Annotated in this window: 62 protein-coding genes (1 of these 62 only partly in view); 21 read left to right on the plus strand and 41 right to left on the minus strand. The window is 63.1% G+C overall.

The genetic code is table 11. From position 1 onward, the window contains the following. Window positions 1–241: 241 nt before the first annotated feature. Complete coding sequence (locus ACG873_RS23295) at window positions 242–715, minus strand: hypothetical protein (protein ID WP_394888011.1); 474 nt, start codon at window positions 713–715, stop codon at window positions 242–244. A 64-nt stretch (window positions 716–779) separates the two neighbouring features. On the opposite strand from ACG873_RS23295, the gene ACG873_RS23300 reads away from it, so the two are divergent. After that, a complete protein-coding gene (locus ACG873_RS23300; protein ID WP_394888013.1) occupies window positions 780–1,622 on the plus strand; it encodes a BRO family protein in 843 nt (280 codons plus the stop codon). On the opposite strand, the gene ACG873_RS23305 is transcribed toward ACG873_RS23300, so the two are convergent. Together ACG873_RS23305 and ACG873_RS23310 are read right to left on the minus strand one after the other, a co-directional pair. Further along, complete coding sequence (locus tag ACG873_RS23305) at window positions 1,612–1,821, minus strand: hypothetical protein (RefSeq protein ID WP_394888014.1); 210 nt, start codon at window positions 1,819–1,821, stop codon at window positions 1,612–1,614. The genes ACG873_RS23300 and ACG873_RS23305 overlap by 11 nt on opposite strands. 507 nt (window positions 1,822–2,328) lie before the next feature. Further along, entirely contained in the window at window positions 2,329–3,501 is a 1,173-nt protein-coding gene (locus ACG873_RS23310) for a tyrosine-type recombinase/integrase (protein ID WP_394888016.1), read from the minus strand. Between the two features lie 284 nt (window positions 3,502–3,785). Between ACG873_RS23310 and ACG873_RS23315 the strand changes: the two genes are divergently transcribed. Then, window positions 3,786–3,935 carry a hypothetical protein gene (locus ACG873_RS23315; protein WP_394888018.1) on the plus strand — a complete coding sequence of 50 codons (150 nt, stop codon included), beginning with the start codon at window positions 3,786–3,788 and terminating at the stop codon, window positions 3,933–3,935. Window positions 3,936–4,143: 208 nt separating this feature from the next. Here the strand turns inward: ACG873_RS23315 and ACG873_RS23320 are convergent, their stop codons facing one another. Further along, window positions 4,144–4,785: a hypothetical protein gene (locus ACG873_RS23320; RefSeq protein WP_394888020.1), complete on the minus strand. Its 642-nt coding sequence runs from the start codon at window positions 4,783–4,785 to the stop codon at window positions 4,144–4,146. A gap of 239 nt (window positions 4,786–5,024) precedes the next feature. Between ACG873_RS23320 and ACG873_RS23325 the strand changes: the two genes are divergently transcribed. Next, on the plus strand, window positions 5,025–6,266 hold the full coding sequence (locus tag ACG873_RS23325) for an MFS transporter (RefSeq protein ID WP_394888021.1): 1,242 nt from the start codon (window positions 5,025–5,027) through the stop codon (window positions 6,264–6,266). Window positions 6,267–6,280: 14 nt separating this feature from the next. On the opposite strand, the gene ACG873_RS23330 is transcribed toward ACG873_RS23325, so the two are convergent. The 6 genes from ACG873_RS23330 to hemC form a co-directional block, all read right to left on the minus strand. Continuing rightward, window positions 6,281–7,000 (minus strand): glutamine amidotransferase, encoded by a 720-nt coding sequence (locus tag ACG873_RS23330; RefSeq protein WP_394888023.1) that lies wholly within the window; start codon window positions 6,998–7,000, stop codon window positions 6,281–6,283. 5 nt (window positions 7,001–7,005) lie between these two features. Further along, window positions 7,006–7,491, minus strand: coding sequence for a TerB family tellurite resistance protein (locus ACG873_RS23335; protein ID WP_394888025.1), 486 nt, complete (start codon window positions 7,489–7,491; stop codon window positions 7,006–7,008). A gap of 24 nt (window positions 7,492–7,515) precedes the next feature. After that, window positions 7,516–9,174: a heme biosynthesis protein HemY gene (locus ACG873_RS23340; RefSeq protein WP_394888027.1), complete on the minus strand. Its 1,659-nt coding sequence runs from the start codon at window positions 9,172–9,174 to the stop codon at window positions 7,516–7,518. A gap of 13 nt (window positions 9,175–9,187) precedes the next feature. Then, entirely contained in the window at window positions 9,188–10,618 is a 1,431-nt protein-coding gene (locus ACG873_RS23345; RefSeq protein WP_394888030.1) for a COG4223 family protein, read from the minus strand. 110 nt (window positions 10,619–10,728) lie between these two features. Further along, on the minus strand, window positions 10,729–11,445 hold the full coding sequence (locus ACG873_RS23350) for a uroporphyrinogen-III synthase (protein ID WP_394888031.1): 717 nt from the start codon (window positions 11,443–11,445) through the stop codon (window positions 10,729–10,731). Continuing rightward, the gene (gene hemC / locus ACG873_RS23355) at window positions 11,446–12,375 is read right to left on the minus strand and encodes a hydroxymethylbilane synthase (protein WP_394888034.1); all 930 of its coding nucleotides are present in this window, start codon (window positions 12,373–12,375) and stop codon (window positions 11,446–11,448) included. Window positions 12,376–12,457: 82 nt separating this feature from the next. Between hemC and tsaD the strand changes: the two genes are divergently transcribed. Genes tsaD through ACG873_RS23385 form a run of 6 tightly spaced genes read left to right on the plus strand, consistent with a single transcriptional unit; the run spans window position 12,458 to window position 16,426 of the window. Beyond that, on the plus strand, window positions 12,458–13,567 hold the full coding sequence (gene tsaD / locus ACG873_RS23360) for a tRNA (adenosine(37)-N6)-threonylcarbamoyltransferase complex transferase subunit TsaD (RefSeq protein ID WP_394888036.1): 1,110 nt from the start codon (window positions 12,458–12,460) through the stop codon (window positions 13,565–13,567). Continuing rightward, a complete protein-coding gene (locus tag ACG873_RS23365) occupies window positions 13,564–14,547 on the plus strand; it encodes an NAD(P)H-dependent glycerol-3-phosphate dehydrogenase (RefSeq protein WP_394888038.1) in 984 nt (327 codons plus the stop codon). Before tsaD ends, ACG873_RS23365 begins: the two co-directional genes overlap by 4 nt. Window positions 14,548–14,564: 17 nt before the next feature. Then, on the plus strand, window positions 14,565–14,861 hold the full coding sequence (locus tag ACG873_RS23370) for a YciI-like protein (RefSeq protein WP_394888040.1): 297 nt from the start codon (window positions 14,565–14,567) through the stop codon (window positions 14,859–14,861). Window positions 14,862–14,891: 30 nt separating this feature from the next. Continuing rightward, the gene (locus ACG873_RS23375; protein WP_394888042.1) at window positions 14,892–15,317 is read left to right on the plus strand and encodes an EVE domain-containing protein; all 426 of its coding nucleotides are present in this window, start codon (window positions 14,892–14,894) and stop codon (window positions 15,315–15,317) included. Next, entirely contained in the window at window positions 15,272–15,970 is a 699-nt protein-coding gene (locus tag ACG873_RS23380) for a class I SAM-dependent methyltransferase (protein WP_394888044.1), read from the plus strand. Before ACG873_RS23375 ends, ACG873_RS23380 begins: the two co-directional genes overlap by 46 nt. A gap of 48 nt (window positions 15,971–16,018) precedes the next feature. Next, window positions 16,019–16,426, plus strand: coding sequence for a DUF1761 domain-containing protein (locus tag ACG873_RS23385; RefSeq protein ID WP_394888045.1), 408 nt, complete (start codon window positions 16,019–16,021; stop codon window positions 16,424–16,426). A 2-nt stretch (window positions 16,427–16,428) separates the two neighbouring features. On the opposite strand, the gene ACG873_RS23390 is transcribed toward ACG873_RS23385, so the two are convergent. Further along, entirely contained in the window at window positions 16,429–16,644 is a 216-nt protein-coding gene (locus ACG873_RS23390) for a LysR substrate-binding domain-containing protein (protein ID WP_394888048.1), read from the minus strand. After that, window positions 16,577–17,365: a LysR substrate-binding domain-containing protein gene (locus ACG873_RS23395; protein ID WP_394888050.1), complete on the minus strand. Its 789-nt coding sequence runs from the start codon at window positions 17,363–17,365 to the stop codon at window positions 16,577–16,579. The genes ACG873_RS23390 and ACG873_RS23395 overlap by 68 nt, the downstream gene beginning before the upstream one ends. 121 nt (window positions 17,366–17,486) lie before the next feature. Here ACG873_RS23395 and ACG873_RS23400 point away from each other — a divergent pair, with 121 nt between their 5' ends. Beyond that, complete coding sequence (locus ACG873_RS23400; protein ID WP_394888051.1) at window positions 17,487–17,726, plus strand: DUF1127 domain-containing protein; 240 nt, start codon at window positions 17,487–17,489, stop codon at window positions 17,724–17,726. A gap of 46 nt (window positions 17,727–17,772) precedes the next feature. On the opposite strand, the gene ACG873_RS23405 is transcribed toward ACG873_RS23400, so the two are convergent. Further along, window positions 17,773–18,366 (minus strand): L,D-transpeptidase family protein, encoded by a 594-nt coding sequence (locus ACG873_RS23405; protein WP_394888054.1) that lies wholly within the window; start codon window positions 18,364–18,366, stop codon window positions 17,773–17,775. 87 nt (window positions 18,367–18,453) lie between these two features. Between ACG873_RS23405 and ACG873_RS23410 the strand changes: the two genes are divergently transcribed. Continuing rightward, on the plus strand, window positions 18,454–19,137 hold the full coding sequence (locus ACG873_RS23410; protein ID WP_394888056.1) for a response regulator transcription factor: 684 nt from the start codon (window positions 18,454–18,456) through the stop codon (window positions 19,135–19,137). A 68-nt stretch (window positions 19,138–19,205) separates the two neighbouring features. Next, window positions 19,206–19,664 carry a Crp/Fnr family transcriptional regulator gene (locus ACG873_RS23415; protein ID WP_394888058.1) on the plus strand — a complete coding sequence of 153 codons (459 nt, stop codon included), beginning with the start codon at window positions 19,206–19,208 and terminating at the stop codon, window positions 19,662–19,664. On the opposite strand, the gene ACG873_RS23420 is transcribed toward ACG873_RS23415, so the two are convergent. From ACG873_RS23420 to ACG873_RS23450, 7 genes are all read right to left on the minus strand, one after another. Further along, on the minus strand, window positions 19,661–20,467 hold the full coding sequence (locus tag ACG873_RS23420; protein ID WP_394888061.1) for an exodeoxyribonuclease III: 807 nt from the start codon (window positions 20,465–20,467) through the stop codon (window positions 19,661–19,663). The genes ACG873_RS23415 and ACG873_RS23420 overlap by 4 nt on opposite strands. 147 nt (window positions 20,468–20,614) lie before the next feature. Continuing rightward, on the minus strand, window positions 20,615–21,298 hold the full coding sequence (locus ACG873_RS23425) for an outer membrane lipoprotein carrier protein LolA (protein ID WP_394888064.1): 684 nt from the start codon (window positions 21,296–21,298) through the stop codon (window positions 20,615–20,617). 102 nt (window positions 21,299–21,400) lie between these two features. Beyond that, window positions 21,401–24,013 (minus strand): FtsK/SpoIIIE family DNA translocase, encoded by a 2,613-nt coding sequence (locus tag ACG873_RS23430; protein WP_394888067.1) that lies wholly within the window; start codon window positions 24,011–24,013, stop codon window positions 21,401–21,403. A 248-nt stretch (window positions 24,014–24,261) separates the two neighbouring features. After that, the gene (locus ACG873_RS23435; RefSeq protein WP_394888069.1) at window positions 24,262–24,546 is read right to left on the minus strand and encodes a YMGG-like glycine zipper-containing protein; all 285 of its coding nucleotides are present in this window, start codon (window positions 24,544–24,546) and stop codon (window positions 24,262–24,264) included. A 239-nt stretch (window positions 24,547–24,785) separates the two neighbouring features. Then, on the minus strand, window positions 24,786–26,210 hold the full coding sequence (locus ACG873_RS23440) for an ammonium transporter (protein WP_394888072.1): 1,425 nt from the start codon (window positions 26,208–26,210) through the stop codon (window positions 24,786–24,788). 25 nt (window positions 26,211–26,235) lie between these two features. Further along, window positions 26,236–26,574, minus strand: a complete 339-nt coding sequence (locus ACG873_RS23445) for a P-II family nitrogen regulator (RefSeq protein WP_394888074.1) — start codon at window positions 26,572–26,574, stop codon at window positions 26,236–26,238. A gap of 220 nt (window positions 26,575–26,794) precedes the next feature. Beyond that, window positions 26,795–27,670: an acyl-CoA thioesterase gene (locus ACG873_RS23450; RefSeq protein ID WP_394888075.1), complete on the minus strand. Its 876-nt coding sequence runs from the start codon at window positions 27,668–27,670 to the stop codon at window positions 26,795–26,797. A 94-nt stretch (window positions 27,671–27,764) separates the two neighbouring features. On the opposite strand from ACG873_RS23450, the gene ACG873_RS23455 reads away from it, so the two are divergent. From ACG873_RS23455 to ACG873_RS23465, 3 genes are all read left to right on the plus strand, one after another. Beyond that, on the plus strand, window positions 27,765–29,009 hold the full coding sequence (locus tag ACG873_RS23455; protein WP_394888078.1) for a ubiquinone biosynthesis hydroxylase: 1,245 nt from the start codon (window positions 27,765–27,767) through the stop codon (window positions 29,007–29,009). 120 nt (window positions 29,010–29,129) lie between these two features. Continuing rightward, entirely contained in the window at window positions 29,130–29,483 is a 354-nt protein-coding gene (locus tag ACG873_RS23460; protein ID WP_394888079.1) for a SnoaL-like domain-containing protein, read from the plus strand. A gap of 209 nt (window positions 29,484–29,692) precedes the next feature. Continuing rightward, window positions 29,693–30,118 carry an OsmC family protein gene (locus tag ACG873_RS23465; RefSeq protein WP_394888081.1) on the plus strand — a complete coding sequence of 142 codons (426 nt, stop codon included), beginning with the start codon at window positions 29,693–29,695 and terminating at the stop codon, window positions 30,116–30,118. A gap of 65 nt (window positions 30,119–30,183) precedes the next feature. Here the strand turns inward: ACG873_RS23465 and msrA are convergent, their stop codons facing one another. The 3 genes from msrA to ACG873_RS23480 all read right to left on the minus strand — a co-directional run bounded on the left by msrA (window position 30,184) and on the right by ACG873_RS23480 (window position 33,600). Further along, window positions 30,184–30,765 carry a peptide-methionine (S)-S-oxide reductase MsrA gene (gene msrA, locus ACG873_RS23470; protein ID WP_394893664.1) on the minus strand — a complete coding sequence of 194 codons (582 nt, stop codon included), beginning with the start codon at window positions 30,763–30,765 and terminating at the stop codon, window positions 30,184–30,186. 177 nt (window positions 30,766–30,942) lie between these two features. Next, the gene (locus ACG873_RS23475) at window positions 30,943–31,929 is read right to left on the minus strand and encodes an aldo/keto reductase (protein WP_394888082.1); all 987 of its coding nucleotides are present in this window, start codon (window positions 31,927–31,929) and stop codon (window positions 30,943–30,945) included. 138 nt (window positions 31,930–32,067) lie between these two features. Continuing rightward, complete coding sequence (locus tag ACG873_RS23480; protein WP_394888084.1) at window positions 32,068–33,600, minus strand: UxaA family hydrolase; 1,533 nt, start codon at window positions 33,598–33,600, stop codon at window positions 32,068–32,070. Between the two features lie 134 nt (window positions 33,601–33,734). Here ACG873_RS23480 and ACG873_RS23485 point away from each other — a divergent pair, with 134 nt between their 5' ends. Continuing rightward, complete coding sequence (locus tag ACG873_RS23485) at window positions 33,735–34,478, plus strand: GntR family transcriptional regulator (RefSeq protein WP_394888087.1); 744 nt, start codon at window positions 33,735–33,737, stop codon at window positions 34,476–34,478. A 16-nt stretch (window positions 34,479–34,494) separates the two neighbouring features. Next, window positions 34,495–35,031, plus strand: coding sequence for a DedA family protein (locus ACG873_RS23490; protein WP_394888089.1), 537 nt, complete (start codon window positions 34,495–34,497; stop codon window positions 35,029–35,031). Window positions 35,032–35,115: 84 nt separating this feature from the next. On the opposite strand, the gene ACG873_RS23495 is transcribed toward ACG873_RS23490, so the two are convergent. The 6 genes from ACG873_RS23495 to ACG873_RS23520 all read right to left on the minus strand — a co-directional run bounded on the left by ACG873_RS23495 (window position 35,116) and on the right by ACG873_RS23520 (window position 39,983). Beyond that, window positions 35,116–35,895, minus strand: coding sequence for a succinate dehydrogenase iron-sulfur subunit (locus ACG873_RS23495; RefSeq protein ID WP_394888092.1), 780 nt, complete (start codon window positions 35,893–35,895; stop codon window positions 35,116–35,118). 3 nt (window positions 35,896–35,898) lie between these two features. Beyond that, a complete protein-coding gene (locus ACG873_RS23500) occupies window positions 35,899–36,717 on the minus strand; it encodes a glycosyltransferase family 25 protein (RefSeq protein WP_394888093.1) in 819 nt (272 codons plus the stop codon). Window positions 36,718–36,726: 9 nt separating this feature from the next. Further along, window positions 36,727–38,574 carry a succinate dehydrogenase flavoprotein subunit gene (gene sdhA / locus ACG873_RS23505; RefSeq protein WP_394888095.1) on the minus strand — a complete coding sequence of 616 codons (1,848 nt, stop codon included), beginning with the start codon at window positions 38,572–38,574 and terminating at the stop codon, window positions 36,727–36,729. Between the two features lie 3 nt (window positions 38,575–38,577). Further along, window positions 38,578–38,961, minus strand: a complete 384-nt coding sequence (sdhD, locus tag ACG873_RS23510) for a succinate dehydrogenase, hydrophobic membrane anchor protein (protein ID WP_394888097.1) — start codon at window positions 38,959–38,961, stop codon at window positions 38,578–38,580. 10 nt (window positions 38,962–38,971) lie between these two features. Then, window positions 38,972–39,379, minus strand: coding sequence for a succinate dehydrogenase, cytochrome b556 subunit (sdhC, locus tag ACG873_RS23515; protein ID WP_394888099.1), 408 nt, complete (start codon window positions 39,377–39,379; stop codon window positions 38,972–38,974). A gap of 226 nt (window positions 39,380–39,605) precedes the next feature. Continuing rightward, window positions 39,606–39,983: a hypothetical protein gene (locus ACG873_RS23520; protein ID WP_394888100.1), complete on the minus strand. Its 378-nt coding sequence runs from the start codon at window positions 39,981–39,983 to the stop codon at window positions 39,606–39,608. 158 nt (window positions 39,984–40,141) lie between these two features. Here ACG873_RS23520 and ACG873_RS23525 point away from each other — a divergent pair, with 158 nt between their 5' ends. The 3 genes from ACG873_RS23525 to ACG873_RS23535 all read left to right on the plus strand — a co-directional run bounded on the left by ACG873_RS23525 (window position 40,142) and on the right by ACG873_RS23535 (window position 42,725). Beyond that, window positions 40,142–40,507, plus strand: coding sequence for a hypothetical protein (locus ACG873_RS23525; protein ID WP_394888102.1), 366 nt, complete (start codon window positions 40,142–40,144; stop codon window positions 40,505–40,507). 86 nt (window positions 40,508–40,593) lie between these two features. Further along, window positions 40,594–41,904, plus strand: a complete 1,311-nt coding sequence (locus ACG873_RS23530) for a hypothetical protein (RefSeq protein WP_394888104.1) — start codon at window positions 40,594–40,596, stop codon at window positions 41,902–41,904. Next, the gene (locus ACG873_RS23535; RefSeq protein WP_394888106.1) at window positions 41,901–42,725 is read left to right on the plus strand and encodes a hypothetical protein; all 825 of its coding nucleotides are present in this window, start codon (window positions 41,901–41,903) and stop codon (window positions 42,723–42,725) included. The genes ACG873_RS23530 and ACG873_RS23535 overlap by 4 nt, the downstream gene beginning before the upstream one ends. A 14-nt stretch (window positions 42,726–42,739) precedes the next feature. On the opposite strand, the gene ACG873_RS23540 is transcribed toward ACG873_RS23535, so the two are convergent. Beyond that, complete coding sequence (locus ACG873_RS23540) at window positions 42,740–43,927, minus strand: sensor domain-containing diguanylate cyclase (RefSeq protein WP_394888108.1); 1,188 nt, start codon at window positions 43,925–43,927, stop codon at window positions 42,740–42,742. Window positions 43,928–44,116: 189 nt separating this feature from the next. Here ACG873_RS23540 and ACG873_RS23545 point away from each other — a divergent pair, with 189 nt between their 5' ends. Beyond that, on the plus strand, window positions 44,117–44,437 hold the full coding sequence (locus ACG873_RS23545; RefSeq protein ID WP_394888110.1) for a hypothetical protein: 321 nt from the start codon (window positions 44,117–44,119) through the stop codon (window positions 44,435–44,437). Between the two features lie 17 nt (window positions 44,438–44,454). Here the strand turns inward: ACG873_RS23545 and ACG873_RS23550 are convergent, their stop codons facing one another. The 11 genes from ACG873_RS23550 to trmD all read right to left on the minus strand — a co-directional run. Beyond that, window positions 44,455–45,648, minus strand: a complete 1,194-nt coding sequence (locus ACG873_RS23550; protein ID WP_394888112.1) for a sensor domain-containing diguanylate cyclase — start codon at window positions 45,646–45,648, stop codon at window positions 44,455–44,457. A 121-nt stretch (window positions 45,649–45,769) separates the two neighbouring features. Then, entirely contained in the window at window positions 45,770–47,179 is a 1,410-nt protein-coding gene (gene leuC, locus ACG873_RS23555) for a 3-isopropylmalate dehydratase large subunit (protein ID WP_394888114.1), read from the minus strand. Between the two features lie 66 nt (window positions 47,180–47,245). Then, window positions 47,246–47,374 (minus strand): hypothetical protein, encoded by a 129-nt coding sequence (locus ACG873_RS23560; RefSeq protein ID WP_394888116.1) that lies wholly within the window; start codon window positions 47,372–47,374, stop codon window positions 47,246–47,248. A gap of 70 nt (window positions 47,375–47,444) precedes the next feature. After that, window positions 47,445–48,002 carry an MgtC/SapB family protein gene (locus tag ACG873_RS23565; protein ID WP_394888118.1) on the minus strand — a complete coding sequence of 186 codons (558 nt, stop codon included), beginning with the start codon at window positions 48,000–48,002 and terminating at the stop codon, window positions 47,445–47,447. A 65-nt stretch (window positions 48,003–48,067) separates the two neighbouring features. Continuing rightward, window positions 48,068–48,706, minus strand: coding sequence for a class I SAM-dependent DNA methyltransferase (locus ACG873_RS23570; RefSeq protein WP_394888121.1), 639 nt, complete (start codon window positions 48,704–48,706; stop codon window positions 48,068–48,070). Next, window positions 48,703–49,512, minus strand: a complete 810-nt coding sequence (locus tag ACG873_RS23575; RefSeq protein ID WP_394888123.1) for an amino acid ABC transporter permease — start codon at window positions 49,510–49,512, stop codon at window positions 48,703–48,705. Before ACG873_RS23575 ends, ACG873_RS23570 begins: the two co-directional genes overlap by 4 nt. Window positions 49,513–49,613: 101 nt before the next feature. After that, window positions 49,614–50,363, minus strand: coding sequence for a transporter substrate-binding domain-containing protein (locus ACG873_RS23580; RefSeq protein WP_394893665.1), 750 nt, complete (start codon window positions 50,361–50,363; stop codon window positions 49,614–49,616). 129 nt (window positions 50,364–50,492) lie between these two features. Further along, window positions 50,493–51,023, minus strand: coding sequence for a GNAT family N-acetyltransferase (locus ACG873_RS23585; RefSeq protein WP_394888125.1), 531 nt, complete (start codon window positions 51,021–51,023; stop codon window positions 50,493–50,495). Between the two features lie 6 nt (window positions 51,024–51,029). Then, window positions 51,030–51,845: a class I SAM-dependent methyltransferase gene (locus tag ACG873_RS23590; protein ID WP_394888128.1), complete on the minus strand. Its 816-nt coding sequence runs from the start codon at window positions 51,843–51,845 to the stop codon at window positions 51,030–51,032. 75 nt (window positions 51,846–51,920) lie between these two features. Further along, complete coding sequence (gene rplS, locus ACG873_RS23595) at window positions 51,921–52,475, minus strand: 50S ribosomal protein L19 (RefSeq protein ID WP_394893667.1); 555 nt, start codon at window positions 52,473–52,475, stop codon at window positions 51,921–51,923. 259 nt (window positions 52,476–52,734) lie between these two features. Beyond that, window positions 52,735–53,167: the 3' portion of a tRNA (guanosine(37)-N1)-methyltransferase TrmD gene (gene trmD, locus ACG873_RS23600; protein ID WP_394888130.1), read on the minus strand. The gene runs 275 nt beyond the window's last position; the window shows 433 of its 708 coding nt (coding positions 276–708); its start codon lies beyond the right edge, outside the window — the gene reads right to left on this strand; it ends in the stop codon at window positions 52,735–52,737.

Below are 53,167 nucleotides of genomic sequence, written 5' to 3' on the forward strand. Positions count from 1 at the left end.
AAACCATAAATAGCCCAAAATCAATATACCCGCGCAAGAGGCCGCAAAACTAGCAAAAAATGCCTATATTGCTTCCGCGCTGTTGTTCATGAAGGATGGCTGCCTGGGCACATACGATTGGCAAGGACCCTTACTTTTGGTCGTAGTTCCCCGCGGATCTGGACGCAGGTTTTCAGGGGCAGCTTGTTCGTGCCCCTAATATTTGAACTTTTACGCTTAGCGTCAGCATCGGATGTTCACTTTAAAATGGGATTTCGTCGTCTGGCTCTGGGGGTCGTGGTGGCGTTGGCCGTCCGAAGTCGGGTGGCGGCTCTGCCACTTCTTCCTCTGTTGTTTCGTGACCAAGTTCGGCTAGGCCGAACGTATTCGGTGCCGGCCGGGTGAAAATCTCCCCTCGGCGGACGTAAGCGGCGAGAGAACTCGTCAGCGATGCTTTCGCCTCTCGGGTCGCCTCCCGACCAAGCGCTTGCAAGATATCGTTGATGTGGACAGGCGCGCCCTTGTTTAAGATCACCTGTCGCGCCTCTGCGACGGCGCTACCAGGACGCAACACGGATTCTGCATCAGTATTGTCATCGGCGTCGCTGGCCAGCATTTTGAGGATATCGCGTAGTGCCTGAATGTAAACGCGCGCTACCTTGGTCTTCTCTTCGAGTGACGCAACCTCCTGCTCTTTTTTGCGAAGGCGATCTTCAATTTTCTTCCGTTCCGTCATGCCATCGACTCCTGTATGTGACGATGGTATGTGATGGGATGGACAACACGCAAGAGGATTCGACATGGGATCAGCAATTGAGGAGCTTCCGGCCTACCGTTCTACCATTGACCGGCTGGAGGCATTGAGGCGTCGGGGCTCGAACGGGCAGGAATATTGGATGGCTCGTGACATACATGAGGTTGTGGGTTATCGGGCATGGGACAAGTTTGAGCCTGTGATCGACCGTGCCGCCGCGTCATTCACGGCCAACAAGATTGATCCGTCACATCATATTGCTCGTGCGAGCAAAATGATGGAACTTGGAGGTGGTGGTAAACGAGAGGGTATGGATTACTTCCTCAGCAGGGCCGCGTGCCGCCTCATCACCATGAACGGCGACCCGAGCAAACCCGAGATCGCCGCCGCACAGGCTTACTTCGTTGTCCAAACCCATCGTATGGAAGCGCAAGACGCACTGACCCAGGATGAGAAACGGCTGAATTTGCGGGACAAAGTGACGACTGCGTTCCGCACTGTCAGCGGAGTGGCGAAAGAGGCCGGCGTTCCCAATTCGAAGCAAGCTCTGTTTCACGATGCGCGGTATCAGGGGCTCTATGGTATGCCGAGACGCGATGTGATGGCGCGAAAAGGCTTGAAGCGGGAGGACAACCCCTTCGACTACGCCGGCCCGTTGGAATTGTCGGCCAACGAATTTCAGATGAACATGGCGGCCGACGTCATCAAGAAAGAAGGCGTCAAAGGTGAATATCGGGTCATTGACCGCAACAAGAAGATTGCGCAGGACGTCCGTAAGGTGATGCACGATAGCGGGTCAACGATGCCGGAAAATCTTCCGGTTGCCGAGCCGATCAGGGTGGTGGAGAAGCGCGTGAAGGCAGCTCGCAAAATCGAAACTAAGTCTTAGACCAACGCTTTTCCGCTGCCTTCTTGGCGATCTCGGCGCGCCGCTCCGGTGACAGGTTGGCGGCCCGCTTCTTCCCGCCCTTGCGGCCAAGCTCTTTCGCGGCGGCGTCCTTATCGTCGTCGCGCTTGGATCCTCGACTTCCTCGCCGGTGGCAATGCGTAATGACCTTTTGGCGTTCAGTTTTCCTCGGCTGTTCCAAAGCGGTCTCCGCAAACTTTAGCTGCGACCACTTTCATGTTGTCTGGCTGCCCGCGCATTTCGTGAAGGACGCACGTGTACAGATCACTCGGCCTGTCCCACAACCACATCGTGAAGCCGCCTACTGCGAAACCCAGCGCGGCTATCGCGGCGGCTCGTCTGGCTGAAACCTGCATCGCATGCCCCTTATGCTTTCCGCTAAGCATATAGGCGCTTTGGCTTACGATAGCCTAGACCGCATATTTCAAACTGCGACACTACCTGAGTTTCGGTTGGCTAAAATTCGGGCCGTCAATAGCGGGTTAGCTGCCCATGATCCATGTAGTTAAGACCACGTCTGCATAAAGACCTCGTTGCCTCTTCAATGCGTGTGCCTGGCGGTCGGATCGCCTACGAATGCGCAAGGCAAAGGGGAGAAAATGCTTGCTCGATGATGGCGCGTGCGAGTGAGGTCATTGACTGCACCGTAGCCGTCGTTGCGCGTGCGTTCATTTCTTCCTGATCGGAATCATGTTGTCGACGTCGTTCCCTCGAGGTAATCCGCCCAAGCTTGCATAAGCTTGCGGCGTTTCTCCAAGGCATCCGAGCGTCTATATGCGCGTTCGACCTCATTGCCCACCTTGTGAGCCAAAGCAGCCTCTGCAACCTCTCGGGGAAAACTAGTCTCGTCACCGCACCAATCACGAAAGCCGGAACGGAATCCATGAACGGTGATATCGTTAACCTTCAAACGCCTCAAAAGCATTAGCATGGCCATGTTGGAGAGCGGCATGTCCTTCCGCTCGCCGGGAAAGATGAATTCGCTGGTTCTGGCCTCCGACAGTTGCTCCAGGAGTTCTGTCGCCCGATCTGAAAGCGGGACGGTATGCGGCTTGCCAGCTTTCATCCGCTCCTTCGGAACATTCCAAAGCTTCTTGTCGAAATCGATCTCCGGCCACCTCGCAAAGGTTACCTCGCCCGAGCGGGCGACTGTCAGGATTGTGAACTCAAGTGCACGTGCGGCCATCGCTTCGGCGGTCCGTAGCCGGCGTACGAACACTGGAATTTTGACGTAAGGCATAGCAGGCAGATGGCCGCGCTGTAGTTTCTGGCGCTTCGGGAGAATGTTGCGGAGGTGCCCGCGCCACACCGCTGGATTTTCGCCTGAACGCCAGCCCTTCACTTTAGCATAGTCGAGAACACGTTCGATCCGGCCTCGAAGGCGGGATGCCGTTTCGTTCTTCTCCTGCCAGATCGGCGTGAGTACTTTCAGCACGTCGTCGGTCTTGATCTCGGAAACACGCTTCGGCCGGATTGTCTCGCAGAAGCTGGTGAGCGTCTGGTTCCACTGGTACTCATGCTTGGCATTGCGCCACTCCGTTTTGATCGAGGCAATATAGCGATCCGCGCACTCACCGAAGGTTGGCTCCGCCTCCTTGGCTTTCTCTGCAATCGGATCTTTGCCTTCCTCTACCGCTGCGCGACAATCCCCGGCCTTCGAACGCGCCTTGGCGAGTGTTACAACAGGATAGGAGCCCAGTCCCATCTCCCGGCGCTTGCGGTCGCGGGTCCACATAAATAGCCAAGATTTGGAGCCTGAAGGTGACACGTTCAAATAGAGGCCGCCGCCGTCACTGTGCCGGCCCGGCTTTTTCTCGGCCTTGATCGACACATCTGAGAGCTTGTGCAACGTACGGGTCATTTCCCCACTACCTTCCCCATTTCGAAGTGGGGATGGTAACGCACAACGGAGAACAGCTAAAGACGAATTGTGCTTCAAAGTGTTGATTCCACTTAGGCGCAGTGCACGTCGGCGGACTATAGAAAACAGTGGTTCGACGGACCTCAGCTCCACCAGTGGATCGAATTTTCCCTTTGATTCTAGGCGCTGGCGTGGTGCCGACTGTCGGCTCGAACAGGACGGTCTGCGCGTAAAGTCGCCCTTTTGCAGGCTGGCATCACCTGAATATCAGCAGATCAATCCTAATGGAGTTCCGCCCGGCGTTCACGCCTCGGCCCGTCGCGATCGATCGGCTGGAGTCGCAGGGCCTCGAAGAGCGCCGATTGACTTTCCAGGACCAGCAATTCGCCGCACGTATGCACAACCAGGGTGCGGTCTCCATGATCCTGGATTGAAACCAGGTAGTCGGTGTTGACCGTGACCGTATTCCCGTCAGCGCGCGTCAGCCGAATCCACATGTTTACCCCCTTCAACCCGATTGCCATTTGTGCAACGGCGCCCGTAACAAGTATGTGAAATTATTCACACGACAGATTCTTCACCCGTTTCCGCAACCCCGCAGATGTGAGCCTCCTGCACCGGAACACTGCGCTGCGTTGCTCCCTATTTCAGTTTCCATTCCCGGCCGACTCCGTCGTTCTTCGCTGTATGATCGGCATGGTGCTTGTAGCCGGGATGGGCGCGAATGGCGGCATCGAGCGCGGCATAGAGTTCCTTGGGAACTGCCTGATCCTTTGCTTCCAGAATGCCGATCTTCCAAGCCGCCTGTTCGATCGCCTCCCTGAAGATGACCTTGGCGGGATCGCCCTTCATGGCGAGCATGTTCTCGATCGAGAAGATCGCGCCGGCAATGTAGGACGCGGCCTCGTGCTCGGCATGCGTCATCTTCGCGAGTTTGAGGAGATCGAAACCCGCGTGGGTGCACTCGTGGATGATGACCTGCGCGGCATTGAATTTCTCGGAGGCGTTGGCTCCGAGCGTCGATGATCGCAGGACCAGGACATCGTAGAATTCCGTGTCCTTGTCGACCTTGATCTCGGGGTAGTATCGCCCCGACTCGCCGCTGGCCAGCAGGCTCGGTTGAACCAGGACGGTTATCTTCTTGTCCTTTATCGCCTTGGCGACCTTCTGGTACAGCGAGGGCGATATTTCTCGCCGGTTCAGCTTGAACCGAATCTTGTTGATCGATTGGTCCTGCAGGACCGTAAGAACCGTTTCCGTCGCCTTGTCGTCCTCGACACCCATGCGAAAACCCTCCCGCCTCTGGACCGGCCCGCTTCCGCGAGTATAGATCGAATGCGCCGATCTGCAAAATGGAGCACGTCGGATTCACTTTGGCAGCGCCGGCCGGGCCCCGATCCTTCACGGCCGACAAACCGCGAAATCTTGGTCCAGCGGCGATAAGCCCGCGCGCGCTCCGCCAAACTGCGCTATGGCCCCTGTCTTCGCCATATCCGAGCCGAGCTTTCTGATCCAAGCACGCGATGAATTCTCAAGCCGCCGTTTCCGCCGACCAACGCTATGCCGCATTTCGACACGGCGCTTTCCTGCGCTTCTGGATAGCCCGCTTCCTCGCGACCTTCTCCACCCAGATCGTCTCGGTGGCGGTCGGCTGGCAGGTCTATGACCTGACGCGCGATCCGTTCGACCTCGGCCTCGTGGGCATCGTCCAGTTCCTGCCGGCGCTGCTTCTGGTGCTGGTCACCGGCGCGGCTTCCGACCGATTCGGACGCCGCCTGATCATGGGGCTCTCGACCGGCATCGAGGCGCTGTGCGCGCTGGCGCTGCTGTTCTTCACGCTGCGCGGATTGACCGGCGTCGGGCCGATCTTTGCCGTCCTCGCCGTGTTCGGCGTCGCCCGCGCCTTCTTGGGACCGGCTGCCGCATCGCTCGTCGCCAATCTCGTGCCCAAGGAAGACTTCGCCAATGCAGTAGCGTGGAATTCGTCTACCTGGCAGACGGCAACCATTGTCGGGCCGGTAGCCGGCGGATTGCTCTATGGACTGTCGGCCGAGGCCGCCTATGGCATCGCGGCCGTATTGATGACAGCCGCCACGCTGCTGGCCTTCTCCATCCCCAAGCCGGCACAGCGTGAAGCCAACGAAAAGCCGAGCATGGAAACCTTGTTCGCCGGCTTCCGCTACATCTGGAAGGAGAAGGTCGTGCTCGGCGCGATCTCGCTCGACCTGTTCGCCGTGCTGCTGTCTGGAGCGTTCGCGCTGCTGCCTGTCTACGCACGCGACATATTGGAACTGGGTCCGTGGGGGCTGGGGCTGCTTCGTGCGGCTCCCGGCATCGGCTCGCTCGCCGTCGCGGTCTGGCTGGCCGGACATCCGCTCAGGGACCATGCTGGGCAGGTCATGTTCTTCTTCGTCGCGATGTTCGGCGTGTTCACGGTCGTCTTCGGCGTATCGACGGTTCCGTGGTTGTCGATCTTCGCGCTGGCCATGCTGGGCGCGACCGACATGGTCAGCGTCTATGTGCGCGAGACGCTGATCCAGCTCTGGACACCCGACGAGGTGCGCGGCCGCGTCAATGCCGTCAACATGGTGTTCGTCGGCGCATCCAACGAGCTCGGCGAATTCCGCGCCGGCACGATGGCGGCGCTGATCGGCACGGTACCGGCGGTGGTATTCGGCGGGGTAGGAGCAGTGGCGGTCGCAGGCCTCTGGGCCTTCCTGTTTCCGGAGCTGCGCAAGGTGCGCCATCTCGACGGAAGAGATTGACGCCGCCGGACGGTTCAGCGTTCGGGCGTGCCGAAGATCGTCTCCAGGAACTCGGCGAGCCAGCGCTTCAGATGCATGTCCCAGATCAGCCTGCCGCCGAGATGGTCGCGGCCAGGCTGGGCGCCGGGCAGTTCGAAGCGATGCGCCCCGCGCACCACCCAGCGGTGCATCATCACCCGCGTCAGCTCGGCGTGGAACTGGATGCCCCAGGCATTGCCGCCATAGCGGAAGGCCTGGTTCGGATAGGTTTCTGCCGTCGCCAGCAGCGTCGCGCCCGACGGCAACGAAAAGCCTTCGCGGTGGAACTGGTAGACCATTTCGGGCCAGTGCATCAGTTGCTTACCCTCTTCGGTCGGCTTCAAAGGATACCAGCCGATCTCGACCAGCCCTTCGCCATGGCCCTCGACCCTGCCGCCGAGATGGTTCACCAGCATCTGCGCGCCAAGGCAGATGCCGAGGAACGGGCGGTTCTCCTTCAGCGGGACGGCGAGCCATTCGGTCTCGCGCTTGACGAAGTCATCGTGGTCGTTGGCACTCATCGGCCCCCCGAACACGACAGCGCCGGCGTGATGGTCTAGCGTCTCGGGCAATTCGTCGCCGAGCGGCGGCCGCCTGATGTCGAGATCGAAGCCGTTTTCTAGAAGCAGATGGCCGACGCGGCCGGGGCTCGAAGTTTCCTGGTGCAGCACGATCAGAATTTTCGGCCTCACGGCCCGCGTCGCCACGCGCGGCATGAATGCTACTCGTCCGTCGATTCGCCGATCGCGCCGGGCGCGTTACGGGCAGCCTCCTGGCGCGCCAGCACCCGTTCGCGGCGGTCGACGCCAATCAGTTCGGCCACGCGCCACAATGTATTGTCTTCGAGTTCGTGCAGCACGCCGTCGGCATAGACGACCTCCCACATTGCCCGGATGAATTCGATGCGCGCCTCCTCGTCGAGATGCCGTTTCAGGACGCTGGTGAACGCGTAGAGGTCGATTGCCTCGTTGTCGGCCTTCTCGCCGGCTGCAATCAAAGTCTCCAACTCGTCTCCGCTCACACCATAGCTCTCCGAAAGCACGTCCTTGAGCCGCTCCCATTCGACATCGTGGCGCACCCCATCCGCGTTCATCACATGGAACATCAGCGCCGCGGCCGCTACTCGCGGGTCGTCCTCGCGCTCGAGCCGCGATCCCGGCGCTCCGGGCGGCAGCCCCTTCAGGAAGGAAACCAGGCGTTCAAACATTGGTCTGCCTCAGCAAGTCGGAATTCAAAAAAGCCGGAACCGGCGTGGTTCGGTTTCGGCGGTGTCATCGGGATCGACGCCCGGATCATCCGGGAGAGGGGGCACAGGGGGCGGCGCCTTGTCCCGAGCGTCGGCGTCGGCGACCGCGGCGAGCGCCCGACGCTTCTGCTCGCGGGAAATGTCGGCCGCCGGCGCGGGCGGCGGAGCCGCGATTGGCGCCGGCGCTTTCGCTTCTCCGGCTGCTGCCGGTTCGACCGGCACGGCCGGCTCCACTACGGGCGCCACCTCCTCGACATAAGCGGGCTTTTGCGTCGGGCTTTCGACCGGCGCGACAAGCGCGGGTTTCTCGATCTGCAGCGACGGGTGCTCCTCATACTGCTCTATCAGCTGGCCGAGACGCTCCATCGGCGCGCGCCACTCGAATGCATCGAGCCTGCCGGTCACCGGCGAGGCGGGCGCCCAGCGCTCGGAAATATACCCGTCAGCGACCCAGGCCGGGTCGCGCGGCGCACGCACGGCCTTTGACAGGAGCTGCCGCACCTTGCCCTGGTCGCCTGTCTCGGCCTCCTCGACGTCGGCGAGCAGCAGGTAGGCGCCTTCGCGCGGCTGCATCCGTATGGCGGCCTCGGCCTCATCCCGCGCAATCCGGTATTCGCCGGCATCGAGGGCGGCGCGCGCCACGATCAGCGAGGATTCGGGGTGGTTCTGCTTCAGCGACTGCAGCTTGCGCGCCCGCGTCAGCCGGTCATGCGTGGCGTCGCCAGGGCGTGCATGGACATAGAGGTCGGCGATTTCTGGGTGCGGCTCGGCCCTCCAGGCAGCTTCAAGGATCTTGGCGCCCTTGCGGATGTCGTTCTGCCTGAATAGCGTCTTGGCGGCTATCACCGCCGCCGGCGCGAAATCCGGGCGCAGCCGGTTGCCTTCGACGGCGGCGCTGCGGGCGGCCGGCAGGTCGGAGTCGAGGAGCGCCATGGCCTTGGCCGTCAGCAGCACGGAGCGGCGGCGATTGGCGGCGTCACGCTCGATCTGGCGGCTGGACTTCTGCGCGTCGACAAGCTTGAGCGCGCCATCCCAATCGCCGCGCTCGACCTTCTCCTCCATCGTCGATTCGGCTGCCCATCCAAGCTGCGGCGCCAGGTCGGTGGCGCGACCGGCATAATGCCGCGCGGCGGATTTTTCGCCGAGCCGTTCGGCTTCGAGGTAGAGCCCGCGCAGGCCGAGCAGCCGCATTTCGGGATCGTCGAGCATCGCCTCGAATTTCTGCCGCGCGCCGTCATGGTCGCCTTCGAGCAGCGAGGACTGAGCGTCCAGCAACTGGATGAGTGGCTCCTGGTCGGAGCGGATCAGCTTCGCCGCCTGCTTGTTCATCTTGCGCGCCAGTCCGGCATCGCCGGCACCGGCCGCGATCATGCCGGTCGACAGCGCCTGGTAGCCGCGGTCGCGCCGGCGCACCCGGAAATAGCGCGCCACCGTGTAGGGGCTGTTCCAGATCGCCTTGGTGAGCCACCAGACGATCATCACGGCCGCAACCACGGCGGTGACCGCGACCGCCGCCACCATCAGGCTCACCTGGTACTGATAGCCGCTGAAGGTAACCACCATGTCGCCGGGACGGTCGGCAAGCCAGGCAAAGCCGAGACCGAGCGCGAAGACAATGAGGAGGAAGAAAAGGATGCGTATCATCTAGAGGTCCTACTCACGCCTTCATCGCTGCGGCGACTGCCTGATCCAGCAGTCGCTCGACGGCGAGGCGGTTGCGGACCTTCTCGATGAACACGCCCGCTGCAGCCTGGACGTTTTCGGGCAGCTTCTCATATTCAGCGATGGCCGCGGCATAGTCCCCGGCATTCAGCGCCACTTCCATGCGGGCAACCGTTTCAGGCACGCCTTCGCCCTCGACCGCTCCGATTGGCCGGACCGTGACCAGCGATTCGGCGCTGTTGAGCAGCCGCTCGAAGAAACCGGCATTGGTGTTGACGGTGCGTTCGGCGGCGATCATCGCCTTGGCCACTTCATCGGTCTCGGCGAGGATGTCGTCCCGCGAGGCAACACCCCTTTCGGCATGGACGCGCAGTTCAGGAATCTCGGGCGCATCGGGCGCGATGGCCGCAAAGGTCTCCAGTTCGGCCAGGAAAGGCGCGCCGCGATCCACCGCGGCCTTCAATGCCGAGGACGCGATCGCCATGGCGATCTTGGGCTGCGCCGCCTGGGCGTCGATCTTCCCGGAAAGCGCCGCCACGTTCTCTTCCAGCGCGGCAATCCGCCCTTCATCGGCCGTTGCCTTCTCTCCCGCCGATTTGACCAGCGCCTCAAGGCCGGCAATACGGTCGCCGATGGCTGCGATCTCGGCGGCCGGGGCTTGCGCTCCGGTCTGGCCGAGGCCGGCGATCGCCGTCTCGATCTCCTTGACTCGGCTGTCCAGCGCCTGCAGCCCGGCATTGTCGCCACTGCCGGCGGAGGCGGCCGTCTGCTGCAGGGCCGCCACATCCGCCTTGACCTGATCCAGCGAAGCCGAAAGGCCTTCGACCCGTCCCGCAATGTCGGCATCCGGAGCGGCTGCGCTCTGCTTCAGCGCCGCTATCTCCTGTTGCAGCGACGCGATTTCCGACTGGACGCCATTGAGCGCGGGAGCGCCGCTTGTCGCTCCGGGGCTCCCGAGTACACCCGCATATTGCAGTCCGCCCGCGCCGATGAGCGCCAGGACGGCGCCGATCAGCCCGGCCGCCACGGGCGCCAATCCATTTCGTTTCGGCTCCGATACGACAGAAGGCTGCTCAGGCGCCGCGGTCGCGCCGGCATCCAGCCCTTCCGCTCTTTCGCGCCGCGGCGCTTCCTCGGCCTCGAAGCCATAGCCATAGGGCCGGTGCGGCGCATCCGATTCGGGATCGGTAGGAATCGTCGGTTCAGCGGCAGCTTCAACCGGTTCGCCGGCATATTCGGCGGCGGGCTCGCTCACGCCCTCCTTCTCGGCCTCGACGAATTCCGCCGCCGGCTGCGGCTCGGCCCGCTGGTCGCCATCAATGCTTTCGCTAGTCTCTTCGACGCGCGAAACCGCGTCCGGTTCCAGCTCTATCGTCACCGGCTCGCGCTGCGGCTTGGAATGCCGCGTCTTCGGCGTCTTGACCATGGCGGCCTCCGCAATTCTTGTAAATTCGATCCCGGAACGCGGGGACGATGTATCGGACAACTAACTATCACACCAGCATCGGCTGAAAAGGGGCGGCGTGATGGCGGGATTCAGCGGGTTCTTTCGAGTAGCAGAAGCAGCGTGTCCTCGTTCGGTTCCGCCGCAACATGGATTTGTTCACCATCGCTTGAGACAAGCGCAGAGGCGACGCGCGGCGAGAGGCAGTAAAGGGCGGCCCCTTTGAACAGCGAAGCGAGTTCGGACCGGCTTGCAAGACCCGCAAGGGCCTCTGCTGCCCTTGCCGAATACAAGAGCACTGCATCGATCGGCTGTTCGCCCAGCATGCGGCGAGCGACTTTGCTTTCGTAGCTTATTTCCGTGGTATTGTAGGTCTCGACGGGACGCACATCGATGCCGGCGGCGCGGAGACTTTTCTCGAATGCCGGCAGGCGGACGCGTCCGCAGAGATAAAGGATCGCGGCTCCACATTTCTCGGCTGAAACAATGGCATCCGCCAGCGCTTCGGCGTCGCCGGGTCCGGTCACGACATCGGCAAATCCGGCCTTGCGAGCCGCCGCCGCGGTCTTTTGCCCCACCACATAGCAGCGGCTGCCGGCAAGCCGTTCGAGAAGCGCCTGTGATGCATGGCGGATGGCGTTGGCGCTCGTCACCGCGACGGCGTCGAACATTTCCGGAACCGAAACGACCGGCAGGGCGCGGGTTTCCGACAGCGGCAGCATCAGCGGCAAGAATCCCATACCGCGCAGCCGTTTTTCAGTTTGCGACGCCCCGGGTTCCGGCCGGGTCACCAGGACGCGGCGGGTCATTCAGGCCCAGCCTTCAAAGAACCGCGTCCCGGCCTTTGCCCGAACCTCCTGCCCGGCGGCGCGGCCGATCGCGGCGGCATCCTCGGCGCGGCCGGCGCCGGATACCTCATGCGCTTCGCGCCCGTCCGGCGTCAGGATCAGACCGGTGAAGGAAAGGTCGTCGCCCTCCACCACCGCGTGACCGGCTATCGGCGTGCGGCACGAGCCGTCGAGGACCGCCAGGAAAGCCCGCTCGCAGGCCAGGGCCTGCGCGGTGGGCCGGTGATCGATCGCAGCGACGAGCGAAGCCGCGCGTTCATCGGCGATACGGCTTTCGACACAGATGGCGCCCTGTCCCGGCGCAGGGGGAAATGTGCCAAGCGGCATCAGATGGGTCGCGACATGCTCAAGCCCGAGCCGCCGCAGACCGGCATTCGCCAGGATCGTTCCGTCGGCGAGCCCCTCTTCGAGCTTGCGCAGGCGCGTCTGCACATTGCCGCGGAACATCACCACCTTCAGGTCGGGCCGCATGCGCAGGAGCAGCGCCTGCCGGCGCAGCGACGACGAGCCCACGGTAGCGCCGTGCGGCAGTTCGACTATGGAGGGCGCAGTCTTGCCGATGAAGGCGTCGCGCGGATCCTCGCGCGGCAGGAAAGCCGAGAGCTCCAGCCCGTCCGGCAATACCGTCGCCATGTCCTTCGAAGAGTGGACGGCGATGTCGATGCGGCCGGAAAGCAGCGCCTCCTCGATTTCCTTGGTGAAAAGCCCCTTGCCGCCGACTTCCGACAGCGGCCGGTCCTGGATACGGTCGCCGCTGGTCGAAATCACCTCTATGGCGAACGCGTCCTCCGGCAGGCCGTGCGCCGCCCTCAGCCGGTCGCGTGTTTCCAGCGCCTGCGCGAGTGCAAGCGGGCTGCCGCGTGTCCCGATTTTGAAGGCTGTTGTTTGCATGGCGCGGTCCGTGATACCCACCCCGCGAACAGGGTTATCTGCCCAAAGGTTCTCCTATCGGGGAAAGGGCGCTCCGGCAACAATGGTACAGCGCGACAAATCATTCCGGGTACTGGGTATCGAGACGAGCTGCGACGAAACCGCAGCCAGCGTCGTCGCGCTGGAGGCCGGCGGTCGTGGCCCGAAAATTCTGTCCAATATCGTGCTCAGCCAGATCGAGGAGCACGCGGCCTTCGGCGGCGTCGTGCCCGAAATCGCGGCTCGCGCCCACGTCGAGGCGCTGGACGGCGTCATTGAGGCGGCGCTGGCCGATTCCGGGACCGATCTCTCAGAGATCGACGCCATCGCGGCCACGGCCGGTCCCGGCCTCGTCGGCGGGCTGATCGTCGGCCTGATGACGGCCAAGGCAATGGCCATGTCGGCCGGCAAGCCGCTGATCGCCGTCAACCATCTCGAAGGCCATGCCCTGACCGCCCGGCTGACCGACGGCCTCGCCTTTCCCTATCTGCTGCTGCTGGTCTCCGGCGGCCACACCCAGATCGTGCTGGTCCGCGGCGTCGGCGACTACCAGCGCTGGGCGACGACCATCGACGATGCGCTGGGCGAGGCGTTCGACAAGACCGCAAAGATGCTCGGCCTGCCCTATCCCGGCGGCCCGAACGTCGAGATCGCTGCGACGCGCGGCGATCCGTCCCGCTTCGCCTTTCCACGACCAATGAAGGGCGAGCAGCGTCCCGACTTTTCCTTCTCAGGATTGAAGACGGCGGTGCGCCAGGCGGCCACGGAAATCTCGCCGCTGTCCGACAAGGATGTCGCCGACATCTGCGCCTCGTTCCAGTTGGCGGTCTCCGATGCGCTCGGCGACCGCGTTTTGCGCGCGCTGTCACGCTTCCGCAGCGAGTTTCCCGACACCGCCTCCCCGGCCCTAGTCGTGGCAGGCGGCGTTGCGGCCAACCGCCAGATCAAGGCGACGTTGGAAGCGCTCTGCGGCGAATATGGCTTCCGCTTCGTCGCGCCGCCGCACATACTGTGCACCGATAACGCAGCCATGATCGCCTGGGCCGGCATAGAGCGCCTGAGGGCAGGCATGACCGATCCGCATGCCATGGATTTCGTACCGCGCTCGCGCTGGCCGCTCGACAGCATTTCGGCGCCTGTCGTTGGTTCGGGCAGGCGGGGGGCCAAGGCATGAGCAGCTATTCTGTCACTGTGCTCGGCGGCGGGGCCTGGGGCACCGCACTTGCGCTTTCCATGCTGCGCGCCGGGCACAAGGCCCGGCTGTGGGCCCGCGACGCCAAAGACGCGGCCGCGATCTCGGCAGGCGAAAACCCGCACTATCTGCCCGGCATCGAGTTCGGCAGGGGCATCGAAGCGACGAATGACATGGAAGCCGCCTTGAGCGGCGCCGACTGCGTTCTGGCGGTCACGCCGGCACAGTCGCTGCGCGAGGTGTTGAGCCTCGCTCGTGGCAAGATGCCCGAAAACATTCCCCTCGTCCTCTGCGCCAAGGGCATCGAGCGCGAAACCGGCACGTTATTATCGGCCATCGCCGGCGAAATCCTGCCGAAGAATCCGGTGGCGGCACTTTCCGGGCCGAGCTTCGCCTCCGACGTCGCCAGGGGCCTGCCCACGGCCGTGGTTGTGGCGGCCCGCGAGGAGGCGCTGGCCGCAACGCTCGCGCTGCGCTTCTCAGCCGCCAATCTGCGCTGCTACTCGACCGACGATCTGATCGGCGTCGAAATCGGCGGCGCGCTGAAGAATGTCTTCGCGATCGCCGCCGGCGCGATCACCGGCGCCGGCCTCGGCGCCAGCGCGCAGGCGGCGATGGTGACCCGGGGCTTCGTTGAGCTGCGCCGCGTCGGCGCTGCCTTCGGCGCGCGCCCGGAGACGCTGATGGGGCTCTCCGGCCTCGGCGACCTGCTCTTGACCTGCTCGTCGGCGCAGTCCCGCAATTTTGCCTACGGCTTGGCGCTGGGCCGCGGCGAGGATCTTGCGGGCCGTCCGCTCGCCGAGGGTGTCGCGACGGCCGCGATCGCCGCTCGCATTGCCCGCGGACGCGGCATCGACGCACCGATCATCGGAGCGACAGCTCAAATATTGGAACGCGCCATCACCACCAGGGAAGCAGTCGCGGCATTGATGTCGCGGCCGCTGCGAACCGAGGCTGAATAGGAATTCGAGGAGAAACAATGCTGTTTGCGTTCATTTGCCGTGACAAGCCCGGCCATCTGCAGGTCAGGCTCGACAACCGCCCGGACCATGTCGCCTTCCTGAACGGGCTCAATGCCGAGGGCACGCTGAAATTCGCCGGGCCGTTCCTGGATGACGACGGCAAGCCCTGCGGCAGCCTTGTGGTGGTCGAGGCTGCGGACAAGGACGCGGCGCGCGCCGTCGCCGCTGCCGACCCGTACGCCAAGGCCGGGCTGTTTGCGACGGCCGACATCCAACCCTGGAACTGGGTCTTCAACAATCCGGCGAATACGTAATGCAATGATGCGAGAAGAGGGATCGCGGACATGAATTACTGGCTTTTCAAATCGGAACCTTCGACCTTTTCCTTCGAGATGCTGAAGGCCAAGGGCAAGGCCGGCACGCAATGGGATGGCGTGCGCAATTACCAGGCCCGCAACAATATGCGCGCCATGCAGATCGGCGACCTTGGCTTCTTCTACCACTCCAACGAAGGGTTGGACGTGGTCGGCATCGTCGAGGTCTGCGGGCTCGCGCATCACGACAGCACCACCGACGATCCACGCTGGGAATGCGTCGACGTGCGGGCGGTAAGGGATGTTCCCAATCCCCCGACGCTCGACCAGATCAAGGCCAACGAGAAACTGGCGAAGATGGTGCTGGTGGTGAACTCCCGCCTGTCGGTCCAGCCGGTCACGCCGGATGAATGGAAGGAAGTCTGCCGGATGGGCGGCCTCGTGCCGACGCCGTGAACAGCCTGGCGCCGGCGGAGGCCGAGAGCTTCATTCTCGCCAACACTTCGCTTTCGGCGCCGCCTCATGTCCCAGAGATCAGGCTGCACGTCGCGGACGAGGCGCACGACCTCTGGTTGAAGACCGAGGACGAGCTGGCCGCAATCGGCCTGCCGCCGCCCTTCTGGGCCTTTGCCTGGGCCGGCGGGCAGGGGCTGGCCCGCTATATTCTCGACCATCCAGAGACCGTGCGCGGCAGGCGCGTGCTGGATTTCGCCTCCGGCTCCGGCCTGGTGGCGATCGCGGCGCATATGGCTGGCGCGCGCGACATTCTGGCAGCCGACATCGATCCTTTCTGCGAGGCAGCGGTCCGCCTCAACGCCCGCACCAATGGAATCTCCATCGAATTTACCGGCTCGGATGTCATAGGCACCGACGACGGCTGGGACGTCGTTCTGGCTGGCGACGTCTTCTACGACAGACCCTTCGCCGAGCGGCTCGTCCCCTGGTTCTCCACCCTGCATGCCCGTGGCGCCGAAATCCTCATCGGCGATCCCGGCCGCTCCTATTTGCCGAAGGACAGAATGCAGGCGCTCGCCGTCTATCAGGTTCCGGTCACCCGGGCGCTCGAGGACGCGGACGTGAAGAAAACCACGGTCTGGCGCTTCGCTTGACGGGTGCCCTGCGCAGGCGTTGAATCCGGGCGAACAGGGGAGTCGCGCATGAATTTCGCCGGCATGAACTATCTTGCAATCATCCTCGCCGCTGTCGCCGCCTTCGCGTTCGGAGCGGCATGGTACAGCGCACTGTCGAAGCCCTGGATCAGGGCGACGCGCATCGATCCGACGACCGTCAAGATGAGCGCCGTTCCGTTCGTAACGAGCTTCGTCTGCGAACTGGTGATGGCCTGGGTCATGGCCGGCGTGATCGGCCATCTCGGCACGGGTCAGGTCACCTTATGGAACGGCGTCGTGTCCGGCTTCTTCCTCTGGCTCGGCTTTCTCGCAACCTCGACCGCCGTCAACCAGCGCTACGAGGGCTTTGGCTGGGACCTGACCGTCATCGACGCCGGCCACTGGCTTGGCGTGGCTGTGATCATGGGCGGCGTGATCGGCTGGTTCGGCGTGTGACCTCAGCCGGTCATTGACCGGGTACTCGAAGGTGTCTTCGCCGCTTCCTCCAGCACCCATTCGCGGAAGGCGCGCACAAGCGGATCGCCGGCTGTCTCGGCCGGCGAGACAATGTAATACGCAAATTGCGGCGGCCCCTTAATCGAGAGTTCAAAAGGCTGAACCAGACGCCCCGAGGCAAGGTCGTCCGCCACCAGCGACGAATCGCCAAGCACCACGCCCTGGCCATCGATTGCCGCCTGGATAGCCGGCGACGAGATCGGCAAAATGCAGTCCCGGCCCTTCGTCGAAATCCTTTATGCCGGCCGCCAGCATCCACATGCGCCAGTCAGGCCAGGTCACGCCCTGCCCGCTCCATGACACGTGGATCAGCCTGTAATTCATGAGATCGCGCGGCTCTTTCAACGGTCGGTTTGCTTCGAGGAGCTTGGGGCTGCAAACCGGCGAGATCGTATCGTCGAACAGCCTGTCGGCGCGCATGCCGGGATAGTCACCCTTGCCCCAGCGGATCGCCACGTCGATGTCGTCACGGGCGAAATCACGAACATTCGGCGAAACGTCCATCCTCACATCGATGTCCGGCCACAGCTCCATGAACTCGTCGATACGCGGCACCAGCCATTTGGCGGCGATGGAGGCAGGCGCCGTCACTTTGAGCTGCGTCGCACTGCTCTTCCGGGCGCGTGCAGCCGCGCGGGCCAGCCCGTCCAGTGCCTCCGTCGTTGCGGCATGAAGGATTTCGCCCGGCTGTGTCAGCCGCATTGAACGACTGGTGCGCTGGAACAGTATTACGCCAAGCCGATCCTCGAACTCCTTGATCTGATGGCTGACGGCAGCAGGCGTCAGCCCAAGTTCGGCCGCCGCGCGCGTGAAATTGAGATGGCGTCCGGCAACTTCAAATGTCCTCAGAGCGCGCGTGCCGGGAATGTGCAGAGGCATGGGCCAATCTTCAAAGAAGAGTATCTGATACGATAAAAACTACTCGTTTTTGGTTGCTGTTTCAATCGACTATCATACGGCCATGGCATTAGCTTCAAACTGATTTTGAAAGGCAGAGACCATGGCATACTGCAACGACATCGTCGAAAGCACGGCTCCGGCAAAGCCAGCGGCATCGCTCTTCGATTGGATTGCGGCATTCTTCCGTATCCGGGAGCGCCGCCGCCTTGCGCTGCAGGATCTCGAACGGCTTGCCGATCACGAATTGCGCGACATCGGCGTAGAGCGACGCGACATAGCCGCGATTGTCGATCGCGAGATCAGCAAGCTGCGTCTTGATGAACTCCGTTCGCGATTCTAATTCGCTGCGAAAGTTGCCGACCTTCTGAAAGCGGGTCACGCACAATCTAACGCGTGACCCGCAAGACGCTTCGGCGTGAGAGCTTGGGCAGCAGCCGCGCCATGACCTTGGCCGTCACCGCCACGCAGCCCTGCGTCGGCGTGAATCCCGGCCGTGCGAGATGAAAGAAGATCGCGCTGCCGCGCCTGCGCCGGCGCGGCGAGATGTTCCAGTCGAGCACGATGCAGACATCGTAGAGCCGGTCGTCGCGCAGCATGTGTTCGTGGCTGGCTGCATAGGGAAGCTTGACCGGCCGGTTATAGTTGCGGTCGTCCGGAACTTCGCACCAGCCGAGCGCCGTATCGATCGGGGTCAGGGGCAGCCGGGAGTTCCGCTGCGAAAACCGGTCGCGGCGGAAGTAACCGGAGAGAATACGCATGCGCGCAAGCGGCGTCGCGCCATCTCCTTCGCGTTTGGCGGAGGATATGCCGCCACGGCCGAGAGCGCACGGAAACACCGTTCCGCCGGCGTTCAGGAGCCCTTTGGAGCGGTCCCCAGGCTTTGCCCGCACAGTCAGAATTGAAAGGCCGGACGGCAATTTTGCTTCCGACCCCTTGCGCTCACGTTTTTTAGAGTATGATCGCATCGCGAAACAAATCACCGTGACTGGGCTGTCGCGGCGATCAAGTTCCGCATAAACGGTGAACGGTCAACAGAATTATTCATTTAGAAAACAACGGATTGATCCATGACGTCCCGAACCATCCTGATTGTCGACGACGATGACGACCTGCGATCCACGCTCGTCGAGCAATTGTCGCTCTATGAGGAATTCGACGTGCTGCAGGAAGCGACCGCCGCAAAGGGCATCGCGGTCGCCCGCGCGGGGTTGATAGATCTACTCGTGATGGACGTCGGCCTGCCGGATATGGACGGCCGCGAGGCGGTGAAGCTTTTGCGCAAGGGCGGCTACAAGGCCCCGATCATCATGCTTACGGGCCACGACACCGATTCCGACACGATCCTCGGGCTGGAGGCGGGCGCCAATGACTACGTCACCAAGCCGTTTCGCTTCGCCGTCCTGCTTGCCCGCATCCGCGCCCAGCTGCGGCAGCACGAGCAGAGCGAGGACGCGACCTTCTCGGTCGGCCCTTACACCTTCAAGCCCAGCCAGAAACTGCTGATCGACCAGCGCGGCGCGAAGGTGAGGCTCACCGAAAAGGAAGCGTCGATCATCAAATATCTCTACCGCGCCGACCAGAAAGTGGTGACGCGCGACATCCTTCTCGAGGAGGTCTGGGGCTACAATTCCGGCGTCACCACCCACACGCTCGAAACGCATGTCTACCGGCTCCGCCAGAAGATCGAGCGTGATCCTTCCAATGCGGAAATTCTTGTGACAGAAAGCGGCGGATACAAGCTGGTTCCGTGATCGGATCTTCGGCAGGTGGGGGCCGCCGAAAAAAGCCGGAGGAATCAGCGCCGTGAATCGGGGACACCATGGCGCTGGATGACGACATTCGCATCCTGTCCGGCGTGCGGCTCTTTGAGGGCTTCACGCCTGAACAGTTGCGTTTGCTCGCCTTCGGAGCGGAACCGATGCGGCTGCCCGCCGGGCGAAAACTTTACCGCGAAGACGATGTGGCAGATTCCGCCTATGTGGTGGTCAAGGGAACGATCGGCCTGTTTCGCGAGAACGACGGCGAGCGCGTACCGGTCGGCGCCGTCGAACCCGGAGCCGTGCTCGGCGAACTTGCGCTCATTGCTGATACGACGCGGCTGACAAGTGCGGCGGCAGAGACCGATGCCGAGGTCCTGCGGCTGAACCGCAAGATGTTCCACCGCATCCTCGAGGAATATCCCGAGGCGGCAATCGCCCTGCACCAGCGCATCGTCGAAGAGCTTCAGGCGATGATCCGCCGCATCGAGGAACTCGCCCCGAGATTTGCGCCCGATTAATCAAGATCGAACCGCGCAACGACCGGCACATGGTCGGAGGGCCGTTCCCAGCCGCGCGCCTCGCGCAATATCTCGATGCTGGACAGGTTCTCGACCAGGTTCGACGAAGACCAGATATGGTCGAGCCGCCGCCCGCGGTTTGAAAGCTCCCAGTCCTGGGCGCGATAGCTCCACCAGGTGAAGAGCTTCTGGTCGAGCGGCACGTTGAGCCGCATCAGGTCCTTCCACTCGCCGGCCTCGCGCATGGCCTCGAAGCTTTCCGTTTCGATCGGCGTATGGCTGACCACGTTGAGAAGCTGCTTGTGCGACCACACATCGTGCTCGAGCGGCGCGATATTCAGGTCGCCAACCAGAATAGACCCGGAAAGCTCGTCGTGTTCCGCGCGGATCGCATTCATTTCGGTAACGAAATCAAGCTTGTGGCGGAACTTCCAGTTGATCTCCGGATCGGGTTCGTCGCCGCCGGCGGGAACGTAGAAATTGTGCACCAGCAGCGACTTTCCTCCGGCCGAAATCCGGACCGAAAGATGCCGGCAGTCGCCCTTCAGGCAGAAATCGCGCTTCTCTATCGTTTCGATCGGCCGGCGAGCCACCGTCGCCACGCCGTGATAGCCCTTCTGGCCGCTGATCGAAATGTGCTCGTAACCCAGCTTTCGAAACGCCGCCGACGGAAAAAGGTCGTCGGGACATTTTGTTTCCTGGAGGCACAGAATGTCGGGCGCATGCTCGATCAGAAGCCGCTCGACGATGGGCATGCGCAGCCGCACGGAATTGATGTTCCAGGTGGCTATAGTGAATGTCATGGGGATATCCGGACAGCATGAAGCCGGAAACTGACAGCGCCGCCTGACGATTACAAGCGCACAGCATCAGCAGGCGGGCGCGGCCAAAGCTTTCCACAGCTAAAGCCGCCGCAGGATCCTCTCCCACGGTTAGCCGCGGGCAGCGTCCTACCGGTTCGAATTCTTCTTCTTGTTCAGGTCGATATTGCGCTGGTAGTCGATCTTGAAGAGATCCTGGTCCAGCCTCACGTCCTGCTGCACGTTGAAGATCATCACCGTGGTGTCTTTGCCCTGCGCGTCGGTGATGGTCCATTGGCGCAGATCGTATGATTTCGGGTCGAACATCATGGTGATACGCGAATTTCCGAAAACCGATCTATCGGCGAGCTGGATAGTGGTCAGATCGTCCTCTTCCTTGACGCTCCTGACCTTGTTGCCGGAGAGATCGATGCGCTCGTCGAGCAGCAGCTTCAGCGGCGTCTTCGACAGAGGGTAGAGGTCCATCGTGTTCATTTTCTTGTTGTCGAGTATGACGGATTGGCCGTCGGATACGACCTTGAAGCCGGCAGAGCCGTCATAGTTGAAGCGGATCTTGCCGGGGCGTTGGATATAGAATTTTCCGCCGGTCTGTTCGCCCCTCGGCCCGAACTGCACGAATTCGCCGGTCATGGTGCGGACATTGGCGAAATGGTCGGCGATCTTCTGCGCCGTCTCGGAAGCTGCGGCCTGGGCTTGGGCCGGGACGAGCCCCAAACCGGGGAAGGCCATGCCGCCTGCAGCAACAAGGGCAAGGCCAAGAAATGCACGCCGGCCGAAGCCGGAAGGATGCGAATTCGGATTTTTGCTTTTCATGCCGGTATCACTTTTCGCGTTCATCAACGTAGCATGCTCGATATGAAGCTAGTTGGGCCTAAGTTGGGCGACGGCAAGGGGCTCCGATGTCAGGAGGGCAGCCTAAAACTTGTCGTCCTCGGTCGGTACGAGGATTTCGCGCTTTCCTGCATGATTGGCCGGGCCGACTATGCCTTCCCTCTCCATCTTCTCTATTATCGAGGCGGCGCGGTTGTAGCCTATGCCGAGGCGACGCTGGATGTAGCTGGTCGACGCCTTGCCGTCGCGCAGCACCACCGCGACCGCCTGATCGTAGGGGTCGTCGGAATCATCGAAGTTGCCGCCGCCAGAACCACCGCCACCGGAACGCGAACCGCCGTCATCCTCATCATCGTCGTCATCCTCGGTGATCGCGTCGAGATATTCGGGCACGCCCTGCAGCTTCAGATGCGCGACGACCTTCTCGACCTCGTCGTCCGCAACGAACGGACCGTGCACGCGCTGGATGCGTCCGCCGCCGGCCATGTAGAGCATGTCGCCCATGCCGAGCAGTTGCTCGGCGCCCTGCTCGCCCAGGATGGTGCGGCTGTCGATCTTGGAGGTGACCTGGAACGAGATGCGGGTCGGGAAATTCGCCTTGATCGTGCCCGTGATGACATCGACCGACGGACGCTGGGTCGCCATGATGACGTGGATGCCGGCGGCGCGGGCCATCTGCGCCAGACGCTGCACCGCGCCTTCGATATCCTTTCCGGCGACCATCATCAGGTCTGCCATCTCGTCGATGATCACTACGATGAACGGCATTGGCTCAAGGTCGAGATTTTCCGTTTCGTAGATCGCCTCGCCCGTCTGCTTGTCGAACCCGGTTTGCACCGTGCGCGAGATCCGTTCGCCCTTCTTCTCGGCCAAAGCGACGCGTTGGTTGAATCCTTCGATGTTGCGCACGCCGACCTTCGACATCTTGCGGTAGCGGTCCTCCATTTCCCGCACCGTCCATTTCAGCGCCACGACAGCCTTCTTGGGATCGGTGACGACAGGCGTCAAAAGGTGCGGGATGCCGTCATAGACGGAAAGCTCCAGCATCTTCGGATCGATCATGATCAGCCGGCACTCCTGCGGCGTCATGCGGTAGAGCAGGGACAGGATCATCGTGTTGATCGCCACCGACTTGCCCGAGCCGGTGGTGCCGGCGACGAGCACGTGCGGCATCTTGGCGATGTCAACGATCACCGCCTCGCCGTTGATCGTTTTGCCGAGCGCCAGCGCAAGCTTGGCCTTGGTGGTCTCGAAGTCGCGGCTGGCCAGGATCTCGCGCAGATAGACCGTTTCGCGCTTAGCGTTGGGCAGTTCGATGCCGATGGCATTGCGGCCCGGTACGACGGCGACGCGAGCAGCGATCGCGCTCATCGAGCGGGCGATATCGTCGGCAAGGCCGATGACACGCGACGATTTGATGCCCGGCGCCGGCTCCAGCTCGTAGAGCGTCACCACCGGTCCCGGGCGAACATGGATGATCTCACCCTTGACGCCGAAATCCTCCAGCACGCCTTCGAGCAGCCTTGCATTCTGCTCCAGCGCGTCTTTCGACAGCGAAGCATCCCGCACGACGTTCTTAGGCTCACTCAGGAAATGCAGCGTCGGCATCTCGAATTTAGAGGAACCTATCAGCGAAGCCTGCGCTTCGCGCTGTACGCGTGCACCGGGCGCCGGGCGTGGTGCGGGGCCTTCCACCCTCACCGAAGAGGGCGAGCGGAAATTCTGTACCTGCGGGCCACCGGCGTGCCCATCGTCCGTCTCGGGCATGAGATACGCATCGTCGTCCGGATCGATTGATGGCGCGCGTCCATCGGCGACCATGGCTGCGAAGAATTCAGGCTCGACCCTGGCCCGGCCCTTGGCGCTGACCCGGGCTTCGGCCATTTCCGCGAACTCGACGCGCTCGGCGGCGCGGCGCCAGCCGCTCGACGGCCGGACGTCTTCGAAGCCGTCATCGCGCCTGCGGCGATTTGCGGCCCGGCGGCGGATGAAGGCCCGGATCGAAAGCCACCAGTGAGTAATCGCGCCGAGCGCCAGGATGCCCTCGTCATCGTCGTCGAACGCCAGATTGTCCGGCTCGCGTTCCTCGCGGACGGGAGCCTCGTCCATCTGCGCGAAGCCGTTCTTGCGCGAGAGCAGTCCCGAGCCATAGGCCGAAAGCCAGACTGCGGGCCCGGCGAAGATCATCACCAGGAGGCTTGCGACCCAGCCGGTCGGATAACCGCCGGTCGCGAGCGAAGGCAGTTTCAGCACCATGTCGCCGAAAACGCCGCCCAGCCCGGACGGGAGCGGCCAAGTCGGGGGCGCGGACACGCAGCCGGCGATCGCCGCATAGAGCAGGGATGCGCCGAACCATGCCAGGGCGCGACGCGGCATGCGATCGACGCCGCGCGCGGTGGCGAAAAAGAACGCCCAGATCACGGCGGGCACGAGCGCGGCGACGGCAGACAGCCCGTAGAACTGCATGGCGAGATCGGAGAACACCGCGCCGGGATAGCCCATGGCGTTGGTAACCGGGTTGTCGGTGGCGTGGCTGAAACTGGGATCGGCGACGTTCCACGTGCCGAGGCTGGCGAGGCCGAAGGCGACGGCGGCCAAAAGCGCCAGGCCTGCCGCCCGGCCGACCTGCCGGCGTGCGAATGCCTGAAAGCCATGCCCCGTATTATCGGTCAGCGCGAAATGTGTGGCTGAACGCATGCCGTTCCCCGTCCGCAAATTTATGGCGCCCGACGACAAGCCTCGGGCAGATTCGGCCCCCAGCCTATCGGGGGGAAGGTTAAGGCCGCATTAACCATGCATCTTGCCCCTGGGGCGCATGCTCGCGCTTCCGGCCACGGAACGGCGCATTGTCGCTGATCGCGGCTTGATGGTTCTTGCCGAAAGGGCGGCCCGGGCGGCCGAACGCGCGAACATGCTGCGTCCGATCCGCCCGGCAGGTCAGGCGCCTAGCACGGTGCGGTGTAGATCGAGCCGTCCGAACGCCGGTATTGGCAATACTGCGGACGTGGAGTGGTCGCAGTACCTACGGCAGCGCCAAGAAGTGCACCGGCGCCGGCGCCCACGACCGTTGACTTGGTGTTGCCGCCGATGGCCTGGCCGGCGAGAGCGCCAACGCCAGCGCCCACTAATGCACCGGTACCGGCGCGCTGCTGCTGTTCGCTCGTTGCGCAACCGGCGAGCGACATCGCCAGAAGGGTGGAGGCGACAACGGCAAGCTTGCGAGATCTCATGATACTGCTCCTCGAATATGCCCACCCTTGCCGGATAGTTCGACAATCGGCGTCCAGCGTCAACCTCGTGTTGACGATCGCGCCTCGAAGTCCTTGGATCTGCGGGACATGGTACATTTTCAAGGGAACCGAGAGACAAAAAGAACCCGGCCGGAGCCGGGTTCAGGTGCGGGAGACTTGATTGCCGCCCGACGGGATTCGCAAACGATGGGCGCGGCAGCCGCGCCCATCGCAGAACCTTACGAGTGGTATGCCACTTCGCCATGCGAGGTGAGATCAAGGCCTTCCATCTCGACCTCGGGGGTCGGACGCAGCCCAACGATCAGGTCGACGATCTTATAGAGGATCGCGCTGCCGATGCCCGACCAAAGCAGCGTGACCGCGACGCCCTTGAACTGCGCCCACACCTGGGTGGACACGCCGGCATAGCCCGCCGCGAAGTCGGCCGTCGAATAGTCAACGATACCGGCGCCGCCGAGGGCGGGATTGACCAGAATGCCGGTGCCGAGCGCGCCGATGATGCCGCCGATGCAATGGATGCCGAACACGTCGAGGCTATCGTCGTAATTGAACGTGTTCTTCACCACCGAGACAAAGAAATAGCAGCCGCAGGTCGCCACGATGCCGAGTACGATCGCGCCCATCGGGCCGGCAAAGCCGGCCGCCGGCGTGACGGCGACGAGGCCGGTGACCGCGCCGGAAACGGCGCCCAGCATCGAGGCCTTTCCGCGCAGAAGCGTTTCCAGAATTATCCAGGTCACCGCCGCGGCGGCGGTCGCCACGAAAGTGTTGATCATCGCCAGCACGGCATAGGCATTGGCCTCGAGGTTGGAGCCAGCGTTGAAGCCGAACCAGCCGACCCAAAGCAGCGAGGCGCCGACCATGGTGAGCGTCATGGAGTGCGGCGCCATGACGTCCTTCTTGTAGCCGATGCGCTTGCCGATCATGATCGCGCCGACGAGGCCTGCAATGCCGGCATTGATGTGAACGACGGTGCCGCCGGCGAAGTCGATGGCGCCGAAGCCGAAGATCAATCCGGACGGATCCGAATAAGCGCTCGGGCCGCCCCAGAACCAGACCATATGGGCGATGGGGAAGTAGATGAATGTCAACCACAGGATCACGAACAGGACCACGGCCGAGAATTTGACACGCTCGGCGAAGGCGCCGACGATAAGGGCGGGCGTGATCGCCGCGAACGTCATCTGGAAGACGACGAACACCAGTTCGGGAATAGCGACGCCCTTGGTGAAGGTTTCGGAAAGCGTGGTCACGTCGACGCCGGAGAGAAAGACCTTCGAAAACCCGCCGAAGAAGGCGTTGCCTGCGGTGAAGGTCAGACTGTAGCCGTAAGCGACCCAGATGATCATCGCCACGCAGGTGATGGTAAAGACCTGCATCAGCACCGAAAGCATGTTCTTGACGCGTACGAGGCCGCCATAGAAGAGGGCCAGACCCGGGATCGTCATCAAGAGGACGAGCACCGTGGAGATCATCATCCAGGTGGTATCGCCCTTGTCGACGGTGAAAGCAGGGGCGGCGGCCTCGGCTGCGGCAGGCGCGGTTTCCTGCGCGAAAGCGGCGAGTGTGCCAAAGGCCCCTAAAGCCAGCGCGCCGAGAACGGCGGTGCGCGCCAGCGGCGCAAAACTTTCTGAAATTTTCATTGGTGTCTCCATGACTGCTGGCGGCTCAAAGCGCGTCTGTGTCTGTTTCGCCGGTGCGGATGCGCACGGCCTGATCGATAGAGAAGACGAAGATTTTTCCGTCGCCGATCTGCCCGGTCTTGGCCGCGGCGGTGATCGCTTCGACGGCCTTGTCGACAAGATCGGTTGCGACCGCGACTTCGATCTTGATCTTCGGCAGGAAGCTGACCGCGTATTCGGCCCCGCGATAAATTTCAGTATGCCCCTTCTGCCGCCCGTAGCCTTTGACTTCGGTGACGGTCAGGCCCTGTATCCCGACATTGGTGAGCGCTTCGCGCACCTCGTCGAGCTTGAACGGCTTGATGATTGCCATCACGATTTTCATAAGGTTTCACCCTTTGCTGATGCGGTCCCCCGCGATTGCGTGACATCGCCGAGCCGCCTGAGGCAGCCGATGAGTACTGGGCGCAATTCAAGCTCCGTGCCAACTGGCGCGGCGCTGCATTAACCGATTGTAAATCAACGGGATGCGGGATTTCGCCGGTCCGGACCGGGCTGGCGCCACGGCCTAACTGCCTAAAAAATAGGCAAATTTTAAAATTTGCCTATTCGGCGGGCGAATGCCTCAATCGTATCAGGCCCTCCTGGGCGACGGAGGCGATCAGCGTGCCGTCCTGCCCATAAAGTGCGCCGCGGGTAAAGCCGCGCGAGCCCTGCGATGACGGGCTGTCCTGCGTATAAAGGATCCAGCCGTCGAGTCTGTGCGGACGATGGAACCACATCGCATGGTCGAGGCTCGCCGCCTGGATGTCCGGGTCGAACACCGCCCGTCCGTGCGCGAAGGTCGAGGTGTCGAGCAGCGTCATGTCGGAAAGATATGCAAGCACGGCCGCCTGCGTGGCCCTGTCGGCCGGAACCGGCCCCGCGGTCCGGATCCAGATCTTCTGTTCCGGCGCGAGCTTTTCGCGGCTCGTATAGTGCTCCAGCATCACCGGCTTCATGTCTATCGGCCGGTCGCGCTCCCAATAACGCCTGATGCCCTCCGGCACCGCGTCACCGAACTTTCCGATCAGTTCCTGTTGCGTCATCAGTGAGTCGGGCGGCGGCACGTCGAGCGGCATCGGCACCTGGTGCTCCAGGCCTTGCTCGTCACCCTGGAAGGAGGCCTCCAGCGAAAAGATCGCGTGGCCATGCTGGATGGCCACCACCCGGCGGGTGGTGAAACTGCCGCCGTCGCGGATGCGGTCGACCTCGTAGATGATCGGCACCTTGGTATCGCCGGGCCGCATGAAATAGCCGTGCAGCGAATGCACGTGCCGCTCCGGCGTCACGGTGCGTTGCGCGGCGACAAGCGCCTGCGCGATCGTCTGCCCGCCGAACACTCTTTGCCAGTCGAGCTTGGGACTGCGGCCACGATAGAGGTTGTGTTCCAGCTTCTCGAGGTCGAGAATGGATAAAAGCTCTTGCATGGCCGCCGTCATTTTGGCCCCTCGGAACCGCTTGAAATCAAGCCGGTTTCGAACAGGAACGACCCGGCGAGTCAAGCGGGCCCGGAAAAGACGAAGGATGACGGCAATGCCACATGGAAAATCAGCTGAAGAAAGGCCGCCTCTGGACGTGATGGTGGCGGGAGCGGGTTATGTCGGGCTGGCGGCCGCGGTTTCGATGAAGCAGGCGCGGCCGCATCTGGCGGTCGCCGTGGTGGACGCCGCGCCCGAAGGCGCATGGGAGAAGGACGCCCGCGCCTCGGCAATCGCAGCAGCCGCCTGCCGCATGCTGGGGCGGCTCGGGTGCTGGGACGAGATCGCCCCGGAGGCGCAACCCATCAACGACATGATCGTGACCGATTCGCGCACCGGGGATCCTGTGCGGCCCGTATTTCTGACTTTCGGCGGCGAGGCCGTTTCCGGCGAGCCGTTCGCGCATATGGTCACCAATCGCGCCCTCAACGGCGCGCTGCGCCGGCGAGCCGCCGAACTCGGCATAGACATGATCGAGGGCGTAGCCGTGCGCGCCTTCGAGACCGGCATCGCCAATGTCCTGGTGCATCTGGCCGACGGCATCACCCTCGCAGCAAGGCTGCTGGTCGCAGCCGACGGCGTCAATTCGCGGCTGCGGGACATGGCCGGAATCAAGACGGTGAAGTGGGAGTACGGACAGTCCGGCATCGTCTGCACCGTGGCACACGAGCGGCCGCACAACGGACGGGCCGAGGAGCATTTCCTGCCGGCCGGGCCGTTCGCTATTCTGCCGCTGAAAGGCAACCGCTCGTCGATTGTCTGGACCGAGCGGACGGCGGATGCCGAAAAGCTGATCAATGGAGACGAACTGGTGTTCGAGATCGAACTCGAACAGCGCTTCGGCCTGAAACTTGGCGAAATCCGCGTCGAGGACAAGCCCCGCGCCTGGCCGCTCGGCCTGACCCTGGCGCGAGCCTTCGTGAAACCGCGCTTCGCGCTGTGCGGCGACGCCGCGCACGGCATCCATCCGATCGCCGGGCAGGGTCTCAATCTCGGTTTTAAAGACGCGGCCGCGCTTGCCGAGACTGTCGTCGAGGCAGACCGGCTCGGGCAGGACATCGGCGCGCTCGACGTCTTGCAGCGCTATGAACGCTGGCGCCGGTTCGACACGGTGCAGATGGGCATAACCACAGATGTGCTGAACCGGCTGTTCTCGAACGATTTCGCGCCTTTGCGCACCGTTCGCGACATCGGGCTGGGACTGGTCGACCGGATGCCCGCGATCAAGGGTTTCTTCATCCGCCAGGCTTCCGGCCTGTCGGGCGGCATGCCGCGCCTGCTCAGGGGCGAGCCGATCTGACCCGGCGGCCGGGGCGAATGTATCCTGACACCGGGCTGTCAGGTACTTGGCGAAGGGGTAGTTGGCGAACTGGCAAGAGCTTCTGTAGTTGAAGCTTGTCTCAACAACGGAGAAACGCCGATGACCACCGCAGCGCTTGCCAAGGATTTCACGGAGCTTCTCAAGCAGGGCAACGACGAAGCCGCCGCCGCGAAGTACAATGCCGACGACATTGTCAGCTATGAAGCCATGGAGGGCCCGATGGCTGTCTGCCACGGCAAGGAGGCTATAAAGCGGAAGGGCGATTGGTGGCGTGCGAACCACGAAGTGCACGGCGGTTCGGTCGAGGGTCCCTACGTCAACGGCGATCAATTCGCCGTCCGTTTCAAGTACGACATTACGCCCAAAGCGACCGGCGAGCGTGTCGTGGTGGATGAGGTTGGCGTGTATACGGTCAAAGGCGGTAAGATTAGCGAAGAGCGCTTCTTCTATTAGGAGCAGATAGACGACATCGCTAAGAGCCGAGCCCGCCGCTCCGGGAGGCTGGAGCGCCGGGCTTCCCTTTCTGTGCTATCGCGGTCGAGCGGGCTCCGGCGCCTGCACATTTCAGAAAATTGCAACGCGCTTGTAGCTTGCGTGAAGCCAAGCGTTATATTGCACCCGTGGCCGCGGCGCCGGCCCCAACTCAGCCCAGGGAGATTTCGATGGACCGACACGCAACAGCCGTCTGGAAAGGCGCACTGAAAGATGGTTCGGGCACGCTCAACAGCCAGAGCGGCGCAATCGCAAAGCTGCCCTATTCGTTCAAGGGCCGATTCGAGGACGAAAGCGGCAAGTCGGGCACCAATCCGGAGGAGCTGATCGCCGCCGCCCATGCCGGCTGCTACGCCATGCAGCTTTCACACTTCCTGGCCGAGAACGGCACGCCCGCGGAAAATCTCGACGCCAAGGCGGTGGTCACGCTGGTTCCCGGTACAGGCATCACCGGCAGCGCGCTGACGCTGGTCGGCACTGTGCCCGGCATCGACGAGGCGAAATTCAAGGAACTGGCGGAAAAAGCCAAGGCGGAATGCCCGGTGTCCAAGGCGCTCGGCGCGATCAACGTTTCGCTGAATGCCCGCCTCGGCTGAGCGATAGATCCAAATGAAAACGGGCGCTCGATACGGGCGCCCGTTTTGTTTTCCATCCTGGCGCGTCAGTGGCTCGCAATGCCTTGGTGCGCGGCCTTGCCCCAAAGCTCCTCGAGGCGCGCATCGCGACCGCAGGCGCTGCGGTAGTATGTGTAGCGGAGCGGGTTCTTCTTGTAATAATCGAGGTGATAGCCTTCGGCCTGCCAGAAGGCGCCGGCCGACTCGATCGGCGTGACGATGGGCCGGCCTAGCGCGGCTTCGGCTTCCGCTTTGGATTTCTCGGCCGCGGCCTTCTGGGCCTTGTCGGTCACATAGATGGCGGTGGTATAAGCGTGGCCGCGATCGCAGAACTGGCCGCCATCGTCGGTCGGGTCGACAGAACGGAAAAACACGTCCACGAGCTTATCGAAACTCGTCCTGGCCGGGTCAAACTCGATCTTCACCACTTCGCGATGGCCTTCATGGTTCTGGTAAGTAGGGTTCTGCAGCGTTCCACCCGAATAGCCCGAAGTCGTCGAGATCACGCCCGGCACATGGTCGAAATCGCTTTCGACGCACCAGAAGCAGCCGCCGGCGAATATGGCGGTCTGCGTTTCAGCCATTGCGGGCTGAGCCTGCAGTCCGGCGGCGAGGGCGAACGCGCTCATGCTAAGAAACTTGGCAAACATCCGCGGAATCTCCTCTTCCCTGGGGAAGACGTAAAGCAACGGCGCGATGTTGCAAATGCAGGCCGCAACAAACCTGCGTGATCGCCGGCGGGCCGGAAATCAGCCGATTGTGAAGATCGTTGGCTGGCCCGCCGTGTTCCGGCTGGATCATCTGATTCAGCGTATCGTGAAAGGCTCGAAATCCGCGAAGACGCTGTCGGGCACCGCCATCGACAAGAGGTCAAGGTTGCGCGTCAGGCTGGCCGGCGCAGCCGTCCCGAGAAGGATCGCCGCGACCGCCGGACTGCGCAGCGGAAATGCGAGTGCCGCCGCCGGCAACGGAATGCCCTTGGCTTCCGCGACGCGCTGCATGCCTGCCACACGCGCCAGAATGTCCGCCGAGGCGGGGCCATAGTCGAAATTCGCGCCGGCTACGGGTCCGGTCGCCAGAATCCCCGAATTGAACACGCCACCAATCACCAGCGAAGTCCCTTGCTTCTCGCTCAGCGCCAACAGTTCGGCCTCCGCCGAGCGGTCGAGCAGCGAATAACGCCCCGCGAGAAGGTTGCAGTCGAGCGGAGCCTGCCGCATCACGTCGAGGCAAATCTGAACCTCATTGACGCCCAGGCCGTAGGCCGCGATGGCCCCCGCCGATTTGAGCTCGTCCAGCGCCTTGAGGCCCGACTCCATCAACTGGCGGAAATGGACCTTGGTCTTCTCCACGCCGTGTGTGTAGACGCCGATGTCATGCACGAACAGGATATCGATCCGGTTCAGGCCAAGCCTTGCGTAGCTGAACTCGACTGAGCGCATGATGGCGTCGTAGCTGTAGTCGTAGTCGACCGCGAAGGGCAGCGGATCGACATAGCCATGGTCCGGAATTTCGGAATCGGGCACCGGGCGCAGCAACCGGCCGACCTTGGTCGACAACACATATTCGTCCCGCGGCTTGTCGCGCAGGAAATCTCCCATCCGGCGTTCGGACAATCCGAAGCCGTAGAACGGTGCGGTGTCGAAGTAGCGGATGCCGGCATCCCACGCAGTTTGCAGCGTTTCCATCGCGGCCTCGCGCGGACAGGAGCGGTAGAGGCCGCCGACCGACGCGCCGCCAAAGCCGATTTCGGTGACGTCGAGCGCAGCCCGCCCTATGCGCCTCTTGTTCATCTGTGTTCCTTGCACCGTGCGGAAGATGTTGCGATGGCGAAAATAGCCGCCCCCGGAACCATGTTTCTATCGTCAAAATGCATTTGAGCGTCAATCGGCCGGGCGCCTACGATCGGCGCCGGCACGTCGGCCTCGCTCCTACATCACGGCGCCGACCTGCCAGGGGACGAATTCATTGTCGCCATAGCCGAGTTCCTCCGACTTGCTTCGCTTGCCCGAAGCCACGGCGAGTATCTCGTCGAATATCTGCCGTCCCTTCTCCTCGACCGTGACGCCGCCGAGAATGTCCCCGCAATTGATGTCCATGTCCTCGACCATGCGCTCGTACATCGGCGTATTGGTCGCCAGCTTGATGGACGGGACGGGCTTGCAGCCATAGGCCGATCCGCGGCCGGTGGTGAAGCAGAGCATATTGGCGCCGCCGGCGACCTGGCCGGTCGCCGACACCGGATCGTAGCCGGGCGTGTCCATGAACACAAAACCCTTCTCGGTCACCGGCTCGGCATATTCGTAGACCGCATTGAGCGTGGTGGAGCCGCCCTTTGCCGCTGCGCCCAGCGACTTCTCCAGGATCGTGGTCAGCCCGCCGGCCTTGTTGCCGGGCGAGGGATTGTTGTTCATCTCGCCGCCATTGCGTTCGGTATAAGCTTCCCACCAATGGATGCGCTCGACCAGCTTTTCGCCGACCTCCCGGTTCTTCGCCCGACGCGTCAGCAGGTGCTCGGCACCGTAAATCTCCGGCGTCTCTGAGAGGATCGCCGTGCCGCCGTTCTTCACGAGGATATCGGCGGCCACGCCCAGCGCCGGATTGGCCGTTATGCCGGAATAGCCGTCCGAGCCGCCGCACTGCAGCGCCAGCGTGATCTCCGACGCCGGCGTCGTCCTGCGCACCGCGCGATTGACGACGGGAAGCATTTCCTTGATGCGCTCAAGCCCCTGCTCGATCGACTTGCGCGTTCCGCCGGTATCCTGGATCGTCATGGTGCGGAAGGTTTCGCTCTCCTCGATGCCGTAGAGTTGCTTCATGCGGCCGATCTGGAACACTTCGCAGCCGAGCCCGACCAGCAGCACCGCACCGAGATTGGGATTGGCCGAGTAGCCCCACTGCGTGCGCTTCAGGATATCGAATCCCTCGCCGCTGCCGGCCATGCCGCATCCCGTTCCATGGGTGAAGGAGACGACCCCGTCGACATTACCGAACTCTTCGAGAATGCCGGACCGCGTCGCGGCTTCGGCCATGAAGCGCGCGACCGACGCCGAACAGTTCACGCTGGTCAGGATGCCGATATAGTTTCTGGTCCCCACGCGCCCGTTGGCCCGGTGAAAACCCTCGAATGTCGCCTGCTCCTCCACCGGCAGCACGTTTTCCGGGCGCGCGCCCATTGCGAACTGATAGTCGCGCTCGAAATCATGCATCTCGACATTATGCTCGTGGACCCAGTCTCCAGCCTCGATCGGGCGGCTCGCGAAGCCGATGATCTGGCCGAATTTCACGATCGGCTCGCCGACGCCGATGTTGCGGGCCGCGATCTTGTGGCCGAACGGAATGCGCTGCCGCGCCGCCACGCCGCGCAAGACCGGGAGATCCTTTTCGATTTTCTCCACGGCAACGACGACGTTGTCCTCGCTGCTCAGGCTGAGCGTCCTGGCGAATGTTTGTTGTGAACTCATGATCCCGGGTCCGGTGTGGTTGAGGTGCAAATCCCGAGTTGACGCGATCAGCGCTGTGATCATACTAACATGTCAGTACGGTCCGCAAGCTCGAAACGTGGTCTCGCGGTCCGCCGCCCAGGGAATGAGTTCCGATGCCGCACACTATCCGGTCACATTCGCCGCTGAATGGACGAGCAAACACGCCGCGCTCCTACGGCGGGGCGACCGAGCGCGTCGTCGAGGCGCTGAGGGAGGCGATCGTCACCCTGGAGATCCCGCCCGGCGCCCCGCTCGACAAGGCGGTGCTGACTGCCCGGTTCGGCGTTTCGCGGTTTCCCGTGGCGGAAGCATTCACCCGGCTGAAAGCCGAGGGATTGGTCGATGTGCGGCCCCAGAGCGGCTCCACCGCCTCCCTGATCCGCCTCGCCGACGTCAGGGAGAACATGTTCCTGCGCCGGGCGCTGGAGGGCGAGGCCGTGGCGCTGCTGGCAAGCCGCAACGACGCCGCGCTTCTGGTGGAGGTCGACAGGAACCTGCGCTACCAAAAATCGGCAGTGGAGGCCGGCGACCGGCCGGGCTTCCACCGCCTCGATCTCGAATTCCACGACCTTCTGGTCAGCGCGGTCGGCTATCCGCGCATGCGCGCGACCGTGGAACACGCCCGACTGGCGCTCGATCGTGTGCGCCGCCTGCTCGGAACGCCGCGCCGCCACGCGCTGACCTATGCCGAGCATTGCGCAATCGTCGAGGCGTTGCGCAACGCCGCGCCCGACGCGGCGCGAGCGGCGATGGCCGTTCACATCGATTCGGTGATGTCGGAACTCGAGGCGTTTGCCGTGGCCAAGCCCGAAGTCTTCGCCGACCGGGAGCCAGCCGCTGACCCGCTCCAGGTCTAAAAGACGGCGAGGGGCAATGGAATTTCTTCGCGAGGCCGCTTCGTTTGTCGAGCCCTACGTCTCCCAGTACGGCGTCGCGGCCCTGTTCGTCATTATCTACCTGGAATCGCTCGGAGCTCCGCTGCCCGGCGAGAGCGCGCTGATCGCGTCCTCGGTAATGGCCGCCAGCGGGGAGGACTTTTCGATCGTCCAGTTGTTCCTGGCAGTCTGGACAGCCGCGGTCCTCGGCGACTGCACCGGCTATGCGATCGGCAGGATCGGCGGGCGCCCCCTGCTGCAGCGCTATGGCTGGGTGGTCCGGCTCACGCCCGAGCGCTTGTCGAAACTGGAAGGCCTGTTCCGCCGCAAGGGCCCGATCATCGTTTTCGGAGCGCGCTTCGTCGTCCTGCTCCGCCAGCTCAACGGGCTGGTCGCCGGCTCGGTGGCGATGCCCTGGCGCAGCTTTGTAGCGGCAAACGTCCTCGGAGCGGTGCTATGGTCGGCCGTCTGGTGCTTCGGACCCTACTATCTCGGCGAGGCATTCAATCTGCATGGCATACTGCAGAAACTTTGACGGTCTTCCGACGCGGCGCCCGCTGATCATCTTCCTAATTTCGGATGCCGCCTCGCCGCAGGCGCGCAACAAGAAAATCGATCGCTAGACGCGCCGCTCGACCATCATCTTCTTGATCTCGGCGATCGCCTTGGCCGGATTGAGGCCTTTCGGGCAGGTCTGCGTGCAGTTCATGATCGTATGGCAGCGATAGAGCCGGAACGGGTCTTCGAGATTGTCCAGCCGTTCGCCCGCCGCCTCGTCACGGCTGTCGATCAGCCAGCGGTAGGCCTGCAGCAGCACGGCCGGACCGAGATAGCGCTCGCCGTTCCACCAATAGCTCGGACAGGAGGTCTGGCAGCAGAAGCATAGGATGCACTCGTACAGCCCGTCGAGCTTCTGACGGTCCTCATGGCTCTGCCGCCATTCCTTGGCCGGCTCGGGCGAAACCGTTTTCAGGAACGGGTCGATCGAGGTCAATTGCGCATAGGGAACGGTGAGATCCGGCACCAGATCCTTGACCACCGGCATATGCGGCAGCGGATAGACCTTCACCGCGCCCGAAATGTCGTCCATGCCCTTGGTGCAGGCCAGCGTATTGCCGCCGTCTATGTTCATGGCACAGGAGCCGCAAATGCCTTCGCGGCAGGAGCGCCGGAGCGTCAGCGTCGGATCGATCCTGTTCTTGATCCACAGCAGCGCATCGAGAACCATCGGCCCGCAATCGTCGAGATTGACGAAATAGGTGTCGAGGCGCGGGTTCTCGCCGTCGTCCGGAGACCAGCGGTAGATCCGGTATTCGCGCAGATTGGTTGCGCCCTCCGGCTTGGGCCAGGTCTTGCCCGTGCGGATCTTCGAGTTCTTGGGCAAAGTGAGTTCTACCATGGCTCAGGCGCTCCGCTTGGCTGCATGATCGAGAATGGTCGGGCAGACCGCGATGGGACGTTTGACCCCGCTGCGCAACGTGCCGAGTTTACGCGCCGTCATGGCGAAATGGCCCGCAAGCCGCCGCAGCTTGAATTGCGGCCGCCGCACAAATGCACCGAACCGCGACTGCTTGCTCGGCTGGGATATCGTCGTTTTGAATGCGCCGCGAAATCCGTCCTCGGCGCTTGCCGAAGCATAAAGCGGCGTGGCAAGCCCTGGCTCGGCCTGAAGGCGCGGGATGCCGGCGAGGTTGAGGAACGCATCGGAGGGCGCGGCGTAATGCTTCGCCCTCTGCAGGAGCCGGCGCGCCGCTGCCGGCCGCACCAGATACCCGCCCGACCCGCCACGGTCGACGAAAAGCCGGTAATGCCGGATCCCGCTTTTCGGCGCCGAAGAGTAGGGTCGCCGCGAAACCCACTTCTCTGCCCCGCGCGTCTCGAGATTGAGGATGTCGAGCATGTCGATATCGTTCAGTTCCGCCAGCCATGACGGCAATTTTTCGGAGAGCACGACGTCATCCTCCAGCACCAGCACCGGCCGGTTGCTATCGACGCAATGCCGCCAGGCGCGGCTGTGGCTGTGCAGGCAGGCCAGTTCGGTGCGCGAAAGTGGGCGCATATAGGTGCCGCCGAGGCGTTTGAACTCATCGTCGCCGATCATCGTGGCGTCAGTCGCCTTCAACCGGGTGAATTCCAGCCCGAGCCGCTGCATCTGCGATGCAATGAACGCCAGCCGGTCCGGGCTTCTGTCCAGATTGATGACGAGGATTTCCGGCACCATGGCGACGCCTCAATACACCCGCGCCTTGGGCGCGATCTTGGCCAGGCTGATGCCGCCCTCGTCTTCGGCGAGCAGCGTTTCGGTGTGCACCGGCCGGTAGCCGAGCGTGACTTTTCCCGCTTCGTCGACCCATGCCAGCGTGTGCTTGCGCCAGTTCAGATCGTCGCGGCTGGAGAAATCCTCGCGCGCATGCGCGCCGCGGCTTTCCTTGCGGGCCTCTGCGCCGTAGACGGTCGGAAGCGCGTTGGCCATCAGGTTTTCCAGTTCCAGCGTCTCGACGAGGTCTGAATTCCAGATCATCGACCGATCGAAGACTTTGAGGTCAGGCAACTCGTTCCAGATCTCCGAGATGCGCCGGCATCCCTGCTCGAGCGTTTCCTGCGTGCGGAAAACCGCGGCTTCCTCCTGCATGGTCTTCTGCATCTTTTCGCGCAGGAACGCCGTCGGGGTGCCGCCATTGGCGTGGCGGAGCCTGTCGAAGCGCGTCATGATCTTTTCGACAGCGGCCTCGTTGATGGCCGGAACAGTAGTCGCACGGTCGACCACCTGGCCGGCCCGGATAGCCGCTGCCCGCCCGAACACCACGAGATCGATCAGCGAGTTGGAGCCGAGCCGGTTGGCGCCGTGCACCGAGGCGCAGCCCGCCTCGCCGACCGCCATGAGCCCCGGCGCGACGGCGTCGGGGTTTTCAGGCGTCGGCCGCAGCACCTCGCCCCAATAATTGGTCGGGATGCCACCCATATTGTAGTGGACCGTCGGCAGCACCGGGATCGGCTCGCGCGTCACGTCGACGCCGGCGAAAATCTTGGCCGATTCCGAAATGCCGGGCAGCCTTTCGTGCAGGACCGTCGGATCGAGATGGTCGAGGTGCAGGAAGATGTGGTCCTTGTCCTTGCCGACGCCGCGGCCTTCGCGGATTTCCAGTGTCATGCAGCGCGAAACCACGTCGCGTGACGCAAGATCCTTGGCCGACGGGGCGTAGCGCTCCATGAAGCGCTCGCCTTCGGAATTGACGAGATAGCCGCCTTCGCCGCGCGCGCCCTCGGTGATCAGGCAGCCCGAGCCGTAAATGCCGGTCGGGTGAAACTGCACGAACTCCATGTCCTGCAGCGGCAGGCCAGCGCGCGCGACCATGCCGCCGCCGTCGCCAGTGCAGGTATGGGCGGATGTCGCCGAGAAATAGGCGCGGCCATAACCGCCGGTCGCCAGCACCACCATCTTTGCCGCAAAACGGTGGATGGTGCCGTCATCGAGATTCCAGGCGACGACGCCTGTGCAGACGCCGTCGTCCGACATGATCAGATCGAGCGCGAAATACTCGATGAAGAACTGCGCACTGTGCTTCAGCGACTGGCCGTAGAGCGTGTGCAATATGGCGTGGCCGGTGCGGTCGGCGGCGGCGCAGGTGCGCTGTACCGGCGGGCCATCGCCGTAATTCATCATGTGGCCGCCGAACGGACGCTGATAGATCTTGCCCTCTTCGGTGCGTGAGAAAGGCACGCCATAATGCTCGAGCTCGTAGACCGCGGCGGGCGCCTGGCGCACCATATACTCCATCGCGTCGACGTCGCCGAGCCAGTCGGAGCCCTTGACGGTGTCGTACATATGCCATTGCCAGCTGTCCGGACCCATATTGGACAGCGAGGCTGCAATGCCGCCCTGGGCGGCAACAGTGTGCGAGCGCGTCGGGAAGACCTTGGTGATGCAGGCGGTCTTCAGCCCCTGCTCGGCCATGCCGAGCGTGGCGCGCAGTCCGGCGCCGCCGGCGCCAACCACCACCACGTCGAATTGGTGATCGACGAAGGTGTAGCCTTTACCGGCCGATGCCGCGCCGTTGCCTGGTCGTTCCTTGGCCACAGGTCAGCCCCCGAATGCGATTTTGAGAATGGCGAACACGCTCGCCGCGCCGACTGCAACGGCAAAGAAGACGTTCAGCATGATCAGCGCAACCTTCGCGCCCTCGCCGTGGATATAGTCCTCGATGATGATCTGCATGCCGAGTTGCATGTGGTCGAGGCTGATCAGGATGAACAGCGATGCGGCGAGCGCGATGAGCGGCTCGGAAAGCGCCGCGCGCACCTCGTCGTAACCCGCTCCGCCGAGCGATAAGATCCAGCCGAGAAGGAAGAACGAAAGCGGTATGAGCGCGATCGAGCTGAGCCGGATGCGCCAGAAATGGCCCGTACCGTCCTTGGCCGAGCCGAGGCCGCGGACCTTCCTCAACGGAGTTCGCATGTCAGACATTCGCCGCTTCCTATGCGCCCAGCCAGAAATAGCCGGCCCAGATCAGGACGGTCAGCACGACCGAGCCGGCAAGGGTCGCCCAGGCGAGTTGGGTCGAAGTATCCTTTTCCAGCCCATGCCCCGTGTCCCAGACCAGATGGCGGACGCCGCCCAGCAGATGGTGCATCAGCGCCCAGGTATATCCGAACAGCACCAGGCGACCGAACCAGGAGCCGAAGATGCCGTTGACGAAGTCGAAATATTGTTCCGACGTCGCAGCCGCGATCAGCCACCAGACAATCAGCAGCGTTCCGAAATAGAGCGCGCCGCCGGTGATGCGGTGAAGGATCGACATCAGCATGGTCGCCGGCCAGCGATAGATGGTGAGATGCGGCGACATCGGGCGCGCTTGCGGCCGGGTGGCTGGTGAGTGGCTCATGGCTCCCCTTTTCGGCATCCAGCGAATTGCGCTCCGAATGCGGCGTGGATGCTTCGGATTGCGGCGTTTCGAACCCGGTTTCTAAAACTCTTTTTGCACCGCGTCAAAGCCGGAAAACCGTTTCCGCAGCCGCATTTAGTGGAATTCCGCCGATGCTGCCTGCTTCAATCGATTGAAGCTGGCGGCTGCTTGCTGCGCCGCGGCATAACCTAATCCAGGCCGCGAATCACCGCATGCAGTTGAGCGGTTCATGCCCCCGGCGCATGAGCAGCGCCTCGCGCCCTTCGAGCACGATGGCGTCCGAAGCCTGGCCGTAGCGGTTGCGCTGGGTTTCCGGCGAGGCGGGAAGGTCGAGGCTCTGTCCGTCCGGGCCGACCACATGCACGGAAGAGCCGAGATTCTCCACCGTCATCGTCGCCCCGTCCGTGCAATTGTAGCTCGCCGTCCGCGGCTGCGCTTCGCTGACGCTCGTCTCGGCCGCTGCGGCGGCCGTCGGCTGGGAGCCGCCGCCGGACTGGCATGACGCCGTCGCGAGCGCGCAGCCGGCGGCCAGCAGGAGCATGACGAGCGGCGGACGCCGCCTGCGAATTCGTATCAGTCCCATGGCGCAAGCTACCCGTTTTGCCGGACGAATATCAATCCGCCGGGGCGTTAACCATATCCGTTAATTGCTTCCGCCCGGGTCGGGAAATCTCTTAACAATGATTAAGAAAGAGTTAACGTGAAGGAAGGTGGCAAATCACCGGCCAATGGAGACGCCCTATGCGTTCGACATGTCAGAAACTTTTCGTGGCGCTCGCCTCTTCGGCGTTCGTCACCGCTGCATCCGCCGGCGATTATGTCGCCGTCGCATCCACTGGCGACTATGTCTATGCCGACAGCTTCGGCAACCTCGTGATCCACAGTCCGGTCGGCTACAAGCGCATCATTGTAGGCGAAGGCCACCTGGCAAAGGAACTTTCCGATTTCACCAGCGCCGGCCAACCGGACGTTGTCTACCTCGACGAGGCCGATCGCGTCGTGGAAACCGCCGGCTGCTACCGCCCACCGTGGCTGCTCAAGGGCAGAAGCTACATGTACGGCTTCGACGAGGGCGAGATCCCCTTCCAGGGTGGCCCCTGCCAGTGAGCGCAGGGGCTGGTCCAGTGTCAGCCCTGATTTGGTCATCTTTCTCCCCGCCAATGATGGCAGGTGTTAACGATTGGTGAACCAAGATGAGCCAAGCCCTTCAGTCTCGCCGGCTGAAAGACCACGTCGCTTCCCTGGAGACCATGACGCGCTTCGTGCTGGCCACGCTGGCGCTCGGCAGCGGCGTCTACACCTATCTCGGCGTTCGCAGCCTGCTTGACGGTTCCGCGACGGTGGTGTTCTTCGCCGCCGTTATCTATTCGGTTTCCGTCTCGGTCGCCATGTATGGCTTCTGGACCTACCTGATCCGCTTCCTGCCGGAAATGCGCGACGCCGCCTCTCGTTTGGCGCTGGTCGCCATCATGGCGGTCGGTTCGCTGATGATCGTCGCCATGTCGTCTTGGCTCAACGCAGCGGCCCTTGCCGGTTCGGCCGCCGTGGAACAGCACCTCGCCATCACCCTCGAAGACTACACCGCCGATCTCGACCAGGCGCATAGTAACGCGCTCGGTGCGCTGTCGCTGGCGCCCGACATCCAGCGCGCTTCCGAGCGTTTTGCGCGGCTGGCGCAGGACGAACAGAGTTCGGGCGCGCTGACCGGCACGTCGGGATCTGGCAGCGTGGTGCAGCTCTTGAGCCAGATGTCTGCGCAGATGAAGGAGCTGGAAGCGACGATCGAAGGTTCGCGCGAAACCATCCAGACCGGGTTCCAGCAGGGCCAGAAGCATCTCGCCGCCATGCGCGGCCTTGTTTCGGCCCCAGGTGCGATCGCCGAAAGATCGGACAAATTCGCGGCCGAGGCGGTCGCGCTCTCCGGCGTGATCGCATCACTGGAGCAGACTTCGATCGCGCCCTCGGTTAGCCGCGCCGCCGCCGACCTTTCGGTCGGGTTCATCGCGCCGGTGGCGGACGGAAGCTCGCCCGATCTCGCCGGCCGCCAGGACGCGGTCATGGCAACCATCCGCGGCTCCGTGGAAGCGCAGTCGAAGGCGCTCTCGGATGCGGCGGCCGAAATTCTCGCCCAGCCGAAGGTGACCGAGCGCCGCTATGTTCCGCTGACGTCGGCCGAGGCCGTGCTGCGCTACGCTTCGGATTTCATCCCGAGCTGGGCCGGCGCTATCTCGATCGACCTCCTGCCGGCCGTTCTGGTCGGCATCATGGTCGTTGTCCACGGCGCCATGCGGCGCGGTGAGAACCTGATGGAGGACGCCGACCGCGTCACCGCCGGCGACATGTTGCGTTCGCTCGACCTGCACGAGATGATGCTCGCCCGCCGCCAGGCAGCTGTTGTCGAGGATACGGCGGCCGAACCGCATCCGGCATCGCCCGAGCAAAGGCCCGCCGCGGAAAACGTCACGCCGCTGACCCTGTCCGACCGCAAGCGGATCGACCCATGACACCGGGCGCCTCTCCAGTGGCGGTTCCTCAAACGCCGCGGCGCAATTTCGTCCGGCGCTACTTCGCGCGGTTCGACGATGGCGAGGTGGTCCGCTGGGCGTTCCGCGGCCTGCTCATCGGCGCGATTGTCGTCTTAGGGATGGATCTGCGCGACCTAGCCGAAACGAACGGCTGGAGCGCTCCGGAAGCCGAACTGGCGGCCGAGCCCATCCTGCCTCCGGCCGTGGAGACCGACGCTCCCACGCCGTCCGCCGACCCGCGCGAATTCGTCACCGCCGACGAGGCGAAGCTGCGCCAGCTGATGGCGTTCACGCTCGGTGCGGGCGGCGTGCTCACCGCCGAAGGCAGCATCGAACCCGGCTCGGCGGCGCGTTTCGCGGCCGAAATCGCCGAGCGCGGCGAATATGTGAAAACCGTTTCGCTGAACTCGCCGGGCGGCGCGCTCGATGACGCCATGGCCATGGCCAAGACCGTGCGGGAACGCGGCATCGCAACCGTCGTCGCCGACGGCGCGCTCTGCGCCTCGTCGTGCCCGCTGTTTTTCGCCGGCGGCGAGACGCGCAGCGCCGGCGAGAAGGCGGCAATCGGCGTGCATCAGTTCTACGCCGCTACCCTGAGCGAAACCGCGCCGGAACAGGCGATGGCCGACGCGCAGGCGACAACCGCCCGCATCTCGCGGCATCTGACGGAGATGGGCGTCGATCCGGCTCTCTGGCTGCACGCGCTCGATACGCCGCCGCGCGCGCTCTACTATCTGTCGCCGGACGAGCTTGCCGGCTACAAGCTCGTCACCAAGGCGTCGTCCGTCGCCAGCAAATAGCCACCTGGACCTGGTCAGCCAGCTGCAGCCAGCAAGTCGCGCCTGGCATGCGCGGATATCCGGACGCAGTCGCGGCCGCTTCTCTTGGCATCGTAGAGCGCTTCGTCCGCCCTTCGCATGAGATCCGATATCCCTTCGCCGCCGCACAATTCGGCAACGCCGAAGCTTGCGGTGAATCGCCTGCCGTCCGGCAGGCCCTCGATCGGCAGCGCAGCGAAGGCACCGCGGGCGCCTTCGGCAAAGAGCCTGGCGCCGGAAAGGTTGGTTCCAGGCAGAACGATGGCGAACTCCTCGCCGCCGATACGGCCAGCTATCTGATGGCCGCTGGTCGCGCTCCGCAGAAAGCCCGCAAACGCTTCGATGACGCGGTCGCCGGCCGCGTGTCCGAACGTGTCGTTGATGGCCTTGAAATGGTCGAGATCCGAAATCACCAACGCCACCGGCAAACCCCTGCGGGCGGCGTCGCGCAGCGCCGCTTCGGCGTGGCGCTCGAAGCCGCCCCGGTTCAGCAGCCCCGACAATGCGTCGGTTTCCGATTTCGCGGTAACGTCGGCGAAGATGTCCCGCACCAGTATGACCAGCATCAGCAAGGCGATCGCCATCGCGAACACAGTTCCCATCGATTGGGAGAACAATGCGTAGTTGGTATTCAGGTATTCCTGTGCGGTCGCGCCGCTTCCGCCGAATGCCTGGAACAGAAACGCCTTGCTCAGAAACTGCAGGGCGCTCGCCGACATCACCGCCATGAACAGATTGTCGAGAGGACGCCTCGACTTGGCCGACCAAACGATGCCGACACCGACCGCCTGCATCAGGAAATAGGGCAACTGGTAGAGCAGCATCCGGCTGAATGAATTCCGCGGCATGTCCTGGATTAGATAGCAGGCCGCGATCGAGACAACGAAAACTACGGCCATCAGCCGCCACGGCACGGCGACCTCGTATTTCCGGGCGACGCCGGCGTTGAATACAGCCATGGCTGCGAGGAACGCGGCAAAGGATGCGACCACTGCGGGTCGGGATGTCCCGAGCGAGGCGATGGCGAATTCGAGGCCGAAATTCGACATTGCAAGCGCGAAGCCGAACGCCATCCAGCGCGCCGCATCGTTCTTCTTGTCGTAGACCGCGACCATGAGAAAAGCGGCCGCAAGCAGGGCGGCCACCATCATGTTTATCGCCAGGATGAATCCCGCCCCGCTCATTTCGACTGCATACTCCGATCGGCGCGGACTCAATCACGATCAAGCCAAAAAGACGTTAACGCGGGTGTAGATTCCGCAGCGTCAGTCCGGCTGCGGAATGCGCGGACGATTTGACGCACAGCGTGCCTGAGTGGCTTGGAACCGCCGGCCCGGGTCTTCGTTTCGGATAAGCGACACGGAGAGATTGCCATGGCCAACACGATCATGCTGACCGATCACGAAGCGATCCGCGACTGGGCCGCCGCCCGTGCCGGCGCGCCGGCCATCGTGGATGTCTCTCCGGCGGGCGGTACACAGCCGATGCTGCGGATCGTATTCGGCCAGAATGCTTACGAGGACCAGGACCAGGCCGAACGTCCGGTCAATGCCGGCGGCCTCGAACTGGTCGAATGGGACGACTGGTTCAAGCTGTTCGAGGAGAACGAGCTGGCTCTCATCGTTGCGGAGGATATACCGGGGGTGCGCGACGAGTTCCACGAACTCGTACGGCGCTTCTCCCCAGGTGATTGAGCATAGTTCCGAGAACGTCAGGCGTAGCGGATGACTGTGGGCGCGATCGGCTCTTGTTGTGGCCGCCGATATGAGATGCGCACGCTGTCTCGGCCGTTCCTCTTGGCCTGGTAGAGCGCCTCATCTGCCTGGCGGAGCAGTTTGGAGAGGTCTTCCTCGCCGGCTGCGACGCCAAAACTCGCGGTAACCCTTAGCTTGGCCGGCAGGTTGTGCGGGCCGCCCCGTGAAAACGATGTCCTCACGTCCTCGGCGAACAGGCGCGCTGCCGCTAGGTCGCTTGCTGGAAGCAGGACCGCGAATTCCTCGCCGCCGAGCCGGCCTGCGATTGCGCCTTTCCCGGCCATCGAACGCAATCGCGAGGCAAACGCTGCAATGACCTGGTCGCCGACGGCATGACCGAAAGTGTCGTTCACAGCCTTGAAATGGTCGAGGTCGGCGATCACGAGCGCGGCAGGCAGGCCGCTGTCATGCGACCGCTTCAGCATCGCCACCGCCCGTTCCTCGAAGCCGCGCCGGTTGAGCAGGCCCGACAGCGGGTCGGTATGCGATTCCGCCTTCAGTCCCTTGAGGACGTCGAGCGCTGCCGCGGTGAACAGGCTGAGCGCGATCAAGAGCGATAGAAGCGCATGCGACAGAAGCGCGGTGGTCCAGTAGATCGACTCGTAAAGCCCCTCATAAGATACGAAAGGCCCGCTCATCCGGAGAGCGATCAGCGTGCGTACGAAGAAGTTCAGCGCGGAAAGCAGCGACAGCACGAACAGAATCGCTTCCGTCGGGCCGTTTCGTCGAACCGCCCGCAATTCGGCCGCCACGACGAGGCTGATGCCGCCGAAAGCAAAATTGATCGCGTAGATCCGCCATGTGAGATCGGGCTGGACGAACAGGAACCAGCAAAAGGCGCCGAGGCCGCCCAGGCCGAGTATGCCGAGCGCGACATACGGCACCCGCCTGCCGTAACGTGCAACGACGGCGCCGGCGAGACAACTGGCGGCAAACGTGAAGGACAGATTGGAGAGCAGCTTTGTCGGTTCCTGCCCGACGGGCAAGGTAAAGTACTGGAGAAGGAAGCCGGCCGCGGAGGCGGAATTGGCCAGCACCAGCACCGCCAGATAGAGCCTGTGCCGCTGGTGAAGCCACAGCATAAGGAACGCCGATGCGAGAACAAGGGCAATCCCAGGATTCAGCAGCGCTATGAATAGGCGAGTGTCCAAGACCGCTTCCCTGCCCGTCTTCCCCAGCGGAATATCTAATGGCAAGGCGCAAACAAGCGGTTAAGCCCGCCTGCGAAAACGGGGAAATCCGCACCGCAGCTGGGCGAACGTCAGAGCGCGGCTATTTCCAGTCTCGGATGTCGACGAAATGACCGGTGATAGCCGCCGCCGCAGCCATCGCCGGCGAGACGAGATGGGTGCGACCCTTAAAACCTTGCCTGCCCTCGAAATTGCGGTTCGAGGTCGAGGCGCAGCGTTCGTGCGGCTTGAGCCGATCGTCGTTCATTGCCAGGCACATCGAGCAGCCCGGCTCGCGCCAGTCGAAGCCGGCGGCGACGAAGATCTTGTCGAGTCCTTCGGCCTCCGCCTGTTCCTTGACCAGTCCCGACCCGGGCACAATCATGGCGTTGACGCGCGGATTAACCGTCTTTCCCTCGACGACCTTGGCGACTTCGCGCAGATCCTCGATGCGGCCATTGGTGCAGGAGCCGATGAAGACCCGGTCGAGTTCGATATCGGTGATCTTCGTTCCGGCCGTCAGGCCCATATAGTCCAGCGCCCGCTGCTTCGACGTGCGCTTGTTCTCGTCGGCGATTTCCGCCGGATCGGGCACGACGCCCTGAACCGACACGACATCTTCCGGCGACGAACCCCACGAGACGATCGGCGGCAAATTGGCGGCGTTGAGCACCACGACCTTGTCGAAGTGCGCGCCCTCGTCGGATTTCAGCGTCTTCCAGTATTCAAGCGCCATGTCCCACGCCTTGCCCTTGGGCGCACGTGGCTTGTCCTTGACGTAGGCGTAGGTGGTTTCGTCCGGCGCGATCAGGCCGGCTCGTGCGCCGCCCTCGATCGACATGTTGCAGATCGTCATGCGGCCTTCCATGGAAAGCGCACGGATGGCTTCGCCTGCATATTCGATGACGTAGCCGGTGCCGCCGGCCGTGCCAATCTCGCCGATGATGGCGAGGATGATGTCCTTGGCGGTAACGCCGTGCGGCAGCTTCCCGTCGACGCGGACGAGCATGTTCTTGGCCTTGCGCTGGATCAAAGTCTGGGTGGCCAGCACGTGCTCGACTTCGGACGTGCCGATGCCGTGCGCCAGCGCGCCGAAGGCGCCGTGCGTCGAAGTGTGGCTGTCGCCGCAGACGATGGTCATGCCCGGCAGCGTGAAACCCTGCTCCGGACCGATGATGTGAACTATGCCTTGGCGGCGATCAGTCTCCGAATAATACTCGACGCCGAAATCGGCGGCATTCTTCGCCAGCGCCTGTACCTGGATGCGGCTTTCCTCGTTCTTGATCCCAAGCTTGCGGTCGGGCGAGGTCGGCACATTGTGATCGACGACGGCGAGCGTCTTTTCCGGATGCCGAACGGTTCGGCCGGTCAAACGCAGTCCTTCGAAAGCCTGCGGGCTGGTCACCTCATGCACGAGGTGGCGGTCGATATAGAGCAGGCAAGTGCCGTCGTCCTGGCGATCGACGACATGGTCGTCGAATATCTTGTCGTAGAGGGTGCGCGGTGCGCTCATGGCTTTGGTCCGTGGCTGGAGCGGGAAAGGGCAATTCGTGTGCGGCCGCCTGGGCCGCGAAACACGTCAGCCGAGCAGGCTGGTGGTCGCGCCGCACACACGCGCGAAGAAACGCGCCGGCAGGCGCTTCCTGTCCTGCAGCGTGAAATGCTTGTAGCTCGGATCGCCGAACAGCCTTTCCATCGCGACGTTCATATCAGCAACATGAAGTCAGGGCAATTCTTGCATTGACGGCGGACGCGCGGATTTTGGTGGCGCGCAGTGACTATTTCGCCGGCTCGACCTTGCCCGGATCGTCCTTTTTCGCGGTGATCTTTCGATCCGCATCGCCGTCCGTCCGTGGTTGGCCTTTCAGGTCGAGCTTTGTCTCGAATATATGAAGCAGACCGAGCACGATGAGCGCGAGGAACGACACGAAAAGTGCGATCTGCCAGAGCCCTAGCCCACAGGCCACGCCGATGGCGCCGGCAAGCCACATCCCCGCGCCGGTGGTCAAGCCTTGGACCTCGCCGCGCGCGAAAAGGATAGTGCCGGCGGCAAGGAAGGCGACGCCGGCCGTGACCGCTTCGACGACACGGATTGGGTCGAAACGCGAGATATCCATTAAGAACATCGGCGCATGGACGATCTCGATAGTGAGGATTGCGAATGTCGCCGCGGCGACACAAACGAGAATATGCGTTCGCAGCCCCGCCGGTCGATTGCGCCACTCGCGCTCGAAGCCGATCGCCGCTCCGAAGGCCGCCGCCAGAAGCAGCCGCGCCACAATGACTGGGAACGATGTGTAGGTCGGGTGTCCGAATTCCTCGACGAGTGCTTCCATGAAACCCCATCAGCGATAGCCGGCTGTCAACGCATGGAGTCCGCGTCTGTTCCGCCGATTTCCGATTAGGCCACTTCGAAGACGAACGCCTGCACCAGCACTTCCGGCTCGGCCACTGCAAAGGCACGGAACGGCGGGCTCTCCTCCAGGAGCCGCCAGCGGCCTCTCTGCTCCAGCACCGAGAATTGCTCGCGAAACCTTCCGCTCTGCAAAACCGTGTCGCGGACGGTGAAGATCGCGTGGCCGCCGGCCCGCGTTATGCGCACCAGTTCGAGAAGGCTCGAAGTCGGGGCATGGCCTTCGGTGAAGACGCCGGTCGAGAAGAATGCTGCGAAACGACCGTCCGGCCACGGCAGCGTCTTTCCGAGCGCCGCACGCCGAAGTTCTCGATACGCACCGCGCGTAGCGGCAAGGGCCAGCATCTCTTCGGAAAAATCGAGCCCGTCGATGTTCGTGTAGCCCAGCGCCCGCAGATAGGGGCCGGACAGGCCGGTGCCGCAGCCGGCATCGAGCAGCGCTCCGGCGTCCCGAGGGACATAACGCGCGACCCAGCTTGTGATCATGAAGGGCAGGCAATAGCCGGAGGCCGCGGTCTCTCGGTCATAGGCGTTCGACCAAGCCGCATAGGCTTGCGCCAGTTCCTCCGCATTCCGCGCCGCATAGACCTGTTCGAGCGCCGATTTGTTGTCGTGATCGGCGCTCATGCGGTGCGTCCCCTTCGCAGGCGCTGTTCCAGCGACCGGAGCGCCAGCGACAGGCCGACAGTCAGGATCAGGTAGATGTAGGCGACGATCGAATAGGTCTCGAAGAATCGGAACGAGCCGGAAGCATAGACCTTGCCCATCTGCGTGATGTCGGCCACTCCAAGCACCGAAACCAGCGAACTGTCTTTGACCATGGCGATGAAGTCGTTGCCGTAGGGCGGCAGTATGGTGCGGAACGCCTGCGGCCAAATAATGTGGCGGAAACGCCGGTAGCGCGACAGGCCGAGCGCCTTGGCGGCCTCTATCTGTCCCGCATCGACCGCCTGGATGCCGGCCCTGAAGATTTCAGCGATGAAGGACGAATAGGCGATGGTGAGTGCAATGATCGCGCGCCACATCAGCGAAACATCGCGCACCTGCATCGGCTCGATTATCCCGGCTGCTTGCAGCGGATATGAAAGCCAGTTCCACAGGACGACGAAGGCCGGTGCGCCCACGAAGGCGATCCAGAACAAGAGGACCAGGATCGGAATGCCACGGATGATCTCGACATAGAAGCGCGCGGCCTGGCGGAGCCAAATCGATCCCGACAGTCCGAGAAGCGCTATCGCGAGGCCAAGCGCCGAAGCGAGCGTATAGCCGACCAGCGTGACGAACACCGTTACGCTGATGCCCTTGGCGACGATGGAGAACACTTGCGAGTAGAGATCGCTGGCCGCTATCGAAATCGTGGCGGCGATCGCGATTGCCCCGGCGACGGCAAGCCACCAGGGAAATTCCTTCGCAGGCCGGGAAGGTGGGGGCATCGCTTCAGCAAGGCCGCGCAAAGACTGCGACGGGCTTTTCGCGCCGGCACTGGGCAACCGGCGCGGTTACAGTATGGCGCACGGCCGATCGCAAGACCGGCTCACTGGCCCATCTTGTAGTCGAGGAACCACTTCTTGTTGAGCGCGTCGATGGTTCCATCCGCTTTCATCGCGGCGATCGCGGCATTGACCGGCGCGACCAGATCGGAACCCTTGGCGAAGATGAAGCCGAAATCCTCGGTGCCGAGCGGGCCGCCGATCACCTTGAGCTTGCCTTCCGAGGCTTCGACATAGCCGTTCGCCGCGACGCCGTCGGTCAGCACGAGATCGACATCGCCCGATTTCAGCGCCTGCACGGAAGCGCCGAAGGTCTCGAACAGCTTGATGCGCGGGTTCTGTTCGTTGCCGTCCAGTACCTCGTAGACCGCGACATAGAACGGCGTCGTGCCGGCCTGCGTTGCGATCAGGCCGTCCGTCATCGCCGCGAAGCTTTTCGGGTCGGTGAAGCGGCTCTCGTCAGCCCGCACCAGCATGCGCATTTCCGAACGCATGTAAGGATCGGAGAAGTCGACCTTCTCCTTGCGCTCGTCCTTGATGGTGATGCCGGTCATGCCGATCTGGTATTGGCCGTCCGACACTGCCTGGATCATCGCGTCCCAGGATGTGTTCTGGTACTCGACCTTGAAGTTCAGCCGCTTGGCGATCTCGTTCATCGCATCATATTCCCAGCCGATCTGCTGTCCGGTCTTGGGATCCACGAACTGCAGCGGCGGATAGGCATTTTCCGTCACCACCACCACCGACTTCCCACCCAGATCGGGCAGCGCCTGCGCGAAGGCCAAGGCCGGCATCAGAAGCACAGCCAGCAACCCGGCCAGAGTGAGTTTCGAGGTCATTGTTTTGCTCCGAAGCTTTGCGGAAACAGAATTGGTTTGCCGGAGTTTAGCCACCGCCCTGCGGCAAACAAGCCATACAGTCTGCTATTTTACGGTGCGCCGCAGATCCAGCACCAGCAATTCCTCATCGAGAAAGCGGCCGTCCACGCATAGAGCATCCCGCTCCAGACCGTAGGGCAGAAAACCGAGCGAATGGTAGAGCCGGCGCGCGGCGACATTTTCGGCCGTCACCGTGCATCGAAGCATGACACCCAGCGCCTCCGCATGGGCAATGACCCTTTCGACGAGCTTTCTTCCCAGCTTGGCCGCGCGCCAATCGGGCGCAACATAGACCGCCACCATCGCCCCCTTGTGCAAGGTCTTCTCACGTGTGTTCTGGATATAGGTCGCCATGCCGACGAGCCTTTCGCCCGCGAAAGCGCCAAACGTGACGCTGGGGGCATCCGGCGCGGCGCGTCTGACCATCTCCTCATCGGAAATTGCTTCCTCCTCCGCGATGCTCGCGCTGAAGGAATCCGGGCTGTCGCGCAGGGCCTCCAGCCTCAGCGCGCGATACAGATCGGCATCGGCCTCAGCCAGCGGCCTGATAACGATATCGGAAGGCAGCGTGATCACGCCCGATTACCTCTTCGTCGCACCGATAGAGAACGATAGCGGCATGCTGACATGGCCCTCGGGCAGGACGTAGACGCCTTCATCGACTTCCCGCATATCGGGAAACGCTTTCCAGGCGACGATGTCGTGCTCGTTCAGGAAATCGATCCGAAGCCCTGCACGGATAAGCCCGTTCACGATGTCGCTCAGTGGATGGATCCACTCATAGATTCTGGTGTGCGTCAGCGGGCGCGCGTCGCCGGTATAGGTCACGTCCTCGTCGAATGAGATCGGCACGAAGGCGTTCGTGCGCCATTGAAAGCTCGGCACCGCCTTGCCGTCGACGACGGCGTACTGGCGCATCTGCGGATGGAAATCGAGAAGATAGACTTTGCCGCCGGGCCGCAGCAGCGCTGACGCCACGCGTGCCCAGCGGAAAATGTCATGCAGCCAGATGATCGCTCCCCAGCTGACGAAGACCATGTCGTAGGTGGCGCCCAGCGCCTCCACCGCATCATACACCGGCGCCTCGACGAAGCGGGCCTCGGTACCGGCGTCCGCCGCAAACCGGCGCGCCGCCTCTATCGCCTTGGGAGAAAAGTCCAGGCCGGTGGCGCTGCGAGCGCCGAGATGCTTCAGGCTGAGGGTGTCGAGGCCGATATGGCATTGCAGATGGACGATGTCCTTGCCGCGAATGTCGCCGATTTCCTGCGTTTCCAGTTCGTGCAGGCAGGAGCCGCCGGCGATCACCTTGGCGATCGGGTAATCGCTCGACACGCCCGTCGAATGGAGTTCGGCGCGATCGTCCCAACTGAGCAGATTAGCCCGGAAAAACTCGTCCATCCCCACCCTCCGAAATGCAAAAGAGCGCGGGTATTGCTCCCGCGCTCCAGCCGTCCCCCGACGATATTGTCTAGCCTATTCGCTTGCGGGCTCGGCTGCCGCTGCCTGTTCGGCCGCGGCTGCAGCCTCAGCGGCTGCCTTCTTTTCCGCGGCTTCCTGAGCTGCCTTCTCGGCGGCCAGCGCCTCGGCGGCGGCGACCTTTTCAGCTTCGATGCGCGCCTTTTCGGCGTTCAGCGCGTCGCGCTCCGCGTCATTGAGCTTGCGGGCGCGAACGCCGGTGTTTTCCGAAATGCGGGCCGACTTGCCGCGACGGTCGCGCAGATAATAAAGCTTGGCGCGGCGCACCTTGCCGCGGCGGACGATCTCGACGCCCTCGACCATCGGCGAGTACACGGGGAAAACGCGTTCCACGCCTTCGCCGTAGGAAATCTTGCGCACGGTGAAGCTCTCCTGGAAGCCGGCGCCCGAGCGGGCGATGACCACGCCTTCATAAGCCTGGATACGGGTGCGGGTGCCTTCGGTCACGCGCACCTGTACGCGGACGGTGTCGCCCGGCTGGAATGCGGGAAGCGTGCGCTTTGCTTCGATTTTCGCGGCCTGCTCGGCCTCGAGCTGACGGATGATGTCCATCGCCATTACCTCTTCTTTGTTCTCAACAGCCAGAGCGCCCGGCGCTTGCCTTGCAGTCCATCTGACCGCTCGGCTATGCCTTTCTTTCCCGTGAAAGCGAGGCAGGGGCGAATTCACCGTCCTTGTTGACGGGTCCCGGTCGATACAATGCCGGTTGGGCTGCGCGCATACACGCTTCCCGCACGTTTGTCACGTCTAGCGTCCGTCTTTTTTGCCGCATGGCGCAAATGCCCGTTCGAACCATGCCCGCCCGTACATGCTACGGTTTGGGCAAAAGCTGATCTTTCGCCGAACGAAGATCCGGGCGGCGCTCTCTGGTCAGCTGCTCCGCCTGTTCCCGCCGCCACGCCGCCACCTTCGCATGATTGCCCGAGGTCAGCACTTCAGGGATCGTTCGGCCTTCGAATTCCTGCGGCCTCGTATAGTGCGGGTGTTCGAGCAGTCCGTTCTCGAAGCTCTCTTCGTCGCCGGAAACTTCGTTGCCCATGACGCGGGGCAGCAGCCGCACGACCGCATCGAGCAACGCAAGTGCAGCCGGTTCGCCTCCCGAGAGGATGAAATCGCCGATCGAGACTTCCTCGAGAGCACGAGCCTCGATCACTCGTTGGTCGACGCCCTCGAACCGTCCGCACAGGATCACCGCGCCTGGACCGGCGGCCAATTCGCGCACTCGGCCCTGGGTCAACGGCTTC

Source organism: Allomesorhizobium aridi (assembly GCF_043769475.1).
In the GTDB taxonomy this organism is placed as follows: Bacteria; Pseudomonadota; Alphaproteobacteria; order Rhizobiales; family Rhizobiaceae; genus Allomesorhizobium.

What these genes read in the sequence shown, in the direction of transcription:
- ACG873_RS23525 (WP_394888102.1), top strand. Translation starts at nt 40,142, where the DNA reads ATGCGTTCGACATGTCAGAAACTTTTCGTGGCGCTCGCCTCTTCGGCG.
- ACG873_RS23500 (WP_394888093.1), bottom strand. Translation starts at nt 36,717, where the DNA reads ATGGTGCCGGAAATCCTCGTCATCAATCTGGACAGAAGCCCGGACCGG.
- ACG873_RS23330 (WP_394888023.1), bottom strand. Translation starts at nt 7,000, where the DNA reads ATGCCGCGCGTGGCGACGCGGGCCGTGAGGCCGAAAATTCTGATCGTG.
- msrA (WP_394893664.1), bottom strand. Translation starts at nt 30,765, where the DNA reads ATGAGCGCGTTCGCCCTCGCCGCCGGACTGCAGGCTCAGCCCGCAATG.
- rplS (WP_394893667.1), bottom strand. Translation starts at nt 52,475, where the DNA reads ATGGACATCATCCGTCAGCTCGAGGCCGAGCAGGCCGCGAAAATCGAA.
- ACG873_RS23400 (WP_394888051.1), top strand. Translation starts at nt 17,487, where the DNA reads ATGGCATACTGCAACGACATCGTCGAAAGCACGGCTCCGGCAAAGCCA.
- ACG873_RS23495 (WP_394888092.1), bottom strand. Translation starts at nt 35,895, where the DNA reads ATGGTAGAACTCACTTTGCCCAAGAACTCGAAGATCCGCACGGGCAAG.
- sdhD (WP_394888097.1), bottom strand. Translation starts at nt 38,961, where the DNA reads ATGTCTGACATGCGAACTCCGTTGAGGAAGGTCCGCGGCCTCGGCTCG.
- ACG873_RS23315 (WP_394888018.1), top strand. Translation starts at nt 3,786, where the DNA reads ATGGAGTTCCGCCCGGCGTTCACGCCTCGGCCCGTCGCGATCGATCGG.
- ACG873_RS23420 (WP_394888061.1), bottom strand. Translation starts at nt 20,467, where the DNA reads ATGACATTCACTATAGCCACCTGGAACATCAATTCCGTGCGGCTGCGC.
- hemC (WP_394888034.1), bottom strand. Translation starts at nt 12,375, where the DNA reads ATGCAAACAACAGCCTTCAAAATCGGGACACGCGGCAGCCCGCTTGCA.
- ACG873_RS23530 (WP_394888104.1), top strand. Translation starts at nt 40,594, where the DNA reads ATGAGCCAAGCCCTTCAGTCTCGCCGGCTGAAAGACCACGTCGCTTCC.
- ACG873_RS23415 (WP_394888058.1), top strand. Translation starts at nt 19,206, where the DNA reads ATGGCGCTGGATGACGACATTCGCATCCTGTCCGGCGTGCGGCTCTTT.
- ACG873_RS23590 (WP_394888128.1), bottom strand. Translation starts at nt 51,845, where the DNA reads ATGGACGAGTTTTTCCGGGCTAATCTGCTCAGTTGGGACGATCGCGCC.
- ACG873_RS23455 (WP_394888078.1), top strand. Translation starts at nt 27,765, where the DNA reads ATGCCACATGGAAAATCAGCTGAAGAAAGGCCGCCTCTGGACGTGATG.
- ACG873_RS23335 (WP_394888025.1), bottom strand. Translation starts at nt 7,491, where the DNA reads ATGTTTGAACGCCTGGTTTCCTTCCTGAAGGGGCTGCCGCCCGGAGCG.
- ACG873_RS23395 (WP_394888050.1), bottom strand. Translation starts at nt 17,365, where the DNA reads ATGCCTCTGCACATTCCCGGCACGCGCGCTCTGAGGACATTTGAAGTT.
- ACG873_RS23340 (WP_394888027.1), bottom strand. Translation starts at nt 9,174, where the DNA reads ATGATACGCATCCTTTTCTTCCTCCTCATTGTCTTCGCGCTCGGTCTC.
- leuC (WP_394888114.1), bottom strand. Translation starts at nt 47,179, where the DNA reads ATGAGCGCACCGCGCACCCTCTACGACAAGATATTCGACGACCATGTC.
- ACG873_RS23320 (WP_394888020.1), bottom strand. Translation starts at nt 4,785, where the DNA reads ATGGGTGTCGAGGACGACAAGGCGACGGAAACGGTTCTTACGGTCCTG.
- ACG873_RS23350 (WP_394888031.1), bottom strand. Translation starts at nt 11,445, where the DNA reads ATGACCCGCCGCGTCCTGGTGACCCGGCCGGAACCCGGGGCGTCGCAA.
- ACG873_RS23485 (WP_394888087.1), top strand. Translation starts at nt 33,735, where the DNA reads ATGCCGCACACTATCCGGTCACATTCGCCGCTGAATGGACGAGCAAAC.
- ACG873_RS23465 (WP_394888081.1), top strand. Translation starts at nt 29,693, where the DNA reads ATGGACCGACACGCAACAGCCGTCTGGAAAGGCGCACTGAAAGATGGT.
- ACG873_RS23430 (WP_394888067.1), bottom strand. Translation starts at nt 24,013, where the DNA reads ATGCGTTCAGCCACACATTTCGCGCTGACCGATAATACGGGGCATGGC.
- ACG873_RS23325 (WP_394888021.1), top strand. Translation starts at nt 5,025, where the DNA reads ATGAATTCTCAAGCCGCCGTTTCCGCCGACCAACGCTATGCCGCATTT.
- ACG873_RS23535 (WP_394888106.1), top strand. Translation starts at nt 41,901, where the DNA reads ATGACACCGGGCGCCTCTCCAGTGGCGGTTCCTCAAACGCCGCGGCGC.
- ACG873_RS23300 (WP_394888013.1), top strand. Translation starts at nt 780, where the DNA reads ATGGGATCAGCAATTGAGGAGCTTCCGGCCTACCGTTCTACCATTGAC.
- ACG873_RS23545 (WP_394888110.1), top strand. Translation starts at nt 44,117, where the DNA reads ATGGCCAACACGATCATGCTGACCGATCACGAAGCGATCCGCGACTGG.
- ACG873_RS23380 (WP_394888044.1), top strand. Translation starts at nt 15,272, where the DNA reads ATGGAAGGAAGTCTGCCGGATGGGCGGCCTCGTGCCGACGCCGTGAAC.
- ACG873_RS23565 (WP_394888118.1), bottom strand. Translation starts at nt 48,002, where the DNA reads ATGGAAGCACTCGTCGAGGAATTCGGACACCCGACCTACACATCGTTC.
- ACG873_RS23480 (WP_394888084.1), bottom strand. Translation starts at nt 33,600, where the DNA reads ATGAGTTCACAACAAACATTCGCCAGGACGCTCAGCCTGAGCAGCGAG.
- ACG873_RS23570 (WP_394888121.1), bottom strand. Translation starts at nt 48,706, where the DNA reads ATGAGCGCCGATCACGACAACAAATCGGCGCTCGAACAGGTCTATGCG.
- ACG873_RS23310 (WP_394888016.1), bottom strand. Translation starts at nt 3,501, where the DNA reads ATGACCCGTACGTTGCACAAGCTCTCAGATGTGTCGATCAAGGCCGAG.
- ACG873_RS23520 (WP_394888100.1), bottom strand. Translation starts at nt 39,983, where the DNA reads ATGGGACTGATACGAATTCGCAGGCGGCGTCCGCCGCTCGTCATGCTC.
- ACG873_RS23575 (WP_394888123.1), bottom strand. Translation starts at nt 49,512, where the DNA reads ATGCCCCCACCTTCCCGGCCTGCGAAGGAATTTCCCTGGTGGCTTGCC.
- ACG873_RS23370 (WP_394888040.1), top strand. Translation starts at nt 14,565, where the DNA reads ATGCTGTTTGCGTTCATTTGCCGTGACAAGCCCGGCCATCTGCAGGTC.
- ACG873_RS23440 (WP_394888072.1), bottom strand. Translation starts at nt 26,210, where the DNA reads ATGAAAATTTCAGAAAGTTTTGCGCCGCTGGCGCGCACCGCCGTTCTC.
- ACG873_RS23295 (WP_394888011.1), bottom strand. Translation starts at nt 715, where the DNA reads ATGACGGAACGGAAGAAAATTGAAGATCGCCTTCGCAAAAAAGAGCAG.
- ACG873_RS23435 (WP_394888069.1), bottom strand. Translation starts at nt 24,546, where the DNA reads ATGAGATCTCGCAAGCTTGCCGTTGTCGCCTCCACCCTTCTGGCGATG.
- ACG873_RS23425 (WP_394888064.1), bottom strand. Translation starts at nt 21,298, where the DNA reads ATGAAAAGCAAAAATCCGAATTCGCATCCTTCCGGCTTCGGCCGGCGT.
- ACG873_RS23490 (WP_394888089.1), top strand. Translation starts at nt 34,495, where the DNA reads ATGGAATTTCTTCGCGAGGCCGCTTCGTTTGTCGAGCCCTACGTCTCC.
- ACG873_RS23560 (WP_394888116.1), bottom strand. Translation starts at nt 47,374, where the DNA reads ATGAACGTCGCGATGGAAAGGCTGTTCGGCGATCCGAGCTACAAGCAT.
- ACG873_RS23385 (WP_394888045.1), top strand. Translation starts at nt 16,019, where the DNA reads ATGAATTTCGCCGGCATGAACTATCTTGCAATCATCCTCGCCGCTGTC.
- ACG873_RS23475 (WP_394888082.1), bottom strand. Translation starts at nt 31,929, where the DNA reads ATGAACAAGAGGCGCATAGGGCGGGCTGCGCTCGACGTCACCGAAATC.
- ACG873_RS23460 (WP_394888079.1), top strand. Translation starts at nt 29,130, where the DNA reads ATGACCACCGCAGCGCTTGCCAAGGATTTCACGGAGCTTCTCAAGCAG.
- ACG873_RS23540 (WP_394888108.1), bottom strand. Translation starts at nt 43,927, where the DNA reads ATGAGCGGGGCGGGATTCATCCTGGCGATAAACATGATGGTGGCCGCC.
- ACG873_RS23375 (WP_394888042.1), top strand. Translation starts at nt 14,892, where the DNA reads ATGAATTACTGGCTTTTCAAATCGGAACCTTCGACCTTTTCCTTCGAG.
- ACG873_RS23580 (WP_394893665.1), bottom strand. Translation starts at nt 50,363, where the DNA reads ATGCCGGCCTTGGCCTTCGCGCAGGCGCTGCCCGATCTGGGTGGGAAG.
- ACG873_RS23345 (WP_394888030.1), bottom strand. Translation starts at nt 10,618, where the DNA reads ATGGTCAAGACGCCGAAGACGCGGCATTCCAAGCCGCAGCGCGAGCCG.
- tsaD (WP_394888036.1), top strand. Translation starts at nt 12,458, where the DNA reads ATGGTACAGCGCGACAAATCATTCCGGGTACTGGGTATCGAGACGAGC.
- ACG873_RS23450 (WP_394888075.1), bottom strand. Translation starts at nt 27,670, where the DNA reads ATGACGGCGGCCATGCAAGAGCTTTTATCCATTCTCGACCTCGAGAAG.
- ACG873_RS23365 (WP_394888038.1), top strand. Translation starts at nt 13,564, where the DNA reads ATGAGCAGCTATTCTGTCACTGTGCTCGGCGGCGGGGCCTGGGGCACC.
- ACG873_RS23410 (WP_394888056.1), top strand. Translation starts at nt 18,454, where the DNA reads ATGACGTCCCGAACCATCCTGATTGTCGACGACGATGACGACCTGCGA.
- sdhC (WP_394888099.1), bottom strand. Translation starts at nt 39,379, where the DNA reads ATGAGCCACTCACCAGCCACCCGGCCGCAAGCGCGCCCGATGTCGCCG.
- ACG873_RS23445 (WP_394888074.1), bottom strand. Translation starts at nt 26,574, where the DNA reads ATGAAAATCGTGATGGCAATCATCAAGCCGTTCAAGCTCGACGAGGTG.